The sequence below is a fragment of the Marinobacter alexandrii genome, from assembly GCF_005871205.1.
GTDB lineage: Bacteria > Pseudomonadota > Gammaproteobacteria > Pseudomonadales > Oleiphilaceae > Marinobacter > Marinobacter alexandrii.
Window position 1 is genome coordinate 57,672 of record NZ_SWKM01000013.1, and the last position, 57,671, is coordinate 115,342.

Here is a 57,671-nt window from a genome sequence, read left to right on the forward strand (position 1 = left end):
CAATTCCGTGAGCATTGATAGCGAGTTCAATACCGGTCTGGGATTGGGTCCAGGAGTCGCCCTGATTCTCCGAACGCCACACCTGGCCGCGCATGCCATACAACAGCCACGCGCCACCCTGGGTTTGCAGCCCACCAAAAAACGAGCCGGCATAGGGGGATTCCATCTGGGTCCAGCTCTGGCCCAGATCGTCGGTTTTGAACAGCGAACCACTTTCACCTATCAGTATCCAGGCATTCCCGGCCTGCATGATGCTGTACAGGTGGCGATCAAAGTACTCCTCTGACAGCGTCAGCTTATTCCAGGTGCGACCGCCGTCGTCTGACAAAATGGCCAGGCCAAAAGCGCCAACACTCAGAAAACGATCGTTGCCCAGGTGCACCACCTCCATCAGCGGGTCACCGTAGGTCAACTCTTCAGCGTCGATCAGTGTCCAGCTGTCGGAGCTAGCATCTGATCGAAGAATCGCACCGCCATAACCGACAATGACCCGGCTGCGATCAGACACTGCCATGGAGGTCAGGCTCTTGGTTGTTGGCAGTCGATGGGTTTTCCAGTCTGATCCTTCCGCTTTTGTGCGCGTCAGAACCACACCCCGTTCACCCACGGCGTAAAGCGTTTTATTGTCTGCGACCACGTCAAAGGTTGTCAGCTTTTCGGGTGCAATGTGGTAGTCGAGTTGTGCTGAAGCACAGATCACTGGCACCACACACAACACCGCCGCGTATAAGCCACGTTTGGCGAAAGGTTTCATAACAAATTCCTGAATCTGGGAGCGGCCGGTCACCGGGGTAGCACCCGGCGCCGGCCAACTGGCTATGGATCAGCGACCGCGACGGCGCAGTGCGTCTGGCTGAAATTCGATGTAGCGGCCTTCGATGCCAAAGGTCCACGGCTCGTCAATTTCATTGGCAAGACCGGCGGCAAGATAGCTGCCGTTATTGAGGTCGTGATAGATGTTAAACCTGTACCAGGGAACATCAGCATCGTAGAACTGAATCAGGCCATGAACACCGACACGCCAGAGGTCACCACGGGTGTCGTATGCGTCTTCCAGAAGGACGGTCCAGGAATCTTCATCGAGGTAGAACGTGCGCTTGCCGTAGATATGGCTGCTGTCTTCACGAAGGGTTGCTTCTACCACCCATACACGGTGAAGTTCATAGCGCATAAGATCCGAATTCAGAGTGTTCTTCTGAAGGATCTCGTCGTATGTTAGTGACTTGTCACTCAGCTGATAGCCGTTGTACGGCACGTAAATTTCTTTCTTGCCAACCAGTTTCCAGTTGTAACGATCGGGTGCGCCGTTGTAGCCGTCAAACTGATCGGTGGTGCGCAGCCCTTCTGTACCGTCGTTGGCATTGTCATAGGCAAGATCCGGTGCCCGGCGTACGCGCCGCTGACCCACGTTGTAGATCCAGGCCGAACGGGTTTCCTTAACCTGATCGATGGGGTCATGAACCAACTGAATAGTGCCTTCCAGTGTAGGCGGGTTGGTGAACTCACCCATGTAGTTCAGCAGGCGGTTTTCAGACTGGCGATCCATGTACTGATCGTAAACCCGCGTCGAGCGGAAACCGACCTTGTAGTAGTCACCGTTTCCACGGACCGGGAACCAGTTATAGTGACGCTCAAGTCCCTCGCCCAGGTAGCGCACGTTATGGTTCCAGATGGCCTGAACGCCATTTTCCGGAATCGGGAAAGGCACCGGCGAACCGTTCAAATCCACGATGCCATAACCGTTCTGCTCAACCTTGGTTGCCTGCTCTCTGATCTTGTCGTACATCTTCTGCGGCAACGCGGCCGTGCGTCGAGTCTGATAAACCGGCATTTTGAAGTTGTCGTACTTCTTGAGCAGCGCAACCTGACCTTCTGACAGGTGATCACGGTACTGGTCCAGATTGTCGGCGGTGATGGTGAACTTGACCTGGTCATCCGGGAAGGGCGACACATAGCCATTCTTTGGATCCCAGCCTTCTGGAGGCGAGGTCAACCCACCGGTCCAGGCGGGAATAGAGCCGTCCTCGTTGCCATTGGGGTTGGCGCCCATCGGCGTCAGTTCAGTACCCAGTTTTTCCACCTGCTTTTCAGACAGGGCGGCAGCAACCGGTGCGCTGGTAGTAGCACCGAAGATTGCGGCGAGTAATACGCCGGACGCCAGGATGTTTACATGTTTCATTGTATTCACTCCGTGTTCTTGTTTTAGAAGGTGTAGCTGTAGCTCACAGACGCGTAGTCGCGATCGGCAAGCGGGTTGTAATCAGCCGAGTTGGCGAATCCGACATAGCTCAGATCCACTACATGGCGCTTCAGGTAGGTGAATTTGCCGGCCAGGGTTGTTGATATCCGGCCTTCCTGGAACTGGCCGTCCAGTGAATAGCCTTTGACGTCGTGAGCCACGAACAGCGAGGGCTCGACTACCATGCCCAGTCCGAACGGGTTCTGGTATTGCAGCGAACCACGCACTCGGTAACCCCAAGAAAAGTCGGTCACAAAGCCATCGTTCTTACAGCCAGCGGGTGAGGAATTGACACCGATTGCGCAGGGATCTGAACCGCCGAACCCATCTTCGTGCTCAGCGAAGCCGTAAATAAATGCGCGGCCATAACGACGCTCCGTGTCTGTTTCCGGCAGTTCCCCGTACTGCATGCCCATTTCCGCAATCAAAACGGCAGTTTGGGCACCCATGATGTTTGACCAGAGGTTGATACCGTTGATCTGGAACTGGGTTTTCTCGTAGCGGTCGTAGCCGTTGACCTCAGTATTGGGAGATGATGTGGCAAACGTGGTCCCCAGCGGTCCCTGGCCTGTCAGAGCACCAACTACGATGTCACCACCGTTCAATTGAACCGGGAAATTCGGGGAGTGCGACAATTCCGCGCCCACCGACCAACTGGCGATGTTCGAGGCAAAGCTCACCCCATAAAGCTTGATGTTCTCCGGGTATTCCCACAACGCCGCGGCCGACTTCACCCCGGCGGCGTCGGCATTCGCCTGGAACGGCAACACACTGCCCGGAGCACTGCCGGGACCAGCGCCGGTATCCACGGAAAGATACGGAAACTTGGAGTGGTAATTCATGGCGTAGAGGCCCAGCTCTGCGCCAATGGAATCCACCGGCAAACGCAAGGCCAGACCCCACTGTCCGGAATCCTTAGCGTCATTACCTGCCGCCAGCGGGTAGTAGGTCCGGTTCTCCAGGTTTTCCGCTACATCACCTGGGCCCACCGTGGCGCCCATAATGCAGCCACCAGGATCGGAAGAAATGATGGTTTCGGTCACCGCCCAGTAGTGGCCGCAGCCTTCCACCGGGGAGTTGTCCCACTCAAACTGGTAGTAGGCTTCCAGAGACACACCGCCACCCAGACCGACGTTGGTGTAAAGCATGTTGGTAGGCAGCAGTACTTCACGCAGCTCGGTACCCGGGCGACGGAAGCCCGGCACGTCAATCGGGTTAATGCCCTGGTTGACGCCCTGAATAAACAGGCTTTCACCCCAGTTGACCACCTGACGACCCAGACGTACCTGCACCGGGTGATAGTTGATGTCCCAAGTGTTGTAAACAAAGGCATCCAATAGCTGAACGCCAGAATATTTCTGCAGGTTTTCAAAGCCCCTGTCCGACAGCGGCTCGCCCTGGGCGTAGCCATTGGCAATGTTGCCCTGGCGCACGCCTTCGTCTTCCAACGCCTGGTCGTACCAGCCTTTCAGGCTGACGACGCCGCCCATGTAGTCTTTCTCCATTGACAGTTCGGTAAAGAACTGTCCCACGGTCGAAAAACGGTCACCCTTTTCATAGTTCAGGTTACCGCTGTCCACCTTGCCACCGGTGCCGCCGGACTCGCCGACACGGTCTGCGTCGTCAGCGTTGTACAGGGACTGGTTCGCGTCCTCTGTACGCCAACTGGAACCAACGGAAACGGTTGTCCTGAGACTTCCGTCCCACTCGCCTGCCTGGAAATTAAAGGCGGTAGCCGGCACGGAAACAACGGCCATAGGCAGCGCCAGGGTCGCGCCCACACAGAGCTTACTCAGTTGAAATGATTTGGTTTGATAAGACATCAGGTTCTCCTGGTGTGGGCAGTAGAAACCCACGATTTTGTTGTTGTGTCGCTTTTTAGTATCCGGGGGAGAGAACATCTGAGTCTTTCGTTTACGATGCCAATTTTTTGTCTTTGAACGCCAGACGATGACAAGTCGATCACTTATCTTATTGTTTTAAAATGCTCTTATGAGACTTTGGATAGAACCTGGCAATGGAGCTGTATTGCGAAAGACGTCGTTCAGCCATAGTTTTGAGTCTCAAACAACAACGTCAAACCAACTTAATGAGACCACGTTATGCTGAACAAAAACCTGACAGGCATCCTGATGGGTGCCGCGCTGACAGCAGGGTTACCTACCCAGTCAGTTGCCTCTGAACTGACGAAAAATGCCCGCTACAACGATGCGGCAGACGCACCCTTGGCGACATTGAACAATGGCGCCAAGGTTGGGCAGGACACGCTGGAATACTGGCAACTGCCCTCCGATTCTCCGCAGCGTGCGTCCTATGATGAACTGGAACTCATTGAAGTGGCCGATAAGGTCTGGACCGTGGGCTCTGAAAGCATCGTCAACAGCCACGCCATTGAGGGGCCGGAAGGGCTGATCGTTTACGACACCGGCGATAACATGAAGGACGCTCGACACTTCTATGAGAAGTTCCGCTCGGTGTCGAACGCCCCGATCAAGGCCATCATTTACTCTCACGAGCACTACGTTTACGGCGCCCGATATTTCGTCGAGCAGGAAGCAAAACGTGGCAATACCGACATCAAGATCATTGGCCACCCCAACACCAATGAGTCTATTGCCAAGGGCGGCGTGACCGCGTTCCATCCCGAGGTGTCCTCAACGCTGCTTGCACGATCCATGGAACAGTTCAACCTGTACCTGCCCGACGAGGGACCAGACGCCGCATTCAAGAACACCATCATCCCGGGCTTTGACGGCTTCGTTCCGGTCAATACCACCGTGGAGCATGGCGAGCGAATGACTGTGGCCGGTCTGGACCTGGTGTTCTATAGCAAAGGCATTGCCACCGACACCAACTACCAGGTGCTGGTTCATGTACCGGAAAAAGACTTGGTGATGAACAATGTGGTCTGGGGTTGGTTCCCGAACATTTACAGTGTCAGGGGTGGCAACTACCGCAATCCCCAACACTGGGAGGGTGCTATTGAGTTTATCGAAAGCCTGGAGCCGGAGATTCTTCTTAGCTCCCACTCTACCTCATTGGCCAATCCCGAGCTGATTGCCCAGCGCCTGCAGAATTACAAAGACGGCCTGTCGTTTGTTCTGGATCAGACACTGAAGGGCATTCTGCTGGGATTGGAACCGGACGAGCTGAGCTACTTCGTGCAGCTTCCCGAGCACCTCAAAAACGCGCCAGTGCTGGTAGAGAACTACGGGGAAATTGCCACTATGCCACCGCGCATTTTTGCCGCCATTTTCGGCTCGTTCGACGGTGACGCAGCGTTTCTGAACAAGCTTCACCCGGATACCGAAGCGCAGCGTATGCTATCGGCGATGGGTGGCGAGCAAGCAACCTACGACAAGGCGAAAAACGCCTATAACCAAGGCGACTATCTCTGGTCCTGCCAGTTGGCAAGCTATCTGGTAAGAGCAAAGGCAACGCAACAGAACCGGCAACTCAAAGCGGATTGCCTCAGGGCCATGGGTCAGCGTGCACTGTCTACCAACAGCCGTTCCTGGTATCTCAGCCAGGCCAGGGACCTGGAAGGCAAGACCCATGTGGCGGATACAACACCCGCAGCGCCCCAAGCCATTGCAGGCTCACCAGGCCTATATGTGGATTACTACCGAGTACGCATCAACCCGAATCGGTCGAGCGACACGGAAGCATTGCTCGCTCTAAAGATAGGTGACCAAACCTTCGGCCTGGATATCCGTCGCGGTGTAGCCAACTATCGCTCACCAGAGAAAATGGCTGATGCCAGTCCCGACGCAACGCTTACGATGGCGCCGGAGACCTGGGCGCTGCTGTTCAACAATTTGGCAGCACCTGCCACCCTTGCGGAACAGGGTAAGCTGTCTGTTGCGGGTGATGGTCTGGAACTCTTGGGCCTGTTTGATCCAATCTACGACTGGCAGAACGATCCATCGTTGAAGACGGTTACTGAGATTTTCTCGAAAGCCAACGACTAATCGTTCGCCATCGTCCAAGGATGCGCTGACATGAAAAAGCCCGGTTATCTGACGATAGCCGGGCTTTTTGAGTTGTTTCGCTAGTCGCGAAAGGACTGACAGCGCACCATTGCAGGCCTTCAGTTTATGTCACCGCGTTCCCGAAGCCAGGTTTCAGAGCGCTGCATACCCTCTTCAAGCCCAATTTTCGGCTCAAAACCCAATCGTTCGCTGGCCTTTTTCAGAGAAAATCCGCCCTTTCTGGCAAACATCAGCATGGTGTCTGGCGTAACCTCGCCCTTGCCGTTGAACTTGCGATTAATCATCAAGATACCGCGGGCGAGCTTCAAAGCCGCAAACAAGGGGATGCTGGGCGGATGGCCCTTCTGCCCGGCCCAACGCCAGTGGTAACCGAAAAACGTACGGCATGGCACAGGTTCACCGCCCCACAAAATGAAAATCTGACCGCTGCCCTCCTTCAGACCCGCTGCCAGCATCGTGCCGTCCAGAAGATCGTCGATATACACTGGGGTGAAGATGCCCTTACCCCGGTTGGGCAGAATCAACTGTCCGGCCTTGGCCATTTTCAGTGGCTCAAGCAACCAGGCTCGTGAACCTGGGCCGTAGACATCGCCGGGGCGGATAATGGTGCAGTTGATCTCGCCACTGGCGTGGGCCGCCAAAACCGCGTGCTCAGAAGCGCCCTTGGCAACACCGTATAGGTAGCTATCGCCAATGGTTACCGGGGCAGTCTCATCGGCGCCTGGCTCATAGTCAGGGCCCATGGCAGCAATGGATGAGAAATGGACAAATCGCTTGGCGCCACCGGCGATGGCTGCATCCAGAGCGTGGCGAACACCCTCAACGGAAATGGCGCGATAGGTTTCCCATTCCGCTGCCAACGATACAACCGCAGCGGTGTTGATAAACAGATCGCAGCCCTCGGCATGGGTCTGCCAGGACTCAGGTTTGGTCAGATCACCCGCAACTACATTTGCCGAGGGATCGGCCTGCAAGTCCATACCGCGAACCTCGCAGCCCTGCTGCTGATAACGTTCAAGCAACGATCGACCGATAAAGCCGTTCGCACCGGTAATGAATACTTTTTTTGGACGAATAGGCTGCTGCCCATCCTTGCCGACAGGCATCTCTATAGATTCCATAATTGAACACTCACAAACAAAAAGGGCCTGCAACGCAGGCCCGGAAATTGGGGGTTAGTCCTTCACATCCTTTGCGAAGTTTGGAAAGCCAGCTTTCACGTAAATTGATGGCTCCAGACCTCGCTCTTTGATGGCTTCTTCAATCATGCCAATGATCGAATTTGCGTCCATGGTGTTGAGGTAGTTGCCATCTTCATCAAAATTGATGTTGGCGCCCTGGACGAGCATGATGGTCTCGGTCAATTCCGTGTTGTCTTCTGGTACGAGGAACGAATGAACGCTACTACCGGGCTCGTAAAGATAGCAGCCTGCGGTCTGAGGCTGGTCTTGATGCTCTGCATAGAACCATTTTCCGGATAGGGTCCACAGATGCACGGTGCCGGTGTGGTAGTGAGTAGGCAAACGCACACCAGGGTGAAACCAGACTCTGAGCACCCAGGTGCCGTTATTGGCGTCAAGGAACTGCGGCTGGACATCAACACCGGGTAAAAGGATGTCTTTATAAACTGGCGCATCGGCGCCCAAGGTTATCAGTGAACCGTGATCTTTGACGGATTCGGGAATCATTGGAACTCTCCTGTTCTGTTTGTTTTGGGAACAGGCTCAATACTGGCTCAGAGACTTCCTGAGTTCTTTCTCATTTCACGTCAAACTTTTTACAGTGCGCACCAACCGTGAGGACGCTTTCCTCTTACCTTGGTTTAAGACAAACATGGAGTCACTGAATCAAAGACAACTTCAGCCACTGTGGGACAGTGGCTGAAGTTGTCGACTGCACCCTGAACACTCCGGTGAACATCAAATTGTATTACGTTGCGCTGACCGATTGAGCGCGCCGCGTTATACGTTAGCGCCTATGAGCGCCTTACCCTTCTAATCCATCAGCTCTCGGCCTCATCAAGATCCCGGTGTATTGAACCAAGAAAAGCGCATAAGCCATTATCCAGAGCATACCGCTAATCCACACTCCAATCGTCCAGTCCACAACGCCAAAGGCCGTTACTACACGCGCAAGCGCCGCAATCTGGATGTCAACAAAAGCAAATACCATCCCTCGGGGCAGTACCAACGCGCGCCCCGTGTGTCCCAATGAAACACGGGCCATCACACCCAACACCAGGCTGCCAATGACCCCGAGTCCTGCGGCGTGGGCCCAGGCACCACCCGGCCAACCTAACAGCTGATTACCCGCTAGCAATACGAGGGACACCGGTATCCACAATAGGGAAATGTGAAGAATAGCCAGCAACGGATTAGAGGCGACCAACCAGCCCTTCCAGCCCAGCAACCGCGCCACCATGAGAAACGCCGCAACTAATGCCGACAGACCGCCTCCCCATTTGCTACCCGCCAGAAAAAGCCCCAGTAAAACAACCATGGCCACCAGACTAAGCACATCAAGCCGCGGAACAACCTTCACCACTGAAGCATCCCGGCCCTGCTGGCGCAGCCATCCAGACGAAAACGCCGGCGTGATTCGCCCACCGATGATGCCTGAGAGCGCCATGGCCATGACTAGCCCGCCTGAGATATAAATCGGATTAACCGTGAGCACAAAACTGATCTGCATTCCCCAAAATAATCCAAGTACCAGCAGGATCATCAACTGGCGGTACTGGCGTGCACGCCAAATGCGCCAGCCAACATCGAGCATCACCAGGGGCAGGAATGCCAAGTTGACCAAATGCACCAGAACGTCAGGTAACTCCGCGCCGCCAGCAAGCAGCACGCGGCCCGCAAGCCAGATTGACCAGAGGCCAAAAAGCCGTGCTCCGTGGGTACGCTTAGTGTTGGTCCATACGCACACTGCGGTCAGCAGGAAACCGGCGATGGCCGCAGACAAAAAACCGAAAAGCATTTCATGCTGATGCCAGAAAACGCCGGGCATGGCGAGCGGCAGGTGCAGCGCACCTGAAACCAGGCTGAGCCAGAGGGGTATTGCAATAACACCCAGCGCCGCCAACGATATGAAAAAGATTCGAAACGGATAGCTGAAGGGCTGCCCCAACGACAGCCCAGTGATTGTAGAGGTATTGGTTTGCATGGCTTTGGGCTCCCTGATGACTCTGGCATTATGATAGGACAATAAGAAATATTAAAAATACAGCTTAATATACTCAGCTGAGGCAGCATGGCCCGGCCCAAAAAGACCGTCGATTTGACCAGAGGAATCCTCAATGCACTGGTACGATATTCTCAAACATCTTCATGTTACTGCCGCCGGCCTGACCGCACTGCTTTTCACTGTGCGTCTAGCGCTGGATGCGACCGGCCGTCCGGGCTGGCGCACAACTCCTTTGCGGTGGTTGCCCCACCTGAACGACACCGTGCTGCTCACTGCTGCTATCGGCCTGCTGGTAGTGACGGGATGGATGCCTTTCGTCCACCACTGGCTCACCGCAAAAGTCATTCTCCTCGTGGGATATATCGTTGCAGGAGGTTATGCCATCAAGCCCAAATTTTCGCGCCCTACCCGCATTACGGCGGCAGTGCTTGCTCTGATTCAGCTGGCCCTGATTTTCTGGCTTGCGCTGAACAAGCCGGTTTTCTGACGAGGCGGCTGACAGAAACAACAAAAACAGGGAACAGACAGGTTCCCTGTTTAAGGCTGCTTTTCCGAGCTTACTCAACAGTCACCGGCGCCTCAGTGTCCGGCGAAACCACTCGCGGAGAGCTGCCCATCAGCCCTTTAACAACCTGCCAGGCCACGGCAGCGGCACCCACGATGAAGACCACGTCGCCGAAGGTCCTGACCCAACGCAGGGTCTGCAGTATGTCGCTCTGCATGAAACCTTCGCTGCGCGCATACCATAGGCCTTGGTCAGCACTGGCGGCGAACTGGATCAGACCCACCGGTAGTAAACTGGTAAACAGCATCAGCACCAGGCCACCGTTGAGCCACCAGAAGCCTGTCTTCATCAACCGCTCGTCGAAGCGGATACCGGGGCGAATATAGCGAAGGATGAGCAGCGTGAAGCCCAGCGCCAGGAAACCATAGACTCCGAACAGGGCCGCATGGGCATGGGTCGGCGTGGTATTCAGGCCTTGGATATAGTAAAGCGCGATTGGCGGATTTATCATGAAGCCGAAGACGCCCGCCCCCAACATATTCCAGAACGCCACCGCCACGAAAAACATTAGCGGCCATCGCACATTTTCCATCCACGGAGCGCGAAACTTCAGGCGCCAGTTTTCCCAGGCCTCATAGCCCAACACAACCAGGGGCACTACCTCCAGCGCACTGAACGTTGCACCCACCGCCATCACAGGCGTGGTGGTACCGGCAAAGTAGAGGTGATGGAAAGTGCCGGGCACGCCACCCAGCATGAACAGCGATGCAGACGCGAGGCTCGCCGCCGTCGCTACAGTGCGTGACACCAGCCCCATACTGCAGAAGATGAACGCCAGCGCTGTGGTAGCAAAGACCTCGAAGAAGCCTTCAACCCAGAGATGAACAATCCACCAGCGCCAGTACTCCATGATTGACAGGTGGGTGCGCTCGCCGTAGAAAAATCCTGCGCCGTAGAACAGGCCGATCGCAACGACCGATGCTGTCAGCAGCGTCAACAAATGTTTGTCTCCCGGGCGACGCAGGGCAGGCACAATGCCACGCAGCATCAGCACCAGCCAGAATGCAATACCGGTGAATTTTCCGATCTGCCAGAGTCGGCCCAGATCAACAAATTCGTACCCCTGATGGCCTAACCAGAAGTTCCACTCCGGTGGCATGATTTGAGCAATCGCAAGAAAGTTACCGATAAAGGAACCGGCAACAACAACCACCAGAGCCCAGAAGAGCACATCGACGCCCAGTTTCTGAAACTTCGGATCTTTGCCGCCGTTTATAATCGGAGCCAGGAACAGGCCCGCTGCCAGGAAACCGGTCGCAATCCAGAACAGCGCCGCCTGGATGTGCCAGGTTCGGACAAGTGAATACGGAAACCACTCAGAAACGTTGATACCGTAAAAACTCTGCCCTTCAACGGTATAGTGCGCAGTAAAGCCGCCCAATAGCACTTGAAACCCGAACAGAGCCACGACCAGAAACAGGTACTTGCCCAGACCTTTTTGGGAGGGTGTCACTACGAAGGTGGTCAGCGGGTCTTTCACCGGCGCCTCCGGCTCGTGCTCTTCTTTTCCCCTCAGGAATGCCCACGCCCACACCAGACCACCGACACCAGCGATCAGCAGAACCACACTGATGACAGACCACATGATGTTCTCTGCAGTCGGCACATTGTCAATCAACGGTTCGTGGGGCCAGTTATTGGTGTAGGTAGCATCGCCGCCTGGCCGCTCAGTGGCTGCAGCCCAAGCGGTCCAGAAGAAGAACTCCGTCAGCCGGTCACGCCGCTCGGCGCTCGGCAGCGTGTTCTCCTTCATGGCGTAATTTTCGCGGGTGGACTGGAGCCCGGGATCTGCGCTGAACAGCCGGCGGTAATAGCTGGCAGTATCGCGAATCGCCGCAACACGACGCTCGGACAACGTCAGGGTGTCGGTCTGGGCATCATAGGTGTTGGTCCGATACGACTGCTTTAACTCGTATTGGAGAGCATTCTGCTCGGAGCCCGTCAGACTATCGTAAGGCGAACCATAGGTGTCCTGCGCTGCCAGTTCGAGCCAGGCCATGAGCTCCCGATGCAGCCAGTCAGCGGTCCAGTCCGGAGCCTGGTAGGCACCGTGCCCCCAGATTGAACCTAGCTGCATTCCGCCAACCGATTGCCAGGCGGTCTGGCCATCGAGGATGCTGTCCTCAGTCATCAACTGCTCCCCTGACGCGCTGACCACACTGTCAGGGATGGGAGGTGCTGAACGATAGACCTCTGCGCCAAAATACCCGAGCATGGCAAAGGTAATGGCGAGCACGGCAATGAGAATAAACCATAGCCTACGGTAACTAGTCATGGCGCCCTCCACTGAGCTCGTCGTAGAGACGGTGGAAGAGAACGTTGTTCTTCGAGCTAATAGGTTTCATCGGATCCTCACGCAACGCCTCAAACCCTGCGTTCGGTTGGTAGAACAGGGCTGTGGCTCCCGGGATATCCTCGGCCAATTGCCACACCATTAGATTTTGCAGATTCACAGTCATCCTCCTCTCGATCACTCTCTTCTGATCCGTTGCTCGCTCTGCAACAGGCTCACCCTTTAAAACATTTATTAAATTTACATGTTTTAGATTGAAGAAGTAAACAAAAAGAATGTTTGTTTTTTCGAACACTTCTCTATCAAGCTGTCGACATCACGCTGCCGTGGGGGCTTTTAAAAACCTCTTCGCTTTACGCCCATACTCCTAAGTGTTTTTGCTCAGTCACGCCACTTGCAAATCCTACCTTTTGAACATATATTATTTTTACATCTTCTTAGAGAGTCGAGTGCACAGCCATGGAAAAAGTACTCACATTCGCCAACGCTGCATTACTGGTGGCCGCCCTAGCCCTGACAGGTACAGTGCTGGCGTCCTACCCGCTTGCGCACCACCTGAGCATGCCAGTTCAAATTGCCGCCCATATCGGCACCTTGCTCTTCGCCACGCTAGTGAAGCTGTCCTACATCCTGCGACTGATCTCCTTGAAATCCCTGGGGAGACCCGTTCACTGATTACCGTTAAACTGGGGAACATCCATGCAAAGCGATCACATAGAAATCATGAACCCCGGATTAATCGGATACCGCGTTCTTGCCTACACGAGTCTAGGTTTGGCGATTGCCGGCATCTTTTTGCCCCTGCTGCCGACTACACCTTTTGTGCTGCTAGCAGCATGGTCAGCCGGGCGCGGCTCTCCAGAGTTCCATCGCTGGATACACAATCACCGAACGTTCGGACCTATTATCGAAAACTGGGAAACTAATCGTGCTGTGCCCACGCAAGCCAAATGGCTGGCCTGCGCGATGCTGATGTTGAGCTGGGGAATTCTGTTCGTCTCTGGTGCGTCGGCATGGCTTCTCGCAGGATTGGCGGCATTCTTCTGCGGCCTGCTTGCCTTCCTTTTCACCCGACCCTCTTGCTGACCTTGTGGCCATCGTCTTTGTTGGAGCAGTTACATGCACATCACCCGCTACACCGATTATTCCATTCGGGTATTGATATACCTGGCGCTTCAGGAAGAGCGTCTGGCGACCATCCAGCAAATCGCCAGCAGCTATGACATCTCCAAGAACCACCTGATGAAAGTGGTACATCAGTTGACGCTGAAGGGCTACGTAGAGAGCATCCGCGGCAAGAACGGCGGGCTGCGACTGCACCGGAAACCGGAGGACATCAACATTGGCGTGCTGGTGCGGGAGACCGAGCAGGACCTGAATCTTGTGGAATGCTTCTCCTCGGGCAATAAGTGTCGCATCACACCGGTATGCGGATTGAAGAACATTCTGGCGGAAGCTTTAAGAGCCTTCCTGGAGACCCTCGACCAGTACACGCTCGCCGACATTCTTCCGGAACGGCAAAAGCCCCAATTGTTGCGCCTGTTGCAGATTGCCTGAAAGCGGTTGCTTCAAAGCCTCAGCGTATAAGCGACAACGATGCCGTACAAAAGCACAGACCATTTCGACTCAAGTCCGGGCCTATGACCTCTAAAGCCACACCGGTGCCAGCATTTCCCAAGACGACCATGGCGACCCTTCTGGCACTTTATATTGCCCAGGGACTACCCTCTGGATTGTTTGCCCATGCCCTGCCGGTGTTCTGGCGAGAGGCCGGGATTGGCCTTGCCTGGATCGGCGCGCTAAAACTGCTGGCTTTGCCATGGATTCTGAAAGCCTTGTGGGCGCCGGTAATTGATCGCAGCCTCTGGAACGTAGCTCCGATACGCTGGGTATTCGGGCTGCAATCTTTGGCCGCCGTCTGCCTGATCGGCCTGGGAATAGTTGGCATAACCCCTCAAGGCCCCTGGCTGCCGCTGACGGTCGCTGCGATCTTGTTGATCAATCTGCTGATGGCCACCCAGGACATCATTACCGATGGTCTGGCTGTTCGGCATGTTCCCGCTATTTGGCGAGGGTTGGCCAACACCTTGCAAGTGGCTGGGTACAAAATCGGAATGTTGGCCGGCGGCGCCTTTTTGCTGATCCTGGCCAGCCACGTAGACACACAGATCGCTCTCTTGCTGCCGGCAGGTCTTTTGATTGTGCTGCTGACACTGGTTTATCGCGCCCCCATTCTTCGTACTCCCCATCGGCTCTCTACCCCAGCGGACGAACCGCAGCCCAGGATTATCGACGGTTTCATCGGCCTTATCCGCCAGCCCGGCATGTTGTTCTGGTTGGGAATCGTAGCCTGCTACAAAGTCGGTGATGCCATGGGATCAGGCATGGTTCGCCCGATGCTGACCGACGGTGGCTGGACAGCCGAGGCAATTGGAAACTTCACACTTGCCACCACCGTAGTTGGCCTGTTGGGGGCGGCCATCGGCGGATGGCTTTACACCCAACTGGGTGGCCGACGCAGCCTGATCTGGGCAGGTATCGCCCAGGCTGTGACGATCAGCGGCTGGGCACTGGTCGCAGTGAAGGGCACCGGAACTGCCTTGGTTTACGGAGTCGGTATCACCGAGCAATTGGCCGACGGCGCATCCACGGTGGTGTTGTTTGCGATGATGATGAATCTGTGTCGGCAGCAGTGGGCCGGCACCGATTTCACCGTGCAGGCGTCCATCCAGGTCATCTTTGCGGGCATCTTCGGCTTGCTGGGTGGCTCGATTGCCCAAGCCTACAGTTACGAAATCCTGCTCGGGCTTGCCGGATCTGCAGGCCTTGCCGTGGTGTTCGTGTTTGCACTCCAGGGCCCTAAAACAGTACCCCGCTGACCTCCCTGCTTCGAGGCCTACTCAAGGTTTCCTCCAGTCAGTTTTTTTACAATGCCCGCCACACTTCCTATACAACGCTGACGACACCTCTCAAGAGTTCTTGGGGTGCAAGGATTTTATGCCCATTGGCTTGCTCCTTGCTGAATGCAAGAGACGCTGCAATTGACGGGTCCGGAACGAAGTATGAGGGCCAGTGAAGTGCCTAAAATCCGGACAGCCGCCTTACATTCCTCATTATTGAGGCATGAAGACGATGACAGGTCGCCAGTTCTTCACCGGTACTGGATTAATTTGGACTCTTAGCACAACAACACAGGCGCTGCAGCCTGACCTGTTCGACATCTATGGCGAAGTCACCGGCGGCTACATTTCTGATGAGGCTCTGAACAATACCTCTGGCCGCGAAACTCAGATTTGGAAGATGACCCAGGTGCTGGTTGGCCTTGTCTACAACGCCGAAGACTCTGCCTGGTCAGCGCGTATTGAATGGGTCCCATTGTCGGATGATCTATGCTTCGAGCCAGAAAACGCGGCATGCGGTGACATTTACAAAAATCTCGGAACAAGCCTGCTTTACTTCGGTGAGCATCCGGTACGTGAAGCCGCCGCGCGCTATCAGGGAGACAACTGGTACGCCGACATTGGCAGAATTATCAATCCCTATGGCTTGTCATTAAATGAAGCACCCTATCGCCATCGGCACGACGCACCTCACGCCTATTACATCGATAAAGAACTGGTCAGCGGGGTCAATCTCGAAGCCCAGCTAAGTCGCTGGACAGCTTCGCTTGGTGTCTTTGGCGGCCGCGGTGATCCGGGCAGTTCCTACAACTATTATCTGAATGGGCAAGTGGATCCAAATCTAAAAGGCAACAACACCCCTTTGTTCGAAACTACCCTCGCCTACCGAAGAATTGGGCGGCAAAGCACCCAAACACTCTATGGTGGTTACCACCACACCAAGACAGGCTCAGCCGTCGGGCACTTATACAGCGGTAAACACAATGACGAACGAGCCCAAGTGGGGCTGGACGTAACCTACACTCCACAATCATCGCTGATCACCGGGTATCGCCTGCTCGCTCAATACAGTCAATACAGTCAATACACCCTGGGCTTAACAACTAAAGGCCAACAAGGCCGCTCCACACCAATTCAAAGCAGAGACCTGGTAAAACGGGGAGTGTTCGCAACTGGCGTGGTGGAATTCGGATCACGATTGGAGCTTGTATATACTTACGAGGAGCTCGACCGAATCGACACTCTGGTGTGGGATCGGGTGGCCAATTTTGATCCTTCACACCCTGCCTTCGATTCGGTGGAACGCAATCACATCGTGAGTATCGCGTATCGCTTCAATCGCAATGTCGAGTTTTCGGCATTTTTTCGACAGTCAGATTTTGACTATGCCTTCGTCTCCGACATCGAGCCGGAAACAGACACCGACAAGGCCGGGTTCCTGGTTCACTTTCAGTTCTGACCCGAGGCATTACTCACCAATCTATTTGGATCATGGCCCAAAACGTGCTTCCCAACACCTCAGACGATGATTTACCGGCACACCACGCCGTGAGCCGAGGGAGGACACCACGCCATGTCGCTACTGACATCACTGATTCGCGCCAGCACCCAGTTCCAACAGGCCTTGGAAAAGCGCCCGGCACCCGAGGGTTCGGGGCAAGGCGCTCCAGCCAAGGCAGAGGCGGCGCAGCCCCAGCCAGCCGGGGCGCCTGGCGACGACCGCTTTACCCCTTCCGGTGACAACGCTGCAGACCTGGCCAAACAGAAATCCCGTAAGCTGGCCATGGCAGAGTACAAGCAAACCGTGGGGCAGGATCTTGCCTTTGTGCGGGAAACGCTGCGGCATAAGCTTGCCGAATACAATCTGCAACCCGGCACTGCGCTCAGTGTGAACCGGAGTGAATCCGGTAGCGTTCAGGTTTCAGGCGGGATTCCCGAACAGGCAAAAGCCTCGATCGAGAACGATCTTAATGTGAACAAGAACTTCAAGGACGCGTTCGGCCGGCTGAGTATCAACGAGCCCACACTTGGGTTCATGGACAACGCCCTGAAGCTCAACCAGGCCTACGGCGTAAACAACCCGTTGCTGGACACCCTGGTCAGCGAGAACCAGCAGTTCAACGGGCTGCAGGATCTGGTGCACCGTTACGATAGCCTCCGCCGTTCCGCCGGCAGCGAACAGTTCGGGGTGGCCGACAACAACAGGAACTACGCGTTCAATCTGAACGCGCGCGCCTGATCGTCAGACATTGCCCGATCATTAGACATTAAAGGGGGCGGGATCGCCTTTACCGACCCGGGTAACCGCCGGTGCCTCGCCGGTGAAGTCAACCACCGTGGTCGCTTCCATGCCGCAGAATCCGCCGTCGATGATCAGATCCAGCTCGTGCTCGAGGGTTTCCCGGATATCGTAGGGGTCGGTCATCGGCTCTGTTTCACCGGGCAGGATCAGCGTACTGCTCATGATCGGCTCACCCAGCTCCCCCAACAACTCCTGAACAATGGCATTGTCCGGAACCCGCACGCCAACAGAGCGGCGTTTGGGATGCAGCAGCCGCCGGGGCACTTCGCTGGTGGCATCCAGAATGAAGGTGTAAGGCCCGGGGGTGAAATTCTTCAGCAAACGGTACTGCGTGTTATCCACCTTGGCGTACACGCCGATATCGGACAGGTCCCGACACACCAGGGTGAAGTTGTGTCTGTCGTCCAGGCGTCGAATGCGCTTGATTCGATCCGCCGCCTGTTTGTCCCCCAGATGACAGCCAATGGCATAGGCTGAATCCGTGGGGTACACGATTACCCCACCCCGGCGGAGAATATCCACGGCCTGATTAATCAGGCGTTTTTGTGGGGTTTCCGGGTGAATCTGGAAAAACTGGCTCATGCATCCTCTCCCTGACCAGTGGGCGCTGTCATGGCGGGGTCGTTTTTTGATCCGCCCAGGCAGTTGGGTGACTCGGGTGCGGACTGACCGGTTGCTTCCCATTCCTCTGGCGAATACAGGTGCAATGCGAGCGCGTGCACTTCGCCGGCCAACTCTGCGGCCAGAACCTGATAGATCGCCTGGTGGCGCTTGACCTTCATCTGACCCTCAAAGTCCGCTGAGACCAGGGTTACCTTGAAATGAGTCTCCGAATTCGGTGGCACGCTGTGCTTATGACTTTCGTTCTCCACATGCAGGAGGCGGGCATCGAAAGCCTTGTTCAGCTTTGTTTCGATTGCGTTCTGGATCTTCATAATTCGTCCATTCTCCGAATACGTTCTGTGACTGCAGTCTACTACACAAACCACCAACCACCCGAACCTTGACAGCAAAGAGCCAAACGGCCACATTCCCATCCCGATTCAACCGCATAAACGCCCATGCATCTGTACATCGCCGAAAAACCTAGCCTCGGTCGCGCCATCGCCGCCGCCCTGCCCGGTCCACACCAGAAAGGCCAGGGCTGGATCCGCTGTGGCAATGGCGAAACCGCCGCCACCGTCAGCTGGTGCATAGGGCACCTGCTGGAGCCAGCCGAACCTGCGCGCTATAACCCGGCCTGGAAAAAGTGGTGTCAGGAAGATCTGCCCATGTTCCCAGACAAATGGGAGGTCATGCCCAAGGACAGTGTGCGCCAGCAATTGAAGGTGCTCGAGTCACTTATCCGGCAGGCGACAACCATTGTCCACGCAGGCGACCCGGACCGTGAAGGCCAGCTGCTGGTGGACGAGGTAATTCGGTACGTTGGCACCGAGGCGCCAGTCCAGCGGGTACTGATCAACGACCTGACGCCCGCAGCCGTGGCCAAGGCTGTTCAGGCCCCCAGAGACAATCGCGAATTCCGCCGACTCTCCCACTCTGCCCTGGCCCGCCAACGCGCAGACTGGTTGTACGGCATCAACCTGACCCGCTTTTACACCCTGAGTTACCAGCGGCCGGGCGAGCAGGGTGTATATTCCGTGGGGCGGGTTCAAACGCCGGTTTTGGGCCTGGTGGTTGAGCGTGACAGTGCCATCGAGAATTTCGAACCCAAACCCTATTTCCGCATTGAAGCCCAGTTTGCAGCCCAGGAAGACGAGGCCGACCAGAGCCCTTTCACCGCCCGCTGGCTGCCTGACGAACAATTCCAGGACCAACTCGACGAAGAGAACCGGCTGCTGGACCGAGCCATTGCGGATCAAATCGCCGCCGACGTAGACGGCCGCCCCGGCACCATCACAGAGTCACGGTTCCGGGATCGTCCCGAAGCGCCGCCGTTGCCCCTGTCGCTCTCGGCTCTGCAAATCGAGGCCGGCCGGCTGTTTCGCATGGGTGCTAAAGAGGTGCTCGACACCGCGCAGAATCTGTACGAACGTCATCAGCTGATCACCTATCCCCGGTCAGACTGCCGCCACCTGCCCGAGGGCCATTTCGGACAGCGAGAACAGGTGGTTCGCGCCATCTCCAGGGTTGCTCCAGATTTAGCCGAAGCTTGCCAGCAGGCCGATACCGAGCGCCGTACGGCAGCCTGGAACGACAAACAGGTCGACGCGCACCACGCCATCATTCCAACCAGCCGGCCATCGCCAAACGGGGCGCTGACGGCTACCGAAGAAAAACTCTACGGGCTCATCAGTCGCTATTACCTGATGCAGTTCTCCGCCGACGCGGTGCACCGGGAGGGTCGGCTCACAGTTCGGGTAACCAACCACAAGTTCAGGGCCACCGAAACCGCCATTCTGGTCCCGGGCTGGAAAACCCTTGAACTGAAGCTCCGCGAAGGCCGCAACGACTCTTCAAAGGCGCCTTTACCACGCCTGGACAAAGACGAGCCGGTTCTGTGCAGCGATACCACCATCGCAGAGCGCAAGACCCAACCTCCGCAGCACTTCACCGACGCCACACTGCTGTCGGCGATGACCAACATCGCCCGCTTCGTGACCGATCCGAACCTTCGGAAAACCTTGAGGGAAACCGACGGACTGGGCACCGAAGCAACCCGCGCGGCCATCATTGACACCCTGTTCAAGCGGGATTACCTGTACCGCGACAGCCGCCACATTCGGGCCACCGATAAGGGCAAGGCACTGATTACCGCCTTGCCAGAGTCGGTCAGCAAACCGGACCGGACCGCGGCCTGGGAAGCTACCTTGGAGAGCATTCGCCGTGGCGAAGGCGATCCACGGGAATTTCTCGACACCCTGAAACAGGAAGTCCGGGGCTTCATCGATCGTCCCCAGGGCACACCTAACGTTAGTCCATCCGCGGATGGAACCGAGCCGGCGCAGGGTGGCCAGGTACACTGCCCAAAATGCCGAGCCCCAATGACCGAAAGGGATGGCAAGTTCGGTCGCTTCTTCGCCTGCACACGGTATCCTCAGTGCCGTGGCACCCGTCCCCTCGAGGATGCGGCGCCGGAGGACGGCACCGGCCAGAAACCTATCCCCTGCCCCCACTGTTTCTCCCCGCTGGTCCGCAGGAAAGGAAAAAAAGGCTGGTTCTGGGGCTGCAGTAATTTTCCGGCCTGCCGACAAACAGTTGATGACGACAACGGAAAGCCAGCACTCCACTTACGCAACTCTACATAACGATACTGAACGTACTGTCAGTTTTTGTGATAATCGCTTGATATCAACCAGCAATCCGTCCAATGCCCAAGTATTAGGCACGGTCACAATCGCAATACCCCTGGAGACGTCTGATGCGCATTGCTCTGCTTGAAGATGAATACGAACAGGCGCAGCACGTCCAGTCGATGCTGTCAGAGCGCGATCACCACTGCGACACTTTTCCAACAGGGCAAGCGTTTCTCAGCGCCGTTCTCCACCGCAGCTACGATCTGCTGATCCTCGACTGGCAAATACCCGACATGACCGGCATCGACGTGCTCGAAAGCGTCAGATCGCAGCTCAACTGGGTGATTCCGGTAGTGTTCCTGACCCAACGTGACAGCGAAGCCGATGTCGTGCGCGCGCTGGATGCCGGCGCCGACGACTACCTGGCCAAGCCTGCCCGGGCGGCAGAACTGGCGGCTCGCATCAACGCCCTCGCTCGCCGCAGCAATCCTGACAGCGAAAAGGAAGTGCTGAAATACGGCCCCTTTGAAGTGAACACCCAGCGCCGAACCATCACGCTGCATGGGGACGAACTGACCCTGACTGACAAGGATTTTGACCTGACCCTGTTCCTGTTTCAGAATCAGGGCCGCTTACTGACTCGTGAAATGCTTCTGGAGCGTGTCTGGGGCCTGGCACGGGAAATCAACACCCGCACCGTCGACACTCATATGAGTCGACTGCGGCGTCGCCTTGGGCTGAATCCGGAAAACGGCTTCCGGATCAAGACTATTTATCAGCGTGGTTACCGGCTTGAGTCCATGCAACATCAGCAAGTGGACCATAACTCCGACATGAGCAGCTCGGACGTGAATAACTCTGAAATAAGCGAGACCGACCGAGCCGCGAATGAGTAAAACTGGCACACTGCGAACCCTTCTGGCGCTTGCCGCATCGGCGATACTTTGGGCAGCAACGACTGCCCACGCCGAACTGTCCATCACACAAGGCTCGGCGCTGCCGTCTTCTGAGTCGGGCTCAACGTCAGCGCCGGAATGGCTCTACACGCTCCGCCCGGGTGAAAATTACCAGCAAGTCGCCAAGGAGCTTCTGGCCCGTGGCTACAGCTCGTCACGCCTGCTGCGATTCAACAATATCGAAGATGGCGCCGTCGTGGCCGAGGGCGACAGCATCCGAATTCCCCTGCACTGGCTCAAACGCCAACCCGATTCCGCACGGGTAACCACGGTTTCCGGGGCGGTACAACTGATTTCCGGCGCCAGCGGCCGCAAGCTTCCGCTTACCCCCAACACCCTTATTCGAGTTGGTGACGAAATCGTCTCAAGCTCGGGCACGGCAACCATCAGCCTCGCGGACGGTTCGGACGTCCGGCTGGCGCCGGATTCCCGACTCATATTCAACAGACTCACCCAATACGGCAAGTCTGGCATGGTGGACACCCGGCTGCGCCTGAACAAGGGCGAGGTTCATACCCGGGTCAAACCGGTGATTGAGGGTGGCGCCCGGTTCGAAATCGAAACACCGTCCGCCGTGGCGGCGGTTCGCGGCACCGCCTTCGCCCTGCAAACGTCGGTAGCCAGCACCAACCTCCAAGTCACCGACGGTGTGGTTGATTTCGGCGCGCCAGGGAGAACACGCAGAATTCCGGCCGGCTACAGCGCCACGGTTTCCACCCAGCCAAACGGCGGACTCACTATCCGGCGCCTGCCGCCGGCACCCGAAGTTGAACCTCTGCCAACGACACTGACGCAATTACCCGCTACATTGAAGTGGGCGCCCAGCCCGGCAGCGCAGCACCAACTGAACATTTTTGAATCCGGGAGCGGACGCTGGGTCGAGAGCCGGAAAATTGATGGCAGCCGATTCGACATCAGCCTGCTGGATAACGGCGACTACGAAATCCACCTGGCCGCGCTGACCAACCGAGGGACCACTGGCTTGCCCGCCGTTGTACCGGTAAAAATAGATCTGAAAGCAGAGGCCGCGAACCTGATTGCGCCTGAAGAAGGCAGCCTGGCCGACGATGATATGCCCGAGTTCAGTTGGCGCCTGAATGGCAAGAACGAAGTCGCACGGGTGGAAATAGCCGAAGACGAAAGCTTCAACGAACTGGTGACCTCCAGCGAATGGGCACCGGAAACCTCGGCCCTGCCCTTGCGCCCGCTCAGTCCGGGACAGTATTACTGGCGCGTTGTAACCGAAGCCGGTGGCACCTCGGTGGCCACCAGCAACACCAGAAAAATGGTGGTGAATGGCACCATTCCGCCCGTGCGCATCATCAGCATCAACTACGTTGACAGGCAGGTCCGGGTGTTCTGGGAGAAAGTGCGGACCGCTCAGGAATACCGCCTTCAGCTCTCGGAAGAACCCGAATTCAAGAACATAATCAAGGAGGCAACGCTGGCCGAGACGACGGCAGCCTTGCGTCTGATTCCCGGAAGGCGGTATTTTGTGCGGCTAAAAGCTCTTTCAGATGGCCCACTGACCAGTCGTTGGGGCCCCGGGAGGGAACTGTACCTGGAATAATCCATTGATCGACCGATACAGCAGGACGCATGAACCGGGATTGGCTGCCAATAAATACGACTCCCTGGACCATGGGCCTGTTACTGGCCATGCTGATCCTGCTCATTCAGGCATCGGCGCTGCCTGAGCGAATCAATCTCTGGCTGTACGACGTTGCCACTACGTCCCTTCCGGCCACACCATCCGATGATGTTGTCATTGTCGCCATTGATGAGCTCAGCCTGAACCGAATCGGTCGATGGCCCTGGCCACGGAGTGTCCACGCCGAAATCATCCGAAAGCTACACGCCGCCGGCGCCGACACCATTGTCTTCGACATCCTGTTTCCGGAACCATCGGCAGACGATGCCGCGCTGGCCCAGGCCATGACTGCTCATGGCAACGTCATTTTGCCGGTCTATCTATCTCCGCCCGCTTCCAACTATTTGCTGAGCGAACAGCTGCCCGCGTCACAGTTGGCCTATGCAGCTGCCGCACTCGGTCATGCCCATGTGGAACTGGACACCGATGGTGTTGCCCGGGGACTTTATCTGTTCAACGGCCTGGGGCGCCATCTATGGCCCAGCCTTTCCGCGGCCGCCAGCCGACCCCCCAAACAGGATGCCAGTTCCCACGCGGCAGCGCCGTTCGTCAATGTCCGTGACGGCTACCGCTCTGTGCCGCTGGCGGGGGGCGCCGGCACCCTGCCCACACGCTCTTATATCCAGGTATTGAACGAGCCACCTACACCGGGGCTGCTCAAGGGTAAGACGGTGTTTGTAGGCGCAACTGCAGCGGGCTTCGGGGATATCCTGCCGACGCCCTTTTCAGGACTGAGCAGGCCGATATCGGGCGTGGAATTTCACGCCAACGCGTACTCCGCACTCAGCCAGGGGTTATTGATTGAACCCGCACCCCGCTGGGTTGGACCGGGCCTCGCCCTGGCCGCCATCCTTCTGTTGGCTATCACTCTGCCGAGAATGCGGCCGACGCGCACACTGTTCGCGTGCCTGTTTACCCTGATTGTTGTGGTAGCGGTATTCCTGTTTGGCCTGTTCACCGCTCGGGTCTGGATGCCCGTGGCCAATGCGCTGCTGGCTCCCCTGCTGGCGTTTCCGATATCAAGCGGTTTCCGACTGGCCATGACCAACCAGTTCCTCAATCGACAACTGGACGCACTCGCACGTACGCCCCACGTTTCCGTTCCGGAGACGGCCCGCAGGCATCCGGCTCAGCTTCTGGAACACCTGCAAGCACTGCTCCAGCCTAAAGGCTGGCTCCTGAGCGAGGACCGTTTCGTTTTATCTGCTCAGGGGCTTTATGCAGAGGACATTCCGCAACTGCTGGAACCCGGCCAATGGCATCACGACAACAATCGCAGCTGGGTGCAGCTGATACGCGGAAAAACCAATTACACCCTGGGCCTGATCTTGCCCAATGACCTTAGCCGGGACGCCATACAGCGCTATCTCCGGCGCCTGCACCTGGAATTCGCCCAGGACTCCAAACAGACGGAACGCCCCAGAGAGAATATCTCCGCGCGAATTCAACGAGTCCGTATCGCCACCGAACGGCTCAATCACATGCAGCAGTTTATTCGCCACAGCTTTGAGCGCATGCCCGATGGCATCATTGTCACCGATGAACTGGGCGTCATCCGGTTTGCCAATCGCCATATTGAAGAATGGTTCCAGGAACCCATGCCCAGCCTGGGTGGACTGCCCCTGGTGCGGCTTCTGGAGGGCCACGATCCCCGGGAAACGCCGCCCTGGCATGAGACTGTGTCCGAGACGCTGACGCTGCAACAGAGCCGGACGGTGGATTTGCACATCCACAACAAAGATTTTCTCATTCACTTTGCACCGTTCGCCCTGCCAGACAGCGACCAGCACGGCATCATCGCGAACATCTCAGATATTTCCGAGCTTCGCGAACAACAACGGCAGCACCGCGAGGCTATCGACTTTATTTCCCACGATGTCCGCTCGCCACTGGTATCCCAACTGGCGCTGATCGAGCAGTTGAAACGCGACCCCAGCCATATCGACCGGCAACAGCTGGATCAGCTCGGCCGATTAGCGCGACGCAGCTACCACCTGGCCGAGGAGTTTGTGCAGCTTGCCCGCGCCGAACAACTGACGGAGACCCGCTTTTACGAGTGTGAAATTTTGGCGATTGTGGAAAATGCACGGGATAGCGTCAGTGAGCAGGCGGCGGAAAAAGGCATTCACTTCCACCTGCAGGGTACTGAAGACCTTTGGCTAAGGGGCAATGCTGAGTTGCTTGAGAGAGCGGTCATCAACCTACTGACCAACGCCGTCCAATATAGCCCAGCAGGATCGGCGATCGACATACAGGTATTCCGCGCCGGCCACCTGGCCTGCCTGACCATCGGGGATGAAGGCAGCGGGATTGATGCCGAAGAGCTTCCCCACCTGTTCGACCGTTATCGTCGGCAGAAGCGCAGTGAGCTGGCCGGAGTGCACGGCACCGGGCTTGGCTTGTCATTCGTGAAGACGGTGGTGGAAAAGCACAGGGGACAAATTGCAGTAGCCTCGGAACCTGGGGAAGGATCGACCTTCACCCTGAGACTTCCAATAGCCGACCCTCTTGCCTGAAACCGCATTCCGTCAGGCAGGCGGGGGAATCACGGTTACGACTGTACGGATTTGCTTACAATGTCTGACGGTTCGCTGATCAGGCCACTGGTGTCCTGGACCTGAATGGTGAAGTACCAGGTGCCATTGTCGAGCCCACTGATTTCATAAGACATCTCAGCCTGTGCCTGGGCATTGGCTACCACCACTTCCTCTGTCAGGTTCTGGGTGTCCTGGCCATAGCGGATCACATACCGGTCCAACTCCCCCATGGGAATGCTTTCGCCGTTGACCCGAGTCAGGGGCGCGCTCCAGCTCAACACCGCTGTACGCACGTCAGAAGAACCTTCACCGACACCGCCAGCGCCAACTCCAGTTCCAGCCGTTGAAGAGCCCGAGCTTCCGGCACCAGAAGATCCACCGCCGCAACCTGTTAAAAGTGCTCCCATTACAAACGCGGCGATCCATGCCGTTGACATTTTGCTGACGCGTTTCATTCTAATATCCACCATTATTCCGTCGATTTTGTAAAATTGTATAAAACGCGGACGATAATAAATGTGACAAGCGTCGTTTTCCTAATTACAAAATGGTCAATTTTTCGACAGGAACAGGTAATAAAAAGACCCATAACACTGTTTCTTGGGCAATTTCTTGCCCAAAAAGACAACTTTGTACGTGGATTACATACAGAAAAGACGGAAAACAGACGTGAAAATACGTCGGATTTAACAAGGGTTCATAAAAGGAGTTGGGAGGGGCGTCAAAATAGCGCCAATATTCTTTCCACTAAACGACTGAAAATGCGTCAAAGTGCCGGCATAAGATCAGAGGATTGCCAAGGGGAAACAGGCGAGCAAGTCGGTCAGGCACTTTGACCTTTCTGGCGCTCAAAAAAAAGACGGATCAGAGAACTGATCCGTCTTTATAAAGTGGTAGCGGGGGCAGGATTCGAACCTACGACCTTCGGGTTATGAGCCCGACGAGCTACCAGACTGCTCCACCCCGCATCAAAACTGGTTGTTTACCGGGCATCCCCCGATCAACGTGCGCGTATAATAGGGAGCTAATGGCGCCCTGTCAATCGTTATTTTCAAACAAATCAGTTGGAAACGACAGATCCTCGGTAACCACTGGATCAGCCATTGTAGTCGGCTGCCACAAACCAACAGCATCAATAGCTTCGCGGACCGGGCGGAAGGAACGACGATGCTCTGGTGTCGCCCCCAGACGGTTCAGGGCCTCCAGATGCACAGGCGTCGGATACCCCTTGTGTTTGGCCAGTCCATAGCCTGAGTAGGTTTGCTCCAGCACCTCCATCTCTCGATCCCGGGTCACTTTGGCCAGGATGGAGGCAGCACTGATTGACTCAACCCGACTATCGCCCTTCACCACCGGTTCGGAGGGCCAGCGCCAGTTCGGGCAGCGGTTGCCGTCTACCAAGACATACTCTGGCTCCACACCCAGGCCTTCAACAGCACGCTCCATAGCGACCATGGTAGCCTGGTAGATATTCAACTTATCAATCTCATGGGCCTCACAGCGACCAATGCACCAGGCCTCGGCCTTGGCCATAATCTCGTCGTAGAGGGCGTTACGCTTTTTTTCCGTCAGCTTCTTAGAATCGGCAAGCCCGGCAATGGGCCGGTCAGGGTGCAGAATGACCGCCGCGGTGACGACCGCACCGATCAATGGCCCGCGTCCAACTTCATCCACGCCCGCCAGCAGGGATCCCCGGTAAGAGCACTCGAACGGCGGCAATTCGACACGCGCCATGATTATCCTCTTCTTCCTTCCAGCAATTCGGAAACCGCCTGCGCGGCTTTTTCATCCGCGTCCTGCCTGAGCGTGTGGTGCAGCTCGGTAAAGGAATCAAACAAACGCTCACGCTCGCTCTCATTCTCCAGCCGCTCCAGTACCGCTGCGCCCAGCGATTCAGGACTGGCGTCGGCCTGCAGCAGCTCAGGGACCAACGCCTTCTTGGCCAACAGGTTCGGCAACGCAACATGAGGGACTTTCACCAACCGAGACAGCAATGCGTAGCTGAACTCACTCAGCCGATAACCCACCACCATCGGCTTTTTCAGCAGCATCGCCTCCAGCGTGGCGGTACCGGAGGCCAAAAGGACCACATCGGACGCGGCCATCACCTCCCGTGACCGACCGCGGACAATGGTCACCGGCAACGTCACCTCAAGTGCATCGACCAAGTCCCGAACTTGCCGCTCTCGATCCCGATTGACACAAGGAATGACCAGCTGCAGATCCGGCCGTTTTTCCTGGATCCAGCGCGCGGCTTCAAGGAAAAGAGTACCCAGGCGCTCCACCTCACCAGCCCGGCTTCCGGGCAGCACGGCCAGTAACGGCGCCTGGTCATCCAGACCCAGTTCCTGACGCGCCTTTCCGGTTTCCGGGACCATTGGTATCCGATCGGCCAATGGATGGCCGACAAACGCCACGGGCACTTGGTGCTCTTCGTAGAAACGAGCCTCAAACGGAAACAGCGTGAGCATCAGGTTAACGGACTTGGCAATCTTGAAAATGCGCTTCTGGCGCCAGGCCCAGACAGAGGGGCTGACGTAATGCACAGTCGGGATGCCTGCGTTACGACATCGGCGCTCAATAGCAAGGGTAAAGTCGGGGGAATCAATACCGATGACCACATCCGGCGGAGTGGTAAAGAAGTACTCCAGCAAGCGCGCTCGAATCTGGAACAGCTCTCGGATCCGCCCGAGCACTTCAACCAGTCCCATAACCGATAGTCGTTCCATCGGCACCAGGGAATGAAAACCTTCGGCCATCATGTCGTCGCCGCCAATGCCGACGAAACGGGCCTTGGGGTAGCGGGCACGAAGAGAGCGGATTAAACCCGCGCCCAGAATATCGCCGGAAGCCTCACCGGCAATGATTCCGAACGTTATGGCGCGGTTGCTGACAACCGCACGCTGCGTAGGATGGTCCGTCACCAGCAGGCTCCCGCCAGATTAGCGAATGATGCCGCGGTGCGCTCCACGGAGGGAGTCAATGAGGGGGCGTATCTCAGGAATGTCTGAATAGGCGCTGGCCAATTCTTCCACCGCCTGCTCCGTAGTGAGTCCCTGACGGTAGATCACCTTGTAAGCTCGGCGCAGCGTCAGTAGGACATCCTTGCTGAAACCACGGCGCTTCAGACCTTCTACATTCATGCCATGGGGCTCGGCAGACTGGCCACTGGCCATGACATAGGCAGGAATATCTTTGAGCACAATACTGCCGCCGGCCGCCATACTGTGGGGGCCGATATGACAGAACTGATGCACCATGGTGCCACCGCCCAGAATAGCAAAGTCACCTACGTTCACGTGCCCCGCCAGAGTCGCGCAATTAGCCAGAATTGCGTTGTCACCCACCACACAATCATGGGCCACGTGCACATAGGCCATCAGGAGATTGCCGCTGCCAATCCGGGTTTCACCACGATCCTGGACCGTGCCCCGATGTATCGTGCAGTTCTCACGAATTACGTTATTATCACCTATTGTCAGCGTCGTCGGTTCACCGGCGTACTTCTTATCCTGGCATTCCTCTCCAATACTGGAGAACTGGAAAATCCGGTTGTTGCGACCAATCACTGTCGGCCCCTTCACAACCACATGGGACAGTATTTCAGTACCTTCTCCGATCTCAACGCCCGGCCCAATGTAGCTCCACGGGCCAACGGTAACGTTGTCCGCGAGTTTGGCTGATGGGTCTACAATCGCTTGAGGATGAATACCCGACCAGTCACTTGTCGCCATCAAACTTCTCTCTCAGCGGTCAGAATCTCTGCCACGCATACGACGTCACCGTCGACCAATGCCCGACATTCGAATTTGTAGATGCCACGCTTGCCGGAAATCAGCTCTGACTCCATGCAGAGTTGGTCTCCCGGCAACACAGGACGCTTGAAGCGTGCCTTGCTGGATCCAGCCAGATATTGTACCACGCCGTCTGCCGGTTTCCGTCCCACAGTCACAAATCCGAGAATCCCGGACAGTTGTGCCATGGCCTCAATGATCAGCACGCCCGGCATGATCGGATTGTTGGGAAAGTGGCCCTGGAAGAATGGCTCGTTGATTGAGACGTTCTTATAACCTTTGATTGATTTCCCTTTCTCCACTTCGGTAACCCGGTCCACTAGCAGGAACGGATAACGATGCGGCAGGTATTCCAGAATTTCGTCTATTCCCATCATCTTACTTGGCCTCAGCCCTTTGTTTTCTTTTCCAGTTCTTTAATCCGTCGTGCAAGACCATCCAGTTGCCGGAAACGAACCGCATTCTTGCGCCACTGCCGGTTGGTATCTGCGCTGGTGCCGGAAGAATACACGCCGGGCTCCCGGATATCACCGGTGACCAGTGTCATACCCGTCAAATGTACCTGATCAGCGATTTCCAGATGGCCGGCAACGCCGGAGGCACCGCCAAACACGCAGTGGCGCCCGATGCGGGTACTGCCTGCGATACCGACCATGGCGGCCATGGCACTGTGATCACCAATTTGCACGTTGTGAGCGATCTGGATCAGGTTGTCCAGCTTTACTCCGTCGCCGATCACGGTGTCATCGAGGGCGCCGCGGTCGATGGTGGTGTTCGCACCCACTTCCACGTCATTGCCCAACACCACCCGGCCAAGCTGGGCGATCCGCTGCCAGACACCTTTCTCATTGGCAAATCCAAACCCGTCAGACCCGATCACCGCACCGCTGAGAATGTGACAACGCTGCCCAAGAACCACATCATGTGCCAGGGTCACGCGCGGCCGGATCACGGTGCTGGCACCGATCTGGGCTCGGGCACCAATCACGGAGCCCGCGCCAATCACAACCTGTTCGCCAACTACAACGCCGGCCTCAATAACTGCATTGGGGCCAACCGAAGCGGTTTCCGCCACGCGGGCGTCCGGGTCCACCACTGCCGTCGGGTGAATGCCTGGCTTGGCAACGGGCTCGGGGTCAAACCAGTGACTCAGACGAGCGTAGCCCAGATAGGGATTGTCGAGTAACAGCACATTGGTTTCAGAGTCGCCGGCGGTTGCCGGCGACATGATCACAGCCGAAGCCTGGGTATTGGCCAGGTACTTGGCATAGGACGGGTTCGCCAGAAAGCTGATTTGACCCGGTGTCGCTGCCTGCAGCGTGGCGAGTCCGGTCACCTCAAGGTCTGAGTCACCCCTGAGTTCGGCGCCCAGCGCCGTGGCGATTTCACCGAGCCGGAAGGACTTCTTTGTCATTACTCGCTCCCTAAAAACCTACCGGGGACACCCGCTTGGAACTTAACGGTTCAGCTTCTCAAGCAACTGTGGTGTCAGGTTCATCTCCGGCTTCACATAAACCACCGCTTCGCTGGGCAGGATAATGTCGAGATCGTTTTCCTCAAGCAGCTCTTCCACAGCGAGATCGACTTCCGGACGTGCCTGCTCCAGGAACGCTTGTTTACGCTGCGCAACAGCACTGTCCAAGCGCTGCTTCAGGAAATTGAATTCCTTAACCTTTTCCTGGAATTCAGCCGTCAGCTTGCTGCGCTCGCTTTCGTTCATCATCGCGCCGTCTTTTTCCAGACGCTCTTTGAGCTCACGAGCTTCGTCCTGCACTTCACGTACTTTAGCCTCGTCTGCGGCAAAGTCCTTCTGCAGTGTTTCACTGAAGCTCTTGGCATCGTTGGACGAGAATAGTGCCTGACGCAGATCAACGACACCAATGCGGGTCTCGGCCATGGCCGGGAACGATAGCACCATCAGCGCCGCTGCAATCATCATGAAAATTCGGAACATTGGTTTTCTCCTACGTTTGATCCGTTGTTTTTTGGTCCGTCATTCGTCAGAAGGTCTGGCCCAGTGAGAACTGGAAGACCTGGGTCTCATCCCCATCTTTATCGTTCAATGGTTTCGCAAGGCTGAACGCCAGCGGGCCGACGGCGGTAATCCACTGGAATCCGACACCGGCAGACAGCCGAACATCTTCAAGCTTGGGCTCGAAATCACGGTCAGTATCAAACACCTGCCCCGCATCCAGGAAGAACGCGGTCCGCATTGAGCGGGTGTCACCGGCAAATGGGGTCGGGAATATCAGCTCAAGACTGCCCTCAGTCAGCAGATTACCACCGAAAGGATCTGGATCGGACAGATCGTTGGGGCTGTTGGTGGCCAGCGGCCCCAGGGAGTTGGCCTCGTAACCCCGGACCGAGCCATAACCGCCCGCGTAGAAATGCTCGTAGAACGGCATTTGGGTACGATCCCCGTAGCCGTCGCCGTAGCCGATGTCGCTGCGGGCACGAAAAATCCAACTACCGGAATCGGTGATCGGCTGGTAGAAATCGGTCTTGTGGCTCACCTTGTAGAACGTCAGGTCACTGCCCGGAACGGCCACATCCAGTGACACCGAATGGCTGTAACCATCGGTTGGCAGAACACCGCGGTTCAGGGTGCTTCGGCGCCAGCTACCGAACAGGAAGTAGTTATCGAAAGAGTCACCCTCCTCCGCAATGAAATCGTTCACTTCCTGGGACGTAAAGGAGCCGGCCTTGATGTTGGAGCGAGTGTAGCCCAGACCAAAATTCAGGCGGGTGATGCTATCCGTGGGATAACCGAAAGTAACCCGACCACCGTATTCATCCAGCAGGTACGAGGAGATGTCCTCATCTTCGTAGTCGGTCTCGCGGGCGAACAAACTGAAGCCACGACTTACACCGTCCACCGTGTAATACGGGTCGAGGTAGGACACATTGGCGCTTTTCACTGAGTCGCTAACGTTAACACCGAACGACACTCGCTTACCGGTACCAAAAAAGTTGTTCTCAGAGACGTTGGCGCCGAGGATAACCCCCGAATCCTGCGAGAAACCAATGGACGCGGACAAGCTGCCGGTCGGCTGCTCTTCGACACTGTAGTTCACATCGACCAGATCATCCGTGCCGGGCACTGGAACAGTTTCAACTTCAACCGCCTTGAAAAAGCCCAAACGTTCGAGCTTGGTCTTGGAGTATTCAATTCGGTCGGAGGAGGCAATCCCCCCTTCCATCTGCGTCATCTCTTGGCGCAGGACATCGTCCCGGGTAGAGACGTTGCCCTCAAACTTCACCCGGCGAACGTAAGCACGCTTGCCCGGCTCGACGAAGAAGGTAACCGCCGCCGTATTGTCTTCACCCGGTTCAGGCACGGCATTGACGTTGGCGAAGGCATAACCTTCACGACCCAACCGGAAAGCGAGTGCCTCGGAGATCGCGGTCATGCGGGCACGAGAGAAGACATCGCCCTCTTCAACGGGAATCAATTTACGCAATTCCTCTTCGCCGACGATCAGGTCGCCGCGCAGGTTTATTTCCGAGATGGTGTACTGAGGCCCTTCGTTCAGCGCGATGGCAATGAACACCTGCTGCTTGTCCGGAGAGATGGAAACCTGGCTCGATTCCACGTTGAAATCCAGGTAGCCCCGATCCAGATAAAACGACCTCAATGACTCAAGGTCACCACTCAACCGTTCGCGGGCATATTTATCGGAGTTGGTAAGCGAGTTCCACCAGGTGCTGGTCTGGAGTTCGAACAGCCCGAGCAACTCCTCGTCCTTGAACTCCTCGTTGCCCACGATGTTGATGTGGTGGATGGCAGCCACGGTACCTTCGTTGATCTCCAGGCGAATAGCCACCCGGTTTCGGGGCTGGTCTTCTGCAGTCGCCTTGACGCGGGCGTTATAGCGGCCCTGGGCGATATAAGAGCGGAGAATTTCCAGCTCCAGGCGCTCCAGTGTAGCCCGACGGAACACCTGACCTTCCTGCAATCCGGCGCCCGATAGCGCGTCCATTAGCATTTCGGTCTCAATGTTCTTGTTGCCCTCAATCTCAATGGAGCTGATGGAGGGACGCTCCCGAACGGTAAGGATCAGAACGCCGGCATCGCGGCTGGCTTCAATATCGGTAAAGAGACCGGTCCGGAACAGGGACTTGATGGCATCAGCCAGCTCGGACGGATCGACCTGCTCACCAATGTTGACTGGGAAGGATGAAAATACCGTACCGGCAGATACCCTTTGCAGGCCCTCAACCTCAATATCCGCAACCGTAAATTCGTCTGCCGTGGCTGTATTTATGCCAGTCGCGGCTACAGCGAGGCCAATGGCTACACCTAGAAGAGAACGTCTCATTCAAATATTTCGCCTGGTTAATGCGCGTAAAGAGCTCGCAATTCTCACAACCGCATCAGGTCGTTGTAAAGAGCAAACACCATTAATGTAAGAATCAATGCCATACCAATCCGCAACCCGAGTGCCTGGGCCTGGTCAGAGAGCGGCCTGCCCCGGATGGCTTCGATGGTGTAATAAACAATATGCCCACCATCGAGAATGGGTACTGGCAACAAATTAAGAACGCCGAGACTGATGCTGAGATAAGCCAGAAACCGCACGAAATCTTCAAACCCGGAGCTCACGCTGGCTTCAGCAACCCGGGCAATCGTGATCGGCCCACTAAGATTGGTCGGCGACAGCAGCCCGGTGACCATCTTCTTGATGGCGACGAGGGTCAGACGTGTGTCTGCCCAGGTCTCGCTGACGGCATGGGGAATGGCTGCCAGCGGGCCATAGCTGACTTCCCGCAAAGCCTCCTCGGGCCAGGACACGGGCTGAACGCCGGCTCCCACAAACCCAATAGCCTCACTGCCCTCAACGGCTTTTGCTTTCGGTGTGACCTGAACCATGCGTTCGGTGCCGTCACGACGAATGGTCAGGGTCAGTGTTTGTTCCGGCGCCTGCTGGATAAATTCGACCAGATCAAACCAGTTTGCCACCGGCTGACCATCTACGGCCAACACTTGGTCACCGGCTTGCAAGCCTGCCTGCTGGGCACGGCCGCCATCCGAGATCTGCCCAAGCAGCGGGGGAATTTCAGGACGCCAGGGCGTAATCCCGAATTCAGACAGAGGGTTTGGAGATTGCTCACTCAGGCGCCACCCACCCAGCTCACCTGCAATGGTGCCTCGCGCGCCGTTATCGGTAACCTCCATGGCAATGTCGCCACGCTCACCTGCGCGTTCCAGCAGGCGCATGTTCACATCGCGCCAGGACGACACCCGATGACCATCGACGGCATGCAGCTCCATGCCTTGGCGCAGGCCCATGCGTTCCGCAACTGTATCCGGGGCGACGTCGCCCACGATGGGAGCGACCGAGGTGACCCCGACAACACCCAGCAACCAATAGGCGGCCAAAGCGAACAGGAAATTGGCCACGGGACCGGCGGCGGCAATGGCAATGCGCTGGGACGGTGATTTGGACGTGAATGCCTGGTCTTTGAGTTCTGCCGGAACCGGGCCTTCCCGCTCATCCAGCATTTTGACGTAGCCACCCAAGGGAATCGCCGCAACCGCGAACTCCGTGCCATGACGGTCATACCAGGAAAATAACGGCTTACCAAAACCCACCGAGAACCGGAGCACTTTGACGCCACAGCGGCGGGCAACCCAGAAATGGCCGTACTCGTGCAATGTGACGAGAATGCCCAGGGTGAGCGCGAGCGCCAAAATGGTTTCGATTATTTGCATAGCATTCCCGGTTAGTGGCTACAACGCACAAGCACAATGTTCGAAATTTCAGACAGTTAACATTCCAATCTGTTCCCGGGCGTGCTCTCTCGCTTCGAAATCCTTAGCGAAAATCGCCTCAAAACTGTCTGCCGGCGTCACGGTTGTGGCCGCCAGCGTCCGCTCTATGATAACGGGGATATCGGCAAAACACAGGTTACCAGCCAGAAAGGCTGAAACAGCCTCCTCATTGGCGGCATTCAGCACCGCTGGCGCTGTGCCGCCCTGAACAAACGCCTCGGCTGCCAGCCTCAGGCACGGAAAGCGTACCAGATCTGGCCGCTCAAAATGGAATCGGCCTATGGAAAACAGATCCAGCGGTGCAACCCCGGCGTCGATGCGCTCGGGCCAGGCCAGACCATTGGCAATGGGAGTGCGCATGTCCGGGCTACCCAACTGGGCCAACACTGATCCATCCACATACTCAACCATGGAGTGAATGATGCTCTCAGGGTGGACGTGCACCTCCACCCGTTCCGGCGTGGTGTTAAACAGCCAGCAGGCTTCAATCAGCTCCAACCCTTTATTCATAAGAGTGGCGGAATCCACTGAAATCTTCTGCCCCATGGACCAATTGGGGTGAGCACAAGCCTCGGCCGGAGAGACCGATCGCAATGCCTCGGCGCTGTATTCCCGGAATGGCCCGCCCGAGGCGGTCAACAGGATCCGGGCCACACCCGCGCCTCTGGGATCGCGGATCCGGTCCGAGGGCAGGCACTGGAATATCGCATTGTGCTCAGAATCAATGGGCAGCAGCTCGGCGCCCGAATCGGCAACCGCGTCCATGAAGAGCTTGCCGGACATCACCAGTGCTTCTTTGTTCGCCAACAACACCCGCTTGCCAGCACGCACGGCCGATAGGGTTGGCGGCAAGCCCGCTGCGCCAACGATAGACGCCATGACTGTATCCGCGGCCGGGGCCGACGCCACCTCACACAGCCCCTCAGTACCGCCGAGCACACGGATATCGGGCAGATCAGACAGCAACTCAGCCAGCAGTGTCGCTGCGCCCGGGTCGGCCATCACCGCCACCTCCGGCTGAAACTCACGACACAGCACCGCCAGCTCACGTGCCCGCGTGCCGGCCGTGAGCGCATAAACGGAAAAACGATCGGGATGGCGCCGAATCACGTCCAGCGTGCTCAAACCAATGGAACCGGTCGCTCCGAGTATCGTAAGGCGGCGCGTTTCCATGGTTACCACTGTCCGGCGGTGAGCCAGCCAAGTTGGGTGATGATCAATGCAAACACAGGAATGGCTACGGTCAGGCTGTCGATGCGGTCCATGATACCACCATGACCGGGCAACAGCTGACTGCTGTCTTTAACTCCGCGAAACCGTTTGAGCATGCTTTCCAGCAAATCACCCAACACCGACACCAACCCGGTCGCCAAACTCGCGAGGATCAGGAATGCCGTTTCAGGAACACTGGCGGATACAATCAGACTGACCAGCAGAGCGAAAACACCAACGGCAACCAGTCCGCCCCAGACACCGGCCCAGGATTTGCCCGGGCTGACCCGAGGCGCCAGCTTGGCCTTGCCAAAAGCCCGACCCGCAAAGTAGGCACCAATATCGGCAACCCAGACCACGCAGAATACGTAGAGGATGGCCCACAGGCTGTTGCTTACAGTACCGAAGTCCAGCACGCCGGTGCGAAGGTGATTCAACCCCACCCAGGCCGGCAGCAACACCAGCAAGCCCATGATCGCGCGGGCCGGCACACTACCCCAACCGGCCGACCCGGCGGGATAACTGCGGACCAACAGGAAACTGACAAACCACCAGGCCAGAGCCAGCCAAAGTACAGCGACGGCCGGTACGTTCAGCAGCCCATAAAGAATTCCGGCAATGACAGCGGCGTAGGCGACTCGGCCGCCCTGCCCCTCAATCCCGGACAGATTGGCCCATTCCCAGGCCCCAAGCGTGATGATGGCGCCAGTAAACAGGGCAAAACCAAGAGGCGGCAAAAAAAAGATGCCACCAATAGCGATGGGGGCCAGGATCAATGCGGTAATGATTCGGGTTTTTAACACGGTGAACGTCGCTATGGTTTCGTTATTGTTGTGAGGCTTTGGCGGCTATCTGGTCATCCGTCTGGCCGAAACGGCGCTGACGACCAGCGTAAGCCTGCAGCGCCTTGCGCATCTCGTCGGCCTTGAAGTCAGGCCAGAACACAGGGGAAAAGTACAATTCGGTGTAGGCGAGGTGCCAAAGCATGAAATTGCTGATTCGCTGCTCGCCTGCGGTGCGGATCATCAGGTCCGGCATGGGAAGGTCACCGATACTCAGGTGCTGCTGAATCAGGTCATCGGTGATATCGGAAGGCTCAAGCTCTCCTGCACGCACTTTGGCAGCAACCTTTCGGCTGGCCTCGGCGATGTCCCAATGCCCGCCATAATTGGCGGCAATGACCAGGGTCATCCGGGTGTTGTGACGGGTCAGCTCTTCCGCCTCGCGCATGTGCTTCTGCAACGCGGCACTGAAGGCTGATCGATCACCAATGATCCGCAACCGGATGTTGTTGCGGTGCAGTTTCCGAACCTCACGCTCAAGCGCAAACAGGAACAGCTTCATCAGCGCGGACACTTCGTCTTTCGGACGCCGCCAATTTTCACTGGAAAACGCGAACAGGGTGAGCACTTCTACCCCTTCGCGCCCGCAGGTTTCCACCACGGCCTTGACGGCATCCACACCGGCCTTGTGTCCGGCGACACCCGTCAACCGGTGCTGCTTGGCCCACCGGTTGTTACCGTCCATGATAATAGCCACGTGCCGCGGCCGGCTCTCTGCCGACATCGGAATCTCTGCGGATACCGTTCCCGTCATGAAACCCTCTGCTCGACCGGAGGAGAAGTAGCCCCCGGATCATCGTTCGCGTGCAAGAAAATCCAGGCGATCAAACCGCCATCAAATCCTCTTCCTTGGATTTCAGAGCCTTTTCTACTTCGGCGATGTAGCGGTCGGTGAGCTTCTGGATCTCATCCTCGCCCTTGCGCTCGTCATCCTCTGTGATTTCCTTTTCCTTCAGCAATTCCTTGATGGTGCTGTTGGCATCACGACGGGCATTGCGGATGGAAACCCGGCCATGCTCGGCATCGGCCTTCGCCTGCTTGACCATTTCCTTACGGGTCTCTTCGGTCAGCATCGGCATAGGCACCCGGATAACGTCGCCGCTGGTGGCCGGGTTAAGGCCCAGGTCAGAGGTCATGATGGCCTTTTCGATGGTCGGCACCAGGTTCTTTTCCCACGGCGTTACGGTGAGCGTACGGTTATCTTCAGTGTTTACACTGGCAACTTGCTTTAGCGGCGTCGGCTGGCCATAGTAGCTGACCATGACGCTGTCCAGAATGGCAGGGTTCGCCCGACCGGTACGAATTTTCTTGAAAGCCGAATGGAGCGACTCCAGGCTATTCTGCATTTTCTTCTCGGCTTCTGCTTTGATGTCGTTAATCACTTCAGCATCCTCGATTCATTCGTCAAATCATATGTTGCCGTGGCTTCCGGCCAATAGCTTCAAGGCCCGGCTATTCGATCAGTGTACCTTCTTTCTCACCAGTTACGATGCGCGTCAGGGCGCCCGCCCGGTTCATATCAAACACTCGCAGCGGAATGCCGTGATCCCTGGCCAGACAGATGGCAGTCAGATCCATAACACCCAGTTTTTTGTCCAGCACTTCGTCGTAGGTCAGGTGATCGTACTTTTCAGCACTGCTGTCCAAGTGCGGGTCTGCGGAGTATACGCCATCGACCTTGGTCGCTTTGAGCACTGCGTCCGCCTCGATTTCAATGCCCCGCAGGCAGGCCGCCGAATCCGTAGTGAAAAAGGGATTACCTGTACCAGCACAGAAGATGACTACATCACCGTCCTTCAGATCCCGCACTGCACGACGGCGATCGTAATGCTCGACAATGCCGCTCATGGGTATCGCCGACATTACCCGGGTCCGAATGTTGGACCGCTCCAGGGCATCACGCATGGCCAGGCCATTCATCACAGTGGCCAGCATACCCATGTGATCACCGGTAACTCGATCCATGCCGGCCGCGTTCAACGCTGCACCCCGGAAAAGGTTGCCGCCACCAATAACCAGGCCAACCTGCACACCGATACCAATCAGTGCACCAATTTCAAGGGCCATGCGATCAAGGACTTTGGGATCAATACCGAAATCGTGCTCTCCCATCAGGGCCTCGCCACTGAGCTTGAGCAGAACACGCTTGTATCTGGGCTGGGTTTTGGATGATGTCGGCATGAGGATCCCCTTTTCGTCTGTTGGCTGCGGTCCGGCGTAATACGCGTCGCAGGCTTGTATCTGACATACTCCTCAAAAAAAAGGGGTATCTCAGATACAAGCCCGCCACGAAAGCCAGGTAGACCTGACTAACGTGGCAGACTCAGATGGCACTGTGGTGTTAAACCAGTGCCGAAAGAAGGATCAGGCCTTGCTGGTGCCAGCTGCCGCAGCAACTTCAGCAGCGAAATCCACTTCTTCTTTCTCGATGCCTTCGCCCACTTCCAGACGAACGAACTCGACCAGCTCGCCACCGGCGGACTTGATCAATTCACCGACGGTCTGGTCCGGGTTCTTAACGAAAGGCTGCTCAACAAGGCTGTTTTCCTTGAGGAACTTCTTGATACGGCCGCCCATCATCTTCTCGACGATTTCGGCAGGCTTACCTTCCATGTCGGGCTGGGCCTTAATGACTTCTTTCTCTTTCTCGAGCTCTTCCGCAGGCATCTCTTCCGGCTTGCCAACACGCGGGTTAACAGCGGCAGCATGCATTGCGATGTCACGAGCAGTTTCTGAATCGCCGGCAGTCAGTGCTACGACACAGGCGATCTTGTTGGTGCTGTGAACATAACCACCAACAACCGGGCCTTCAACCTTAACCAGACGACGCACAGAGATATTCTCGCCGATCTTCTGAACCAGCGCTTCGCGCTTGGCCTCCAGATCGCCTTCCATCAGCTTGGCAACGTCGGTTTCGCCCTTTTCGAAAGCGACAGCCAGAACGTCGTTGGCGAAGTTCAGGAAGTTGTCGTCACGAGCAACAAAGTCGGTCTCTGAGTTTACTTCCAGAATGTAGGCGACGGTGTTGTCGTCTGAAATCTTGATCAGGGATACGCCTTCAGCGGCAGTACGACCGGCTTTCTTGGCGGCCTTCAGGCCAGAAGACTTGCGCAGCTCTTCGATTGCAGCGTCGACACTGCCTTCAGCTTCTACCAGTGCTTTCTTGCACTCCATCATGCCAAGGCCAGTACGCTCACGCAGCTCTTTGACCATTGCAGCGGTAATTGCAGCCATGTTCAATCCTCTCAACTGTTACGAATTCGGTGGGAAGTACGCCCGGATCAAGTCCGGGCGTACTTTACATCTCAACGTGAAGCTAACGCTTATTCGGCGGCCGGGGCGGCGCCTTCCGCGTCTTCGCTGACTTCTACAAACTCGTCAGCGCCTGAACCTGCAGACTGCGAGGCTTCCATGCAGGTGTCAGCAACGGCTTTCACGTAGATCTGGATCGCACGAATCGCGTCGTCGTTGCCCGGGATCACGTAATCAACGCCGTCCGGATCGCTGTTGGTATCAACAACACCGATAACAGGAATGCCCAACTTGTTGGCTTCCTTGATAGCGATACGCTCGTGGTCCACGTCGATAACGAACAGTGCGTCCGGCAGGCCGCCCATATCCTTGATACCACCGATAGAACGCTCAAGCTTATCCATCTCGCGGGTGCGCTCAAGAGCTTCTTTCTTGGTCAGCTTGTCGAAAGTGCCGTCCTTTCTCTGGGCTTCCAGATCACGGTAGCGACGGATCGACTGACGGATCGTCTTGTAGTTGGTCAGCATGCCGCCGAGCCAGCGATGGTTAACAAACGGCTGGTTGGCGCGTTCTGCTTCTTCCTTGACGATCTTGGCCGCAGCACGCTTGGTGCCAACGAACAGGATCTTGTTCTTGTTCTCTGCCAGCTGCTGAATGAAGTTCAGCGCTTCATTCATGGCAGGAACAGTCTGCTCAAGGTTGATGATATGAATCTTGTTACGGGCGCCGAAGATGAACTTCGACATTTTCGGGTTCCAGTAGCGAGTCTGGTGACCGAAGTGAGCACCTGCTTTCAGCAGGTCACGCATATTTACCTGAGCCATGATAGTTACCTTATTTAGCTTCGGGTTAGACCTCCACGCGTCCGATTGCCCCAACCCGCCTTCATCTAACTGAAGGGAGGCACCCTGGGACAACGTGCCGACACGTGTGTGAATTTGCCGGATTTGTTTCCAGCGGGCGCGTTTATACCATATTTCGAGCGGACAACGCCATTATTTTTACCACCCCCCTTCCTTGTACCCAGCCTCTCGCGCCCTTAAAATGCCGGTTTGATACAAATCAATGGGAAGCCCGATGCAAGTATCGATCAAGACCCCGGAAGAAATCGAAAAAATGCGCGTTGCCGGCCGCTTGGCTGCCGAAGTGCTCGAAATGATTGGTCAACACATCAAGCCCGGCATCAGCACCGAAGAGATTGATCGCATCTGCCACGACTACATTGTGAATGAGCAGAAAGCGATCCCGGCTCCACTTAACTATAAAGGGTTTCCGAAATCGGTCTGCACCTCGGTCAACCACGTGATCTGCCACGGCATCCCGTCGGAGAAGAAGATCCTGAAAGATGGGGACATTCTGAACATTGATGTCACGGTCATAAAGGATGAGTACCACGGCGACACCAGTAAGATGTGGACAGTGGGCAAGCCCAAGCCCGGCACCGAGCGACTGATCAGCATTACCCAAGAGTGCCTCTATAAAGGTATCGAACTGGTTAAGCCGGGCACGCGCCTGGGCGACATTGGCCACGTTATTCAGCAGCACGCTGAAAAGCACCGTTATTCAGTGGTTCGTGATTACTGCGGCCATGGCATCGGCAAAGTGTTCCATGAGGAGCCGCAGGTGATGCATTACGGCAAGCCCGGCACAGGCATGGAGCTACAGGAAGGTATGACCTTCACTATTGAGCCGATGATCAACCAAGGCAAATACCAGACCAAACTGCTGCCCGATGGTTGGACCGTGGTCACCAAGGACCACAAACTATCCGCACAGTGGGAACACACCATTCTGGTCACTGCAGATGGTCACGAGGTTCTGACCAAACGAGCCGAAGAGTCCTTTTAAGTGGACCTGAGCGAACTGGAGTCGCGCATCAGTAACGACACCTCCCCGGTGTCTGCAGCCCGTGAGCTCTTGCGAGAGCGGTATAATGCCGACGCGGAAGCATTCCGCCAGGGCGCGGATGTACGCGCCCTTGTCCATTCCCGGGCTAACACCGTGGATACGGTGCTCAGGCTGATCTGGAATCGCTACCCCTTCTCCAGCTCGCCAGACATCGCTCTGGTTGCGGTCGGCGGCTATGGCCGCGGCGAACTGCACCCGCAATCAGACATCGACCTGTTGATCCTGACCCGCTCGGGCATTGAGGACTGTTGGCAGGACGATCTAAGCTCTTTTATTACCCTGCTGTGGGATCTGAAGCTCGATATTGGCCACAGCGTTCGCAGCATAGAGGAAAGCAAAGCCGCTGCCCGGGAAGACGTCACCATCCTCACCAACCTGCTGGAAACCCGCACCATCGCAGGCCCGGACGAACTACGGAACGAACTGAGCACCCAGGTCTATGACGACGGCGTCAGCACCGATCGCGACTATTTCATTGCCAAGCGGCAGGAACAGCGAGACCGCCACAACAAATACGGTGACACCGAATACAATCTGGAACCCAATGTTAAAGGCTCGCCCGGCGCGTTAAGGGATATCCAGACCATTGGCTGGATCACCAAGCGGCACTTCGGCCTCCAGAACATCGCCGACCTGACCCGGTTCAGCATTCTGACGGAAGAAGAGCACCAGATTCTGTTCCAGGGCGAAACCTTTCTTTGGCAGCTTCGCTACGGTCTGCAACTGCTGGCTGACCGGCCCGAGAACCGGCTGCTGTTTGACCATCAGCGCGCACTGGCGCAAATGCTTGGTTACCACGATGAGGGCAAGCGTCTCGGCGTTGAACTGATGATGCAATCCTATTACCGAACGGTGTTGGCACTGGCGGAGCTCACCGACGTCATCCTTCAATATTACGATGAAGCGATCCTGGGCACAGGCACTACGGACGACATCCAGCCGCTGAACAAACGTTTCCAGATTCGAAACCGTTATATAGAAGCGGTTAACAACCAGGTGTTCGCCTACGCTCCCTACGCCATCATGGAAATTTTCGTGCTGATGGCGCAGCACCCGGAGATCAAGGGAATCAGAGCCACGACCATTCGATCCCTGCGGGCGCACCGGCATCTGGTCGACGATGCCTTCCGGTCGGACCTGGCCGTCACCACCCTGTTCATGGAACTGCTGCGGACACCGCACGCCCTGGACCAGACTCTGTCGGCCATGAAGAAGTACAACGTGCTGGGCCGGTATCTGCCGGAATTTGGCCAGATCATCGGGCAAATGCAGCACGACCTGTTCCACATCTACACCGTGGATGCCCACACCATGAGGGTGATCCGCAACATGGTCAGACTGAACAGCGCCGAGGCCCGCACCGAATACCCCCTGGCGTCACGGCTGATCCATCGGTTGCCAAAACTGGAAACCCTGTACATTGCCGGCATCTATCATGATGTCGCCAAGGGCCGCGGTGGCGATCATTCGGAACTGGGGGCGATCGATGCGGAAGCCTTTTGCCAGCGGCACCACCTGAGCGAACGCGATACCAAGCTGGTGTCCTGGCTGGTAGAAAACCACCTGCTGATGTCGATGACTGCGCAGCGCAAGGATATTTCTGATCCCGACATCATTCACAACTTTGCCCAGGCGGTACCGAGTCAGGCGCACCTGGACTACCTGTACGTGCTGACTGTCTGTGACATTAGCGCCACCAACCCGAAACTGTGGAACACCTGGCGTGCATCGCTGCTGCGCCAGCTGTACATCGAAGCCAAGCGCGCCTTGCGCCGGGGCACAGAAACACCGATCAAGCGCCACGAGTGGGTCAGCGCCACGCAGTCGGAAGCCCGGGAAATCCTGCACGCCCAGAATATGACCGACGAACAGATTGATCACATCTGGGACACGGTCGATGAGGACTATTTCCTGCAGGATTCGACCGTGGATATTGCCTGGCAAACAGCCGCCATTATCCGTCACGGCGACAATCCGGATCCCCTGGTGCTGATTCGCGATACCCGCGGCGGCCCCACCGACGGCTACTCCCAGATCATCATCTACATGAAAGACCGGGTGGCGCTGTTTGCCGCCACCACTGCGGTGCTGGAGCAACTGAACCTCAACATCGTGGACGCTCGGATCAGCTCAAGCGAAGGCCCCTATTCAATCAGCTCCTATGTCGTGCTGGATGAAAAAGGCCAGCCTCTGGGCACTGATCCAGCGCGTAAAGACCGGGTGCGTCAACGCCTGATTGAAGAGCTGGACGATCCCGACGATTACCCCGACATCATTCATCGCCGCACACCGCGGCAGTTGAAGCACTTCGCGTTCCCAACCGAAGTGACTTTCTCAAACGACACCGTCAATCAGCGCACCGTCATGGAAGTGATCACGCCCGACCGACCGGGTCTACTGGCGCGAATCGGGCAGGTACTTCTGGACCATCGGGTGCGCCTGACCAATGCCAAGATCGCAACCCTCGGCGAACGAGTGGAAGACGTCTTCTTTGTGACCGACGAACAGGGCGAACCCCTGCGCGATCCGGCGACATGCCATGAATTGCAGCAAGACCTCTGTAAAATGCTGGACGATATTCAATGAATCCAAACCTGGACCGACTTCATCCCTACCCCTTCGAAAAACTGGCCAAGCTAAAAGCAGGTATCTCCACACCGGAACACCTGCGGCCAATTTCCCTGGGTATCGGAGAGCCTAAACACCCATCGCCTGAGTTCGTAAAACAGGTGATCGCGGACAACCTCGACAAGCTCGCGAACTACCCGACTACCAAGGGCACCGACGAATTGCGCACTGCCATCGCTGACTGGGCGACCCGGCGCTTCCAGCTTGAAGCCGGCTCACTGAGTCCGGCTGACAATATAGTGCCGGTCAACGGAACCCGGGAAGGCATTTTCTCCCTGGTCCAATCCGTTGTCGCGGGCAGCGATTCCGCCACGGTAGTCAGCCCGAACCCGTTCTACCAGGTCTACGAAGGCGCTGCGTTCCTGGCAGGAGCCACTCCCATCTACCTGCCTTGTGATGGATCGAACGGCTTCATTCCTGATTTTGGCGCGGTGCCGGATTCGGTCTGGCAAGACTGCCAGATCCTCTTCCTGTGCTCCCCCGGCAATCCCAGTGGTGCTGTAATGCCCCGGGAAACCCTGATACAAGTCATCAAGCTGGCCGACAGGCACGACTTCATCGTCGCCTCAGACGAGTGCTACTCTGAACTTTACCCCGATGAGAACCAGCCTCCCGAAGGCCTGTTGCAGACCTGCGCCGCCATCGGCCGCAACGACTTTGCCCGCTGCATCGTGTTTCACAGCCTGTCCAAACGCAGTAACCTGCCCGGCCTGCGATCCGGCTTCGTGGCCGGCGACGCCTCGGTGCTCAAGGGCTACCTGAAATACCGCACTTACCACGGCTGCGCCATGCCCATCCACAACCAGCTGGCCAGCATTGCCGCCTGGCAGGACGAAGCCCACGTCGTTGAGAATCGGACCGCCTATCGCGCCAAGTTTGAGGCCGTAGTGCCCATTCTTCGTGAGGTCATGGACGTCGAGTTTCCCGATGCCGGATTCTACCTGTGGCCGGTCACACCCATGGACGACGAAACCTTCGCCCGAGAATTGTCAGCCCAGCAGAACGTGCATGTTCTGCCCGGCCGCTACCTGTCTCGCACCGTCGAAGGCCACAACCCCGGGGAACATCGGGTTCGAATGGCTCTGGTGGCGCCCTTGGAAGAGTGCGTGGAAGCAGCACGGCGCATTGTTGATTTTGTGAAGGCGAACACTCCATGAAGATTTACGGCATCAAGAACTGCGACACCGTCAAGAAAGCCCGCAAATGGCTCGACGAACAAGGCATTGAGCACAGCTTTCACGACTTCAAAAAAGACGGACTGGATGACGCCCTGCTCCAACGACTCGAACAGGCCGTTGGCTGGGAAACCCTGCTTAACCGCCGCGGCACCACCTGGCGCAAACTTCCGGATGAGGTTCGTGATACCATAGACGGTTCATCTGCCCACAGCCTCATGCTGGAAAATCCGTCCATCATCAAACGACCGGTGGTCGAGCATGAAGGTTCAATTTCCGTTGGCTTCAAGGCCGACGATTGGGCCCAACAGTTTTCAAACGCTTAAGTCTGACGATCATAGAGGAGCAACCACCTGATGAGTTTCGCATTCGGTATCGGCATCGGCACCCAGAACAGGCAGGGACATTGGCTGGAAGTCTATTACCAGCAGCCGGTTATGACCCCCGATAACGCCCTGATGGAAGTGGTTCAGAATGCCCTGGACTACAAGGGCGGAAATCAGGCGATTAGCGCCTCCGCCGAGCAGCTCAGCCAGCTTGCCCACGCCCTGCGTCAGATTGGCCAGGCCGAACAGGCACGGCTTGCGGAAGCAGCCGAAACCAGCAAGCGCCCTGTTGTAGTTACCATTCTGGAAACCGACGACACGGCCTCGAGCACGCCTGAGGTATACCTCAAGCTACACCTGATCTCCCATCGCATGACCAAGCCTCACGCCTTGAAACTCGATGGCATTTTCGGATTGCTTCCGAACCTCGCCTGGACCAGCGAAGGCGCTATCGATCTCGGCGAACTGCCAGACCGTCAGCTGCAGGCGCGAGTTGAAGGCCACACGCTAGAGATTAAATCCGTCGATAAGTTCCCGCAGATGACTGATTACGTTGTGCCATCCGGCGTGCGTATTGCAGATACCGCCCGAGTCCGTCTCGGCGCTTACGTCGGCGAAGGCACCACTGTCATGCACGAAGGCTTTATCAACTTCAATGCCGGCACCGAAGGCACCAGCATGATCGAAGGCCGCATTTCTGCGGGCGTCATGATCGGCAAGGGCTCGGATCTGGGCGGCGGCTGCTCCACCATGGGCACCCTGTCCGGCGGCGGCAACATCATCATCGCGGTGGGCGAAAACTGCCTGATCGGCGCCAATGCCGGCATCGGTATCCCCCTGGGCGACCGTTGCAAGGTTGAGGCCGGTCTGTACATCACCGCCGGTACCAAAGTTGCCCTGCTGGATGACAACAACAAGCTGGTGGAAGTAATCAAGGCCCGCGACCTGGCCAACCAGCCGGACCTGCTGTTCCGTCGTAACAGCCAAACTGGCGCCGTGGAATGCAAAACCAACAAGTCCGCCATCGAGCTGAACGAAGAACTGCATGCAAACAACTGAGTCGAAAACCCTTGAGCTGGCCATCGATCTGATCCGCCGGCAATCCGTCACTCCGGATGACGCGGGCTGTCAGGCGCTGATGATGTCGCGCCTGGGTCCGCTCGGTTTTGACGGCGAGAACCTGCGCTTTCGCGACACCGACAACCTCTGGGCCCGCAAGGGTTCAGACGGCCCGGTACTGGCCTTTGCCGGTCACACCGACGTGGTACCAACCGGCCCGGAAAAAAACTGGGCACACCCGCCGTTTGAGCCGGTCATCAAGGACGGTTTCCTGCTGGGACGCGGAGCGGCCGACATGAAAGGCAGCCTGGCAGCGTTTGTCACGGCTTGTGAGCGATTCGTTGAGGCGCACCCGAATCATCGGGGATCGATCGCACTACTGATCACCAGCGATGAGGAAGGTCCGGCCCAGGACGGCACGGTAAAGGTGGTCGAAACCCTGGAAGCCCGGAACGAGAAGATCGACTGGTGCCTGATCGGCGAGCCCTCCAGCACGACGGAAGTCGGAGACGTAATCAAGAACGGTCGCCGAGGCTCTTTGCACGGCTACCTGACGATTCGAGGTGTTCAGGGCCATGTCGCCTACCCGCACTTGGCAGAAAACCCCGTACACACAGCAGCGCCAGCCTTGGACGCCCTGGCACAGGAATTCTGGGACAACGGCAACGATTTCTTCCCGCCCACGACCTTCCAGATCACCAAGATTGAATCCGGAACCGGAAGCAACATTATTCCCGGCGAATGCCTGGTGCATTTCAACTTCCGTTACTGCACCGAGAACACCGCCGAAAGTCTTGAAGAGCGCGTGGTCGCGATCCTGGACCGTCACGGCCTGAAATATGATCTGGACTGGCATCTGAGTGGCCGGCCATTCCTGACTGATCGTGGTGCGCTGGTTTCAGCCAGCCAGAACGCCATTCGGACGGTCACCGGCCGGGAAACGGAGCTGTCGACCTCGGGTGGAACGTCCGATGGGCGCTTTATCGCTCCTACCGGTGCTCAAGTGGTGGAGCTCGGCCCTATCAATGCCACTATCCACAAGGTGGACGAGTGCGTGAAAGCCGAGGATCTGGATACGCTTTCCAGCATTTACGAGCAAATTCTGGTTGAGCTTCTGGCCTGACGCCGTCAAACCCCGCCCAGCCTCAGTAGTGAGGGGGCGGTGTTTCCTCCTCTTCACTCTTGATGTTCGAGGGGGACACTTCCTTCAATTGCCGATGTAACAGTTGCTTGGCTTGCCACAACTCGCGAAGCTCCAATTCCTGCTTAGCCACCTGCTCACTCAGCGTATTGATGATGTCATCCTGAAACGCCATCCGCGTTTCCAGTTCGTCGAGTCGTGTTTCCAGGTCTTTCTCGCTCATGTTCGCTGTTGCAACTCCCGTGCACGGATCGTTTGAGAATGTGACTATCGGTAGCTTTGATAACTTCGGCTCGTTGCTGATAACTGTGACACGTTGCGGGCCTGGCAATCCTATTGCCTTGGTCAGCTAACCGGATAATCTGCTATCATGCCGCTTTTGCCCGCAGGCGCCTTTACCAACAGGCCGACCGGCGGTTTTCATCGACCGGGTGTGCGATTTTACCCGATATCCGGTTTTTTATCGTTAGTGTTACAAGAATGGAGAAATCTTAGTCAATGCGTAATCCAGCCAAAGCGATCCTTGTTGCTCTTCTGATCGCCATTCCAGCTCCCTTTATCCTCGGTTTCCTGCTGGTGTCATTTACCCCGGAACTGTTTCAGATTCTTTCGCAAACCGAGACTAGCGAACTGGCCAACAGCACCACGTTTGTCCTTGGCAGTGCCCAGGGAATTGCCGCCTATATCATTGCACTGGTGATCTTCACCGTAGCCGGCTTCCTGGCAGTTTCCCTGTCGGCCAAGCAGAAGAGCACAACACGCAGCTCATCTGGTTCAGTCGCACGCTCACAGGGCCAGCCCTACAATGATGACGATGATGGCGACTACGACGACGGCACCCCTGAGGGTGACGAAGAAGGCACTGTTAAGTGGTTTAACGTAAAGAAAGGCTTCGGCTTCATCGTTCGCGACAGTGGTGACGAAGTATTCGTTCACTTCCGCGCCATTCGTGGCCGCGGCCGCCGGGTTCTGCGCCAGGGCCAACTGGTTCGCTTCAATGTTGTGGAAGCGGATAAAGGCTTGCAGGCGGACAACGTGTCTATCCTGAGCGACTGACACCGGTGTTCACGAAAAAGGCAGCCCTCGGGCTGCCTTTTTTAGTTCCAGACGACGAGGTTTTCACCCCGATGGTCCAACCGCCACCATTTTTCATCGGTGACCGGCTCTCCTTCCTTCCACTCACCCGGACTGCATCGGATCTCCGTATCCATGGAACGCCACGCGCTCCTCGCGCACTCCAGATCGGTATGCCAGGGCAAATTCTCTCCTTCCATCACCAGACAGGTGAAACGCTTTCCAAACGCACCCGGATACAACGATATCCTCAACCGCTTACCAGCACACAGGGCGTGTCCCTTGATCACTGACGTCACCTGACTGTCATCCAACTCCAGACTGTCGAGATGACCTGCCAGCCACTGTGAAACAGTGCCCTCCGCAAGGTCACGAATGTATATTTCCAGATCCTGCACCGGCTGAATCTCCATCCTGTTGGTTACAATGGAGCACATAGTGAACCGGGCCGGTGCCCGCTGCAAGCCAACGTTCCAGTTCAAGCTGAAGATCAGCCACCGACAAGCGTCTCAATGTACCTGCTGCTTTTCGCTCACACCAGTTTTTCTCCAATGCAGCTTGCCGGCGATCGATGTCGTCCAGCGCATCAGCGATTGGGGCCGGCGTCTCCGCACGTGCCAGCGCCACCAGATTCTGCCGGTGCAGTGTATCTGCGGCTCCGGCCAAAGCCACTCTGCCTATTGGGCCACAGCGGGCAAACAGATCCAGCCTGGCGGCGGCCCGTTCCACCCACTCCAGCATGGCACCGGGCGTGGTTACACGCTTGTCTGGGCAATGGGCCGCAAACCGAAGGACGGGGCTGGAAAGTTCAATCTTCCAACGCTTTTCGATATCAGGCTGATGCGCGGTTAATATCGCCTCGCGCTGATCAGTATCGGACTCCGGCAAATCGACAATCTGGAGAGATCGCCCCAGACGACGCTCTAAGGAACAATGATCTTCCTCAGCGCGCTCGGGCCCCAGTAGCAGGATTGGTCCTCGCCAGTTCGTCGCCAGCTCAGACGCCAGACTTCCCGGCCGATCCATCAGTAGCATCAAATCCGATGGCGATGTGTTGTCAAGCACCAGCAGCGGCCACTCACGCGTTGAGGTCTGATCTGACGGGGCAAGAACCGGCAGGTCGCTTGCCATTACCTCGGCCTCACGACGCAGGTCCAGCTCCAGATAATCCCGGTTTACCGCCGCCAGCATGATCGGTAGCCAACTGGATTTACCAGCTCCAGGTTCTGCTCGAATCCACAGCAACGAAGATGATGACGCGGACACCGTGATGGCAACATCCTCCGCCAGCGCCACCCACTGCGCATTGGTGACCACCAGGGGCGCACCGGTATTGGATTCGATTCCTGCCGGGACAGTGTCTATGCTTTCACATGGCCAATTGGGGACCAACTCAAGCACCGCAACATAAGCCTTATCCCGCAAACGCTCCATCCCCGTCGTGAGCACGCTGAGAAGCAGATTCCATTCGAGCCAGTGTGCGTCGCTGAGCTCTCGGGAGCACGCAAACCAGTCAACCAGCTGAGACGACAACGCGCCCTCTGCACCAACCTCAGTGACGATCGGTTGCTCACACTGTACGGTTCGCACCAGCTCATCAAGATCAATCCCGCAACTGCGCAGAAACCGGGGGATATCGGGGCAGGTATCAAGAAGCGCGAGCAGGAAATCTTCCACAGTGATAACGACACCACCGCGCTCAATTACGCTGTCTCGCGCTTTTACCAGCGCCGCCTGACATTCAGGCGCCAGGCAGCCTTGCCAATCATCCATCACACGCTCCATGTTGAAACCGCATCATCCTGATGCAAAAGCTGGGGCTACTGCATATAAGCGCCCCGAATCCGGCAGCCTACCAGCTACCAGTGTTTTCCATGCTGGCCCAGGGCTCTTTTGGCGCAAGCGACTCACCTTTTTGCAGGAGCTCAATGGAAATGCCGTCGGGGGTGCGCACGAAAGCCATATGACCATCCCTGGGAGGACGGTTGATGGTGACGCCATTCGCCTGCAGGTGCTCACACAGCGCATAGATGTCGTCCACCCGATACGCCAGATGGCCAAAGTTCCGGCCGCCGGAATACTCTTCCGGATCCCAGTTATAGGTCAGTTCAATCATTGGCGCTTTCTCTTCCCGGGCGCGCGCCTCATCCTCTGGAGTTGCCAGGAACACCAGGGTAAAACGGCCTTTTTCGCTGCTCTTCCGACTGATTTCTTTCATGCCCAGAAGGTCACAGAAAAAGTGCAAAGTCTCGTCGAGGTTGCTGACACGGATCATGGTGTGCAGGTATTGCATATCGGCTCCTGATTACGGCTAACTGATGTCGGGCGTGGGTTCGCCCTTACCTGACAACCAGTTTACGGTATTCTGGACGGATGACTGTACGTACCCCCAACAATAGCCTACTTGAATTTCGGCATCCTGCGGTTCGCCACCTGGGGTGGCTGTGTTCTGCGCCTCAGCTTTTGCATTCGCCGGCAACCTTTCAGCCCAGCGATTACCTGCCCCGGGATTATCTGGAAACCCTGAAACAATGGGACCAGAATCCCGAGACCGCACCAGCCCTGCTTAGAGAAGTTCCCCAACGCAGGCTTGGCTTTTACTTCGAGCGACTCTACGAAGTGATGCTCTCCGACCTACTCGGCTGGAAGATCCTGCTGAAGAATGCCCAGATCCAGTCCAACGGACACACCTTGGGCGAGCTGGATTTTATCGTTCACAACACCACAGATGATCGAATTGAACACCATGAGATTGCCATCAAGTACTATCTGGGCGTCCCCAATGGCGGCAGCGAAGCGCTCTGGTACGGCCCCAATGCCCGGGATCGCCTGGATATCAAAAGCGACCGGCTGATCAATCATCAGAGCACCCGTACCCAGCAGCCGGAAACACTGCAATTGCTTTCCAGACACGGAATAAGCGGCCCAATAACCGCCCGAATATTCATGCCCGGCTACCTGTTCTACCCGTTAGCCATTGCCCTGGAAGCACCCGCAACGACACCCCAAAACCATCTTCGCGGCTGTTGGACCTATGCCGACACACTGGAAGAAACGGATACCTCAACCTGGGTCCAACTGAACAAGCCACACTGGGTTGGCCCCTGGTGGCAGCCTGCAACACCACCGGGCACCGATGCCAGGCAAGCGATCACTGACATCCAAGTCGATCGCATTCCGCGCCTGTTCTCAGAACTTACTCGAGATAGCGCTTCCGACCACTGGAAGGAACGAAGAAGAATCTTTGTTGTACCTTCGTCGTGGCCGACTCAGCCTAAGTAGTCGATATCCGTATCGAAGTGGTTCGAACCGAACACGGGGAATAAACCCCTTTCAATCTATCAGATAGGCCAAGCGCCCTCCGGGCGCAGTTCCCGATACTCGGCCATGGACACCTTTCCAAGGTGAGGTGTCAATTTGCACTGACGCTTTGCCCAGGGAAAATGACTCTGGTTTGCCAACATCTCAACACCTTCTCCCGCCTTCCAGGCCTCCAAGTCGAGATCACGCCAATACCGAGGATTCCGATTCGTCTTTAAATCGTGATCTCGGGTAACGGGATCCAGGTGGCGGAAAGGCTCCAGACGGGGCATGTCTGGAAGCGGCTCGGTGACATCCATATAGCGTTGAAGCATGTCCCAGAGGGCGAGAACTTCTCCCTTCGTCGGCTCAATGCCGCTAAGCCAGGTCTGATTAAAAGTCTTCTGGGTGTAGCGATGGACAAACATCAGGCGGTAAAAGATTCCTCCGTGTTGAATCACACGCTCCACATAGGCATCAAACTCTACAAAAGGTGCTTCGAAAAAACGTTTTCGTCCCATCGCAAAGCGGACCTGACCGGTAATGCGGTTGAATTCGCTATATCCGTCCTCCAATGTTCTGTCTAACCTTTTTTCTAGACTTTTTTCGAATGGCTTCAGTAAGAAAGCCATGCCGGTGCTCATAAGCCAATTGGTCGTGCAGGGTGTCGCCCAAATAGCAAAGCCTATCCATCCGAAAGTGAAAAAGAAGACTAGGGCCGTCAACAATATAGCCGGCACACGTTGCACGAAATCAAATTCGCTTATACCCCAAATCATGAGTGCTGGCCCACCGAGCCAGAGGGTGAGCACCCAGGTGAGTGGAACGATCAATACCAAAAACCTGAAGCCAATTTTCCCATTGAGGAATCCGATCCTCTCATGGTTCCACCACCAATCCCTGTCTTTAAATTCTGGATCGCTCTTATCCTGACTCTGTACTGCTTCGACATCTTTCTCCATGAGGAAATAAGGATTCACTCCCGCATACGTCCCGATAGGCTGCAATTCATCACCAACCCGAGAGCGCTTGCCCCGGCATTCTGGCAGCACTTCAATATTGCAGGCCGAGTACGCCGTTTCTGCAATTGGCCGGATGTTTTCCATTTCTCTCATACTTCTACCTCAGTAAAAAACCAATAGGGCGAGTCTGGCTGAGAAAGTGGATCAGACGAATTACGTTCCTTGGCAGGAGGATTTCCATGACGCGACAAATCGAATAGCTCGAACTGATCATTTACTGGGGATGGCAGCACCAACGGCCCTTGCTCAGTACTGACAACCGCTTGAACTCCCACCCTAACTGTGGTCCAGATGGACTCGTCGTAGCCCCAACTGCTCCTGTATCCATTCTGAAGTTCCTTTTTAACCAAAAACCGAACCCCTCCTTCACCAGGCAATGATTGGCGAGCAACTACTTTTTTCAACGGTGTTGATGCTTGCATGTAATGGCTTTTCACTGTTCCCGCCGCTCCATACGTATCGATAGATGTGGAAGCATAAGCAATTTCCTGGACAGCCAGGCTAAACGAATTTTTGGGTATTCCCGGTACCTGCGTCGGAGACACCAACAACCTGCTTACAAGTGGCATCCGGACTGTAACCACGTAGTCTTCTGGCGCCGCCAAGTTCGTTGCCTGGGAGAACTCAAGATCCGGAGCGATATTTCGATAGGTTTGCACGTTGATAGAGATTGGAGACAGTAACGTTATTAGTTGGCCAAAATATGCACTATCTTCGGCGTTACCAGGATCAGGATTCGGATAGAGGCCTAGAGGCCCGCGTTTGAGTAGGTTTTCAAAAGGGTCGTCGGTGACGTTACTCGCATACAAACTCCCCCCTATAACCATTCCCATCCCGATTACCGCCCATCCCCACCCCGGAACCGCTAGTAGCGTTGCCATCAGGGGATGCGCCAAATAAATTAGACCGCCTGCAAGCGCAACTGCATGCCCAATTGCCGCATCGAAGTCCTTGCTATAAAAACTAAGCCCCATCTCAATGCAACTCAAAACGGCCGTCGCAGCACCAGCGATAAAGCTTGCCAAGCCAACAGTACGAACCAGCGTTGAGGCGCCAAGTTTTTGCAGGCGATTGCCAATGAAAAACCAATTTTTGACGTCGAAAAGAGGTCTTGTGGCAATCCGGTAACTTCTTGAGCTGGAGTTCTGTGCCCCACCTATTTCACCCAGAACTTGAGTGAGTTTGAGGGATGCCGCCGTTAAATCAACTGCGGCGCTAACAAATCTAGACACCAACAATGGCCATCGCCCACTTCCACGATCAGCACCTTCATTAAAGGCTTTAAGTTCAACGAAAACGTTAAAAGCGGCCAAGACAACCAGCCCGCGCGAGACGGCCGGCCCATCTACGATACCGCTTACGTTTTTAGAGAGATCCACCTTAATCAGGCTGAGTTTCTTGGCCTCGCTATGTCCCGTCGGTGCGTAGAATACGAGTGCGGGCCCAGCCACTTTCTGAATTGCCGTTTCCAGTTCATCGGCAGCCCGGGAGGGGCTGGTTGACCCCATCATTTCGCCAGAGTTATCGATCAAGTCAGCATAGAGATAATCGTTCTTTCGGGTCAGGATGCCTTCGGTTCGATCGAACTCGGTCAAGCCACGGTTGAGCCCTTCGCCTCGCACGCCGAGGATCGTGCCCGAAGCCTCAACACCGCCACGATTGACGATGGTGATGCCAGCAAGTGCTGGGTCAGCCAGGGTGAAGTTTGAGGCTGCAGACTGCATCACCCTTTGTATCTCAACCTGACTCACCACGCCCTCTTCCATGAGCCGCTCGCCTACCTTCAGTACCGCTGTGCTCCATTCCTCCAAGGCGCGTGCGACCAGGCTACCCACTTTGCCTGCGTCCGAAATATTTTTGACGATTCCACCATCGCCAGCCTCGCGGTCGTGGAGCTGTTTTTCCAGATAAGCAAGAGACTGGAGATTTAATCGGCCCAGCATCTCCTCCGTGATCTCGCTACGATCCTCCGTCAGCTGCAGGAGCAGATCATGTGCCGACTTGGACTCTTCGGACAATTCGTCGTCCGCGGTATCTGCAGATTGGGGTGCCCAGCCCGTCAGAAAGTCGCTGTCAAAGAGCCACCGCTTGAGGCTCTTGAAGAGATCATCCTCTCTGGCAAAGCCGTTTGCCCTGAGAACCCCCGGTATCTGCTGGAAAAGGTTCAACTTATCCGCAATCAGCAGGTATCCCTCGCAGATTGCCAGGTCCCCGCATTCTCGGTAATCATCCAGCACCGCCGCCAGAACCGAGCTCTTCATCATCTCCTGGAGCCGCTCCACGTGCCGGTTAATGACAGCAACCGCGTGGTCCTTTTCTTTGGTGTCGAGCACCGCGTCAAGCTTCTCTTTGTCGATGGCATCCGCGTATTTCTGCAGATCGGTTTTGCCATCCAGGGTCAATGGATCAAACACAGCCTGTCGGATCAGCATGGCGGAGTGGGCCATAGGCTTCTGCTTGATCGAGGCATCCACGGCATCAAGGTAATGGAGTGCGAGGTGCAGCTGGGCCAAAGAGTGACGCAACTGGAAAAGCGGGTCGGGGATTGAAACACCGACAACCCCCTTTTGACTGCGAAGCTCTTGCAGGCGGTCTTCGTCTGCGTCCCCGTTGAAGTCCATGCCCACTGAATCGTAGCCATCGTCAGAAGCAATCTGCTCAAGGCGACGATTCAGGCGCATACACAGTTCGGTGTCATCCGGAGTTTCGAAGTCAGGTCGGTAGACAGCCGGGTTTTCCAGCATCAGTTCCATACCGAGATCCCGGGCCCGTAGAGCATTCACGTTCGCAATGTTCGACGCCGGATAGCCCTTTTTAAAGACAAGGTCTTCGACCGTGGCGGCTGGCCAGGCATGCTCGATGCCACTGGTTCGGGTGAGCCTCGCTGTAGTGTCCTGCTCAAGACGAGTAATGTAACGCCAGTCCCACTGGACTTCGCTGTAGGCAACGCGGATTTCGTTGATGACAGCCCGGCCTTGCAGAAGAACGGGAACGAGGATGTTTGAAAGCCATTTACCTTCGCTGGCCCTGATCGCACTCGCCTCCTTCCCTGCCCCGGCTTCTGCCAGACGAATACTCTGGAGGTCGATATCACTCATTAGCCCATGAGTGTCAATTTCCAGCTCACGCCAGAGCACATCCCCTCGGAACACGTACAGATAACCAGGGCGAAGTAACGCGACAGCGCGTCCGGTATGGAAGGTCAGGCCACCGGATTTCACCGGCAGATTACCGGCAAGTTCTGCCAGCGGTTTGATCCGAAGCAGCGTGTTTTCCTGGTGTTCGTCCTGCTCGACATTCGATTGGGC

52 protein-coding genes and 1 tRNA gene (2 of these 53 cut by a window edge) are annotated in these 57,671 nt (G+C 56.4%); 20 read left to right on the forward strand and 33 right to left on the reverse strand.

Annotated features, from left to right (window positions below; all coding sequences use genetic code 11):
• The 3 genes from FCS96_RS11250 to FCS96_RS11260 form a co-directional block, all read right to left on the reverse strand.
• Positions 1 to 754 carry the 5' portion of a WD40/YVTN/BNR-like repeat-containing protein gene (locus tag FCS96_RS11250; RefSeq protein WP_138440484.1) on the reverse strand. Its footprint begins 200 nt before the window's first position, so 754 of the gene's 954 nt are visible here — the first part of the coding sequence; it begins with the start codon at positions 752 to 754; the stop codon falls past the left edge of the window.
• A gap of 69 nt (positions 755 to 823) precedes the next feature.
• Positions 824 to 2,179: a DUF1329 domain-containing protein gene (locus FCS96_RS11255; RefSeq protein WP_138440485.1), complete on the reverse strand. Its 1,356-nt coding sequence runs from the start codon at positions 2,177 to 2,179 to the stop codon at positions 824 to 826.
• A 23-nt stretch (positions 2,180 to 2,202) separates the two neighbouring features.
• Positions 2,203 to 4,062, reverse strand: coding sequence for a DUF1302 domain-containing protein (locus tag FCS96_RS11260; protein ID WP_171040770.1), 1,860 nt, complete (start codon positions 4,060 to 4,062; stop codon positions 2,203 to 2,205).
• A gap of 279 nt (positions 4,063 to 4,341) precedes the next feature.
• Between FCS96_RS11260 and FCS96_RS11265 the strand changes: the two genes are divergently transcribed.
• The gene (locus FCS96_RS11265) at positions 4,342 to 6,210 is read left to right on the forward strand and encodes an alkyl sulfatase dimerization domain-containing protein (protein WP_138440487.1); all 1,869 of its coding nucleotides are present in this window, start codon (positions 4,342 to 4,344) and stop codon (positions 6,208 to 6,210) included.
• Between the two features lie 119 nt (positions 6,211 to 6,329).
• On the opposite strand, the gene FCS96_RS11270 is transcribed toward FCS96_RS11265, so the two are convergent.
• The 3 genes from FCS96_RS11270 to FCS96_RS11280 all read right to left on the reverse strand — a co-directional run bounded on the left by FCS96_RS11270 (position 6,330) and on the right by FCS96_RS11280 (position 9,396).
• On the reverse strand, positions 6,330 to 7,352 hold the full coding sequence (locus FCS96_RS11270; protein WP_138440488.1) for an NAD-dependent epimerase/dehydratase family protein: 1,023 nt from the start codon (positions 7,350 to 7,352) through the stop codon (positions 6,330 to 6,332).
• Between the two features lie 54 nt (positions 7,353 to 7,406).
• Positions 7,407 to 7,919, reverse strand: a complete 513-nt coding sequence (locus tag FCS96_RS11275) for a 2,4'-dihydroxyacetophenone dioxygenase family protein (protein WP_138440489.1) — start codon at positions 7,917 to 7,919, stop codon at positions 7,407 to 7,409.
• Positions 7,920 to 8,217: 298 nt separating this feature from the next.
• Positions 8,218 to 9,396, reverse strand: a complete 1,179-nt coding sequence (locus FCS96_RS11280) for an NnrS family protein (RefSeq protein ID WP_138440490.1) — start codon at positions 9,394 to 9,396, stop codon at positions 8,218 to 8,220.
• A gap of 133 nt (positions 9,397 to 9,529) precedes the next feature.
• Here FCS96_RS11280 and FCS96_RS11285 point away from each other — a divergent pair, with 133 nt between their 5' ends.
• Positions 9,530 to 9,904, forward strand: a complete 375-nt coding sequence (locus tag FCS96_RS11285; RefSeq protein WP_138440491.1) for a SirB2 family protein — start codon at positions 9,530 to 9,532, stop codon at positions 9,902 to 9,904.
• A gap of 70 nt (positions 9,905 to 9,974) precedes the next feature.
• On the opposite strand, the gene FCS96_RS11290 is transcribed toward FCS96_RS11285, so the two are convergent.
• Together FCS96_RS11290 and FCS96_RS20070 are read right to left on the reverse strand one after the other, a co-directional pair.
• Positions 9,975 to 12,257, reverse strand: a complete 2,283-nt coding sequence (locus FCS96_RS11290) for a nitric-oxide reductase large subunit (protein ID WP_138440492.1) — start codon at positions 12,255 to 12,257, stop codon at positions 9,975 to 9,977.
• Entirely contained in the window at positions 12,250 to 12,435 is a 186-nt protein-coding gene (locus FCS96_RS20070) for a hypothetical protein (RefSeq protein WP_171040772.1), read from the reverse strand. Before FCS96_RS20070 ends, FCS96_RS11290 begins: the two co-directional genes overlap by 8 nt.
• Before the next feature lie 299 nt (positions 12,436 to 12,734).
• Here FCS96_RS20070 and FCS96_RS11300 point away from each other — a divergent pair, with 299 nt between their 5' ends.
• The 6 genes from FCS96_RS11300 to FCS96_RS11325 all read left to right on the forward strand — a co-directional run bounded on the left by FCS96_RS11300 (position 12,735) and on the right by FCS96_RS11325 (position 17,414).
• Entirely contained in the window at positions 12,735 to 12,950 is a 216-nt protein-coding gene (locus FCS96_RS11300; protein ID WP_138440494.1) for a hypothetical protein, read from the forward strand.
• 24 nt (positions 12,951 to 12,974) lie between these two features.
• Positions 12,975 to 13,361 (forward strand): YbaN family protein, encoded by a 387-nt coding sequence (locus tag FCS96_RS11305; RefSeq protein ID WP_228264087.1) that lies wholly within the window; start codon positions 12,975 to 12,977, stop codon positions 13,359 to 13,361.
• A 33-nt stretch (positions 13,362 to 13,394) separates the two neighbouring features.
• Entirely contained in the window at positions 13,395 to 13,832 is a 438-nt protein-coding gene (locus FCS96_RS11310) for an RrF2 family transcriptional regulator (RefSeq protein ID WP_138440495.1), read from the forward strand.
• Between the two features lie 83 nt (positions 13,833 to 13,915).
• A complete protein-coding gene (locus tag FCS96_RS11315; protein ID WP_138440496.1) occupies positions 13,916 to 15,154 on the forward strand; it encodes an MFS transporter in 1,239 nt (412 codons plus the stop codon).
• 253 nt (positions 15,155 to 15,407) lie between these two features.
• On the forward strand, positions 15,408 to 16,634 hold the full coding sequence (locus FCS96_RS11320) for a hypothetical protein (protein WP_138440497.1): 1,227 nt from the start codon (positions 15,408 to 15,410) through the stop codon (positions 16,632 to 16,634).
• Between the two features lie 114 nt (positions 16,635 to 16,748).
• A complete protein-coding gene (locus FCS96_RS11325; RefSeq protein WP_138440498.1) occupies positions 16,749 to 17,414 on the forward strand; it encodes a hypothetical protein in 666 nt (221 codons plus the stop codon).
• 21 nt (positions 17,415 to 17,435) lie between these two features.
• Here FCS96_RS11325 and FCS96_RS11330 read toward each other — a convergent pair whose 3' ends face one another.
• On the reverse strand, positions 17,436 to 18,059 hold the full coding sequence (locus tag FCS96_RS11330) for an L-threonylcarbamoyladenylate synthase (RefSeq protein WP_138440499.1): 624 nt from the start codon (positions 18,057 to 18,059) through the stop codon (positions 17,436 to 17,438).
• Entirely contained in the window at positions 18,056 to 18,412 is a 357-nt protein-coding gene (locus FCS96_RS11335) for a BolA family protein (protein ID WP_138440500.1), read from the reverse strand. Before FCS96_RS11335 ends, FCS96_RS11330 begins: the two co-directional genes overlap by 4 nt.
• Positions 18,413 to 18,538: 126 nt before the next feature.
• Between FCS96_RS11335 and FCS96_RS11340 the strand changes: the two genes are divergently transcribed.
• The 4 genes from FCS96_RS11340 (at position 18,539) to FCS96_RS11355 (ending at position 25,836) form a co-directional block, all read left to right on the forward strand.
• On the forward strand, positions 18,539 to 20,725 hold the full coding sequence (locus tag FCS96_RS11340; RefSeq protein WP_138440501.1) for a DNA topoisomerase III: 2,187 nt from the start codon (positions 18,539 to 18,541) through the stop codon (positions 20,723 to 20,725).
• Between the two features lie 113 nt (positions 20,726 to 20,838).
• Entirely contained in the window at positions 20,839 to 21,609 is a 771-nt protein-coding gene (locus FCS96_RS11345; protein WP_228264088.1) for a response regulator transcription factor, read from the forward strand.
• Positions 21,602 to 23,239, forward strand: coding sequence for a FecR family protein (locus tag FCS96_RS11350; protein WP_138440502.1), 1,638 nt, complete (start codon positions 21,602 to 21,604; stop codon positions 23,237 to 23,239). The genes FCS96_RS11345 and FCS96_RS11350 overlap by 8 nt, the downstream gene beginning before the upstream one ends.
• A gap of 29 nt (positions 23,240 to 23,268) precedes the next feature.
• On the forward strand, positions 23,269 to 25,836 hold the full coding sequence (locus tag FCS96_RS11355; protein ID WP_138440503.1) for a CHASE2 domain-containing protein: 2,568 nt from the start codon (positions 23,269 to 23,271) through the stop codon (positions 25,834 to 25,836).
• Positions 25,837 to 25,871: 35 nt separating this feature from the next.
• On the opposite strand, the gene FCS96_RS11360 is transcribed toward FCS96_RS11355, so the two are convergent.
• The 17 genes from FCS96_RS11360 to rpsB form a co-directional block, all read right to left on the reverse strand.
• Entirely contained in the window at positions 25,872 to 26,150 is a 279-nt protein-coding gene (locus tag FCS96_RS11360; protein ID WP_228264089.1) for a fibronectin type III domain-containing protein, read from the reverse strand.
• A 598-nt stretch (positions 26,151 to 26,748) separates the two neighbouring features.
• Positions 26,749 to 26,825 (reverse strand) — tRNA-Met (locus FCS96_RS11365).
• 70 nt (positions 26,826 to 26,895) lie between these two features.
• The gene (gene rnhB, locus FCS96_RS11370; protein WP_138440504.1) at positions 26,896 to 27,591 is read right to left on the reverse strand and encodes a ribonuclease HII; all 696 of its coding nucleotides are present in this window, start codon (positions 27,589 to 27,591) and stop codon (positions 26,896 to 26,898) included.
• Positions 27,592 to 27,593: 2 nt separating this feature from the next.
• Positions 27,594 to 28,781, reverse strand: a complete 1,188-nt coding sequence (gene lpxB, locus FCS96_RS11375; RefSeq protein WP_138440505.1) for a lipid-A-disaccharide synthase — start codon at positions 28,779 to 28,781, stop codon at positions 27,594 to 27,596.
• A gap of 18 nt (positions 28,782 to 28,799) precedes the next feature.
• Positions 28,800 to 29,591: an acyl-ACP--UDP-N-acetylglucosamine O-acyltransferase gene (lpxA, locus tag FCS96_RS11380; RefSeq protein ID WP_138440506.1), complete on the reverse strand. Its 792-nt coding sequence runs from the start codon at positions 29,589 to 29,591 to the stop codon at positions 28,800 to 28,802.
• Positions 29,591 to 30,028: a 3-hydroxyacyl-ACP dehydratase FabZ gene (gene fabZ, locus FCS96_RS11385; RefSeq protein ID WP_138440507.1), complete on the reverse strand. Its 438-nt coding sequence runs from the start codon at positions 30,026 to 30,028 to the stop codon at positions 29,591 to 29,593. The genes lpxA and fabZ overlap by 1 nt, the downstream gene beginning before the upstream one ends.
• 11 nt (positions 30,029 to 30,039) lie before the next feature.
• Positions 30,040 to 31,065 carry a UDP-3-O-(3-hydroxymyristoyl)glucosamine N-acyltransferase gene (gene lpxD, locus FCS96_RS11390; RefSeq protein WP_138440508.1) on the reverse strand — a complete coding sequence of 342 codons (1,026 nt, stop codon included), beginning with the start codon at positions 31,063 to 31,065 and terminating at the stop codon, positions 30,040 to 30,042.
• Between the two features lie 42 nt (positions 31,066 to 31,107).
• Positions 31,108 to 31,605 carry an OmpH family outer membrane protein gene (locus FCS96_RS11395; RefSeq protein WP_138440509.1) on the reverse strand — a complete coding sequence of 166 codons (498 nt, stop codon included), beginning with the start codon at positions 31,603 to 31,605 and terminating at the stop codon, positions 31,108 to 31,110.
• A 46-nt stretch (positions 31,606 to 31,651) separates the two neighbouring features.
• Positions 31,652 to 33,970 (reverse strand): outer membrane protein assembly factor BamA, encoded by a 2,319-nt coding sequence (bamA, locus tag FCS96_RS11400; RefSeq protein WP_138440510.1) that lies wholly within the window; start codon positions 33,968 to 33,970, stop codon positions 31,652 to 31,654.
• Positions 33,971 to 34,014: 44 nt separating this feature from the next.
• Positions 34,015 to 35,364: an RIP metalloprotease RseP gene (gene rseP, locus FCS96_RS11405; protein WP_138440511.1), complete on the reverse strand. Its 1,350-nt coding sequence runs from the start codon at positions 35,362 to 35,364 to the stop codon at positions 34,015 to 34,017.
• A 48-nt stretch (positions 35,365 to 35,412) separates the two neighbouring features.
• Positions 35,413 to 36,597 (reverse strand): 1-deoxy-D-xylulose-5-phosphate reductoisomerase, encoded by a 1,185-nt coding sequence (gene ispC / locus FCS96_RS11410; protein WP_138440512.1) that lies wholly within the window; start codon positions 36,595 to 36,597, stop codon positions 35,413 to 35,415.
• 2 nt (positions 36,598 to 36,599) lie between these two features.
• Positions 36,600 to 37,439: a phosphatidate cytidylyltransferase gene (locus FCS96_RS11415; protein ID WP_138440513.1), complete on the reverse strand. Its 840-nt coding sequence runs from the start codon at positions 37,437 to 37,439 to the stop codon at positions 36,600 to 36,602.
• A 22-nt stretch (positions 37,440 to 37,461) separates the two neighbouring features.
• Positions 37,462 to 38,232 carry a polyprenyl diphosphate synthase gene (gene uppS / locus FCS96_RS11420; protein ID WP_138440514.1) on the reverse strand — a complete coding sequence of 257 codons (771 nt, stop codon included), beginning with the start codon at positions 38,230 to 38,232 and terminating at the stop codon, positions 37,462 to 37,464.
• A gap of 70 nt (positions 38,233 to 38,302) precedes the next feature.
• Positions 38,303 to 38,860 carry a ribosome recycling factor gene (gene frr / locus FCS96_RS11425; protein WP_138440515.1) on the reverse strand — a complete coding sequence of 186 codons (558 nt, stop codon included), beginning with the start codon at positions 38,858 to 38,860 and terminating at the stop codon, positions 38,303 to 38,305.
• A gap of 70 nt (positions 38,861 to 38,930) precedes the next feature.
• Complete coding sequence (gene pyrH / locus FCS96_RS11430) at positions 38,931 to 39,659, reverse strand: UMP kinase (RefSeq protein WP_138440516.1); 729 nt, start codon at positions 39,657 to 39,659, stop codon at positions 38,931 to 38,933.
• A 183-nt stretch (positions 39,660 to 39,842) separates the two neighbouring features.
• Complete coding sequence (gene tsf, locus FCS96_RS11435) at positions 39,843 to 40,712, reverse strand: translation elongation factor Ts (protein WP_138440517.1); 870 nt, start codon at positions 40,710 to 40,712, stop codon at positions 39,843 to 39,845.
• Positions 40,713 to 40,801: 89 nt separating this feature from the next.
• Positions 40,802 to 41,554, reverse strand: coding sequence for a 30S ribosomal protein S2 (gene rpsB / locus FCS96_RS11440; RefSeq protein WP_138440518.1), 753 nt, complete (start codon positions 41,552 to 41,554; stop codon positions 40,802 to 40,804).
• Positions 41,555 to 41,807: 253 nt separating this feature from the next.
• Between rpsB and map the strand changes: the two genes are divergently transcribed.
• From map to dapE, 6 genes are read left to right on the forward strand one after another with little or no spacing between them, the layout of a single operon-like run.
• Positions 41,808 to 42,578 carry a type I methionyl aminopeptidase gene (map, locus tag FCS96_RS11445; protein ID WP_138440519.1) on the forward strand — a complete coding sequence of 257 codons (771 nt, stop codon included), beginning with the start codon at positions 41,808 to 41,810 and terminating at the stop codon, positions 42,576 to 42,578.
• Positions 42,579 to 45,224 (forward strand): [protein-PII] uridylyltransferase, encoded by a 2,646-nt coding sequence (locus FCS96_RS11450; RefSeq protein ID WP_138440520.1) that lies wholly within the window; start codon positions 42,579 to 42,581, stop codon positions 45,222 to 45,224.
• Complete coding sequence (gene dapC / locus FCS96_RS11455; RefSeq protein WP_138440521.1) at positions 45,221 to 46,423, forward strand: succinyldiaminopimelate transaminase; 1,203 nt, start codon at positions 45,221 to 45,223, stop codon at positions 46,421 to 46,423. Before FCS96_RS11450 ends, dapC begins: the two co-directional genes overlap by 4 nt.
• Positions 46,420 to 46,767 (forward strand): ArsC family reductase, encoded by a 348-nt coding sequence (locus FCS96_RS11460; RefSeq protein ID WP_138440522.1) that lies wholly within the window; start codon positions 46,420 to 46,422, stop codon positions 46,765 to 46,767. Before dapC ends, FCS96_RS11460 begins: the two co-directional genes overlap by 4 nt.
• A gap of 30 nt (positions 46,768 to 46,797) precedes the next feature.
• Entirely contained in the window at positions 46,798 to 47,826 is a 1,029-nt protein-coding gene (gene dapD, locus FCS96_RS11465) for a 2,3,4,5-tetrahydropyridine-2,6-dicarboxylate N-succinyltransferase (RefSeq protein ID WP_138440523.1), read from the forward strand.
• Entirely contained in the window at positions 47,813 to 48,949 is a 1,137-nt protein-coding gene (gene dapE / locus FCS96_RS11470; protein ID WP_138440524.1) for a succinyl-diaminopimelate desuccinylase, read from the forward strand. Before dapD ends, dapE begins: the two co-directional genes overlap by 14 nt.
• 22 nt (positions 48,950 to 48,971) lie before the next feature.
• Here the strand turns inward: dapE and FCS96_RS11475 are convergent, their stop codons facing one another.
• Entirely contained in the window at positions 48,972 to 49,190 is a 219-nt protein-coding gene (locus tag FCS96_RS11475) for a SlyX family protein (protein ID WP_138440525.1), read from the reverse strand.
• A gap of 275 nt (positions 49,191 to 49,465) precedes the next feature.
• On the opposite strand from FCS96_RS11475, the gene FCS96_RS20310 reads away from it, so the two are divergent.
• The gene (locus FCS96_RS20310; protein WP_138440526.1) at positions 49,466 to 50,023 is read left to right on the forward strand and encodes a cold-shock protein; all 558 of its coding nucleotides are present in this window, start codon (positions 49,466 to 49,468) and stop codon (positions 50,021 to 50,023) included.
• Between the two features lie 41 nt (positions 50,024 to 50,064).
• On the opposite strand, the gene FCS96_RS11485 is transcribed toward FCS96_RS20310, so the two are convergent.
• The 3 genes from FCS96_RS11485 to gloA all read right to left on the reverse strand — a co-directional run bounded on the left by FCS96_RS11485 (position 50,065) and on the right by gloA (position 52,334).
• Positions 50,065 to 50,439, reverse strand: a complete 375-nt coding sequence (locus tag FCS96_RS11485; RefSeq protein ID WP_138440527.1) for a hypothetical protein — start codon at positions 50,437 to 50,439, stop codon at positions 50,065 to 50,067.
• Complete coding sequence (locus FCS96_RS11490) at positions 50,411 to 51,814, reverse strand: hypothetical protein (protein ID WP_138440528.1); 1,404 nt, start codon at positions 51,812 to 51,814, stop codon at positions 50,411 to 50,413. The genes FCS96_RS11485 and FCS96_RS11490 overlap by 29 nt, the downstream gene beginning before the upstream one ends.
• 79 nt (positions 51,815 to 51,893) lie before the next feature.
• Positions 51,894 to 52,334 (reverse strand): lactoylglutathione lyase, encoded by a 441-nt coding sequence (gloA, locus tag FCS96_RS11495; protein WP_138440529.1) that lies wholly within the window; start codon positions 52,332 to 52,334, stop codon positions 51,894 to 51,896.
• 80 nt (positions 52,335 to 52,414) lie between these two features.
• Between gloA and FCS96_RS11500 the strand changes: the two genes are divergently transcribed.
• Positions 52,415 to 53,323 carry a DUF1853 family protein gene (locus FCS96_RS11500; RefSeq protein WP_138440530.1) on the forward strand — a complete coding sequence of 303 codons (909 nt, stop codon included), beginning with the start codon at positions 52,415 to 52,417 and terminating at the stop codon, positions 53,321 to 53,323.
• A gap of 59 nt (positions 53,324 to 53,382) precedes the next feature.
• Here FCS96_RS11500 and FCS96_RS11505 read toward each other — a convergent pair whose 3' ends face one another.
• Both FCS96_RS11505 and FCS96_RS11510 read right to left on the reverse strand, forming a co-directional pair.
• Complete coding sequence (locus FCS96_RS11505; RefSeq protein ID WP_138440531.1) at positions 53,383 to 54,456, reverse strand: hypothetical protein; 1,074 nt, start codon at positions 54,454 to 54,456, stop codon at positions 53,383 to 53,385.
• Positions 54,453 to 57,671, reverse strand: partial view of a toxin VasX gene (locus FCS96_RS11510; RefSeq protein ID WP_138440532.1) — the 3' portion only. It continues 147 nt past the right edge of the window; 3,219 of the gene's 3,366 nt are visible here — the last part of the coding sequence; its start codon lies beyond the right edge, outside the window — the gene reads right to left on this strand; the stop codon is at positions 54,453 to 54,455. Before FCS96_RS11510 ends, FCS96_RS11505 begins: the two co-directional genes overlap by 4 nt.

Excerpts from the sequence above, each read along its gene's own strand:
- FCS96_RS11255 (WP_138440485.1), bottom strand. The coding sequence starts at position 2,179 with ATGAAACATGTAAACATCCTGGCGTCCGGCGTATTACTCGCCGCAATC.
- FCS96_RS11260 (WP_171040770.1), bottom strand. The coding sequence starts at position 4,062 with ATGTCTTATCAAACCAAATCATTTCAACTGAGTAAGCTCTGTGTGGGC.
- FCS96_RS11265 (WP_138440487.1), top strand. The coding sequence starts at position 4,342 with ATGCTGAACAAAAACCTGACAGGCATCCTGATGGGTGCCGCGCTGACA.
- FCS96_RS11270 (WP_138440488.1), bottom strand. The coding sequence starts at position 7,352 with ATGGAATCTATAGAGATGCCTGTCGGCAAGGATGGGCAGCAGCCTATT.
- FCS96_RS11275 (WP_138440489.1), bottom strand. The coding sequence starts at position 7,919 with ATGATTCCCGAATCCGTCAAAGATCACGGTTCACTGATAACCTTGGGC.
- FCS96_RS11280 (WP_138440490.1), bottom strand. The coding sequence starts at position 9,396 with ATGCAAACCAATACCTCTACAATCACTGGGCTGTCGTTGGGGCAGCCC.
- FCS96_RS11285 (WP_138440491.1), top strand. The coding sequence starts at position 9,530 with ATGCACTGGTACGATATTCTCAAACATCTTCATGTTACTGCCGCCGGC.
- FCS96_RS11290 (WP_138440492.1), bottom strand. The coding sequence starts at position 12,257 with ATGACTAGTTACCGTAGGCTATGGTTTATTCTCATTGCCGTGCTCGCC.
- FCS96_RS11300 (WP_138440494.1), top strand. The coding sequence starts at position 12,735 with ATGGAAAAAGTACTCACATTCGCCAACGCTGCATTACTGGTGGCCGCC.
- FCS96_RS11305 (WP_228264087.1), top strand. The coding sequence starts at position 12,975 with ATGCAAAGCGATCACATAGAAATCATGAACCCCGGATTAATCGGATAC.
- FCS96_RS11310 (WP_138440495.1), top strand. The coding sequence starts at position 13,395 with ATGCACATCACCCGCTACACCGATTATTCCATTCGGGTATTGATATAC.
- FCS96_RS11315 (WP_138440496.1), top strand. The coding sequence starts at position 13,916 with ATGACCTCTAAAGCCACACCGGTGCCAGCATTTCCCAAGACGACCATG.
- FCS96_RS11320 (WP_138440497.1), top strand. The coding sequence starts at position 15,408 with ATGACAGGTCGCCAGTTCTTCACCGGTACTGGATTAATTTGGACTCTT.
- FCS96_RS11325 (WP_138440498.1), top strand. The coding sequence starts at position 16,749 with ATGTCGCTACTGACATCACTGATTCGCGCCAGCACCCAGTTCCAACAG.
- FCS96_RS11330 (WP_138440499.1), bottom strand. The coding sequence starts at position 18,059 with ATGAGCCAGTTTTTCCAGATTCACCCGGAAACCCCACAAAAACGCCTG.
- FCS96_RS11335 (WP_138440500.1), bottom strand. The coding sequence starts at position 18,412 with ATGAAGATCCAGAACGCAATCGAAACAAAGCTGAACAAGGCTTTCGAT.
- FCS96_RS11340 (WP_138440501.1), top strand. The coding sequence starts at position 18,539 with ATGCATCTGTACATCGCCGAAAAACCTAGCCTCGGTCGCGCCATCGCC.
- FCS96_RS11345 (WP_228264088.1), top strand. The coding sequence starts at position 20,839 with ATGCGCATTGCTCTGCTTGAAGATGAATACGAACAGGCGCAGCACGTC.
- FCS96_RS11350 (WP_138440502.1), top strand. The coding sequence starts at position 21,602 with ATGAGTAAAACTGGCACACTGCGAACCCTTCTGGCGCTTGCCGCATCG.
- FCS96_RS11355 (WP_138440503.1), top strand. The coding sequence starts at position 23,269 with ATGAACCGGGATTGGCTGCCAATAAATACGACTCCCTGGACCATGGGC.
- rnhB (WP_138440504.1), bottom strand. The coding sequence starts at position 27,591 with ATGGCGCGTGTCGAATTGCCGCCGTTCGAGTGCTCTTACCGGGGATCC.
- lpxA (WP_138440506.1), bottom strand. The coding sequence starts at position 29,591 with ATGGCGACAAGTGACTGGTCGGGTATTCATCCTCAAGCGATTGTAGAC.
- fabZ (WP_138440507.1), bottom strand. The coding sequence starts at position 30,028 with ATGATGGGAATAGACGAAATTCTGGAATACCTGCCGCATCGTTATCCG.
- lpxD (WP_138440508.1), bottom strand. The coding sequence starts at position 31,065 with ATGACAAAGAAGTCCTTCCGGCTCGGTGAAATCGCCACGGCGCTGGGC.
- FCS96_RS11395 (WP_138440509.1), bottom strand. The coding sequence starts at position 31,605 with ATGTTCCGAATTTTCATGATGATTGCAGCGGCGCTGATGGTGCTATCG.
- bamA (WP_138440510.1), bottom strand. The coding sequence starts at position 33,970 with ATGAGACGTTCTCTTCTAGGTGTAGCCATTGGCCTCGCTGTAGCCGCG.
- rseP (WP_138440511.1), bottom strand. The coding sequence starts at position 35,364 with ATGCAAATAATCGAAACCATTTTGGCGCTCGCGCTCACCCTGGGCATT.
- ispC (WP_138440512.1), bottom strand. The coding sequence starts at position 36,597 with ATGGAAACGCGCCGCCTTACGATACTCGGAGCGACCGGTTCCATTGGT.
- uppS (WP_138440514.1), bottom strand. The coding sequence starts at position 38,232 with ATGACGGGAACGGTATCCGCAGAGATTCCGATGTCGGCAGAGAGCCGG.
- pyrH (WP_138440516.1), bottom strand. The coding sequence starts at position 39,659 with ATGCCGACATCATCCAAAACCCAGCCCAGATACAAGCGTGTTCTGCTC.
- tsf (WP_138440517.1), bottom strand. The coding sequence starts at position 40,712 with ATGGCTGCAATTACCGCTGCAATGGTCAAAGAGCTGCGTGAGCGTACT.
- rpsB (WP_138440518.1), bottom strand. The coding sequence starts at position 41,554 with ATGGCTCAGGTAAATATGCGTGACCTGCTGAAAGCAGGTGCTCACTTC.
- map (WP_138440519.1), top strand. The coding sequence starts at position 41,808 with ATGCAAGTATCGATCAAGACCCCGGAAGAAATCGAAAAAATGCGCGTT.
- dapC (WP_138440521.1), top strand. The coding sequence starts at position 45,221 with ATGAATCCAAACCTGGACCGACTTCATCCCTACCCCTTCGAAAAACTG.
- FCS96_RS11460 (WP_138440522.1), top strand. The coding sequence starts at position 46,420 with ATGAAGATTTACGGCATCAAGAACTGCGACACCGTCAAGAAAGCCCGC.
- dapD (WP_138440523.1), top strand. The coding sequence starts at position 46,798 with ATGAGTTTCGCATTCGGTATCGGCATCGGCACCCAGAACAGGCAGGGA.
- dapE (WP_138440524.1), top strand. The coding sequence starts at position 47,813 with ATGCAAACAACTGAGTCGAAAACCCTTGAGCTGGCCATCGATCTGATC.
- FCS96_RS11475 (WP_138440525.1), bottom strand. The coding sequence starts at position 49,190 with ATGAGCGAGAAAGACCTGGAAACACGACTCGACGAACTGGAAACGCGG.
- FCS96_RS20310 (WP_138440526.1), top strand. The coding sequence starts at position 49,466 with ATGCGTAATCCAGCCAAAGCGATCCTTGTTGCTCTTCTGATCGCCATT.
- FCS96_RS11490 (WP_138440528.1), bottom strand. The coding sequence starts at position 51,814 with ATGGATGATTGGCAAGGCTGCCTGGCGCCTGAATGTCAGGCGGCGCTG.
- gloA (WP_138440529.1), bottom strand. The coding sequence starts at position 52,334 with ATGCAATACCTGCACACCATGATCCGTGTCAGCAACCTCGACGAGACT.
- FCS96_RS11500 (WP_138440530.1), top strand. The coding sequence starts at position 52,415 with ATGACTGTACGTACCCCCAACAATAGCCTACTTGAATTTCGGCATCCT.
- FCS96_RS11505 (WP_138440531.1), bottom strand. The coding sequence starts at position 54,456 with ATGAGAGAAATGGAAAACATCCGGCCAATTGCAGAAACGGCGTACTCG.